43 protein-coding genes (2 of these 43 cut by a window edge) are annotated in these 57671 nt (G+C 72.0%); 18 read left to right on the top strand and 25 right to left on the bottom strand.

The annotated features are described in order from the left end of the window. Window positions 1–1318, top strand: the 3' portion of a protein-coding gene (locus AQJ84_RS21835; protein ID WP_053190451.1) for a cytochrome P450. Its footprint begins 230 nt before the window's first position; only the last 1318 of its 1548 coding nucleotides appear in the window; its start codon lies beyond the left edge, outside the window; it ends in the stop codon at window positions 1316–1318. Here AQJ84_RS21835 and AQJ84_RS21840 read toward each other — a convergent pair. The 12 genes from AQJ84_RS21840 to AQJ84_RS21895 form a co-directional block, all read right to left on the bottom strand. Beyond that, window positions 1280–2110: a pentapeptide repeat-containing protein gene (locus AQJ84_RS21840; protein WP_030043952.1), complete on the bottom strand. Its 831-nt coding sequence runs from the start codon at window positions 2108–2110 to the stop codon at window positions 1280–1282. The genes AQJ84_RS21835 and AQJ84_RS21840 overlap by 39 nt on opposite strands. 109 nt (window positions 2111–2219) lie before the next feature. Continuing rightward, entirely contained in the window at window positions 2220–3113 is an 894-nt protein-coding gene (gene sigJ, locus AQJ84_RS21845) for an RNA polymerase sigma factor SigJ (protein WP_030043953.1), read from the bottom strand. A gap of 99 nt (window positions 3114–3212) precedes the next feature. Next, complete coding sequence (locus AQJ84_RS21850; protein WP_053190450.1) at window positions 3213–3830, bottom strand: FxLYD domain-containing protein; 618 nt, start codon at window positions 3828–3830, stop codon at window positions 3213–3215. Window positions 3831–3934: 104 nt separating this feature from the next. Continuing rightward, window positions 3935–4678: a PIG-L deacetylase family protein gene (locus AQJ84_RS21855; protein ID WP_053190449.1), complete on the bottom strand. Its 744-nt coding sequence runs from the start codon at window positions 4676–4678 to the stop codon at window positions 3935–3937. Window positions 4679–4718: 40 nt separating this feature from the next. Then, a complete protein-coding gene (locus tag AQJ84_RS21860) occupies window positions 4719–6020 on the bottom strand; it encodes an alpha/beta fold hydrolase (protein ID WP_030043957.1) in 1302 nt (433 codons plus the stop codon). A gap of 101 nt (window positions 6021–6121) precedes the next feature. Next, entirely contained in the window at window positions 6122–7147 is a 1026-nt protein-coding gene (locus AQJ84_RS21865; RefSeq protein ID WP_030043958.1) for a LacI family DNA-binding transcriptional regulator, read from the bottom strand. 118 nt (window positions 7148–7265) lie between these two features. Beyond that, window positions 7266–8696 (bottom strand): BNR repeat-containing protein, encoded by a 1431-nt coding sequence (locus AQJ84_RS21870; protein ID WP_030043959.1) that lies wholly within the window; start codon window positions 8694–8696, stop codon window positions 7266–7268. Between the two features lie 73 nt (window positions 8697–8769). Next, the gene (locus tag AQJ84_RS21875; RefSeq protein ID WP_030043960.1) at window positions 8770–9090 is read right to left on the bottom strand and encodes an L-rhamnose mutarotase; all 321 of its coding nucleotides are present in this window, start codon (window positions 9088–9090) and stop codon (window positions 8770–8772) included. A gap of 41 nt (window positions 9091–9131) precedes the next feature. Next, window positions 9132–10214 (bottom strand): rhamnose ABC transporter substrate-binding protein, encoded by a 1083-nt coding sequence (gene rhaS / locus AQJ84_RS21880; RefSeq protein WP_030043961.1) that lies wholly within the window; start codon window positions 10212–10214, stop codon window positions 9132–9134. A gap of 68 nt (window positions 10215–10282) precedes the next feature. Then, the gene (locus tag AQJ84_RS21885) at window positions 10283–11314 is read right to left on the bottom strand and encodes an ABC transporter permease (RefSeq protein WP_030043962.1); all 1032 of its coding nucleotides are present in this window, start codon (window positions 11312–11314) and stop codon (window positions 10283–10285) included. Continuing rightward, window positions 11307–12347, bottom strand: coding sequence for an ABC transporter permease (locus AQJ84_RS21890; RefSeq protein WP_030043963.1), 1041 nt, complete (start codon window positions 12345–12347; stop codon window positions 11307–11309). The genes AQJ84_RS21885 and AQJ84_RS21890 overlap by 8 nt, the downstream gene beginning before the upstream one ends. Then, window positions 12344–13861, bottom strand: a complete 1518-nt coding sequence (locus AQJ84_RS21895; protein ID WP_030043964.1) for a sugar ABC transporter ATP-binding protein — start codon at window positions 13859–13861, stop codon at window positions 12344–12346. The genes AQJ84_RS21890 and AQJ84_RS21895 overlap by 4 nt, the downstream gene beginning before the upstream one ends. A gap of 272 nt (window positions 13862–14133) precedes the next feature. On the opposite strand from AQJ84_RS21895, the gene rhaI reads away from it, so the two are divergent. The 6 genes from rhaI (at window position 14134) to AQJ84_RS21925 (ending at window position 21859) form a co-directional block, all read left to right on the top strand. After that, window positions 14134–15294, top strand: a complete 1161-nt coding sequence (rhaI, locus tag AQJ84_RS21900) for an L-rhamnose isomerase (RefSeq protein WP_030043965.1) — start codon at window positions 14134–14136, stop codon at window positions 15292–15294. Between the two features lie 138 nt (window positions 15295–15432). Then, window positions 15433–17472, top strand: a complete 2040-nt coding sequence (locus AQJ84_RS21905; protein WP_053190448.1) for a bifunctional rhamnulose-1-phosphate aldolase/short-chain dehydrogenase — start codon at window positions 15433–15435, stop codon at window positions 17470–17472. Then, window positions 17469–18917, top strand: coding sequence for a rhamnulokinase (locus AQJ84_RS21910; RefSeq protein ID WP_053190447.1), 1449 nt, complete (start codon window positions 17469–17471; stop codon window positions 18915–18917). The genes AQJ84_RS21905 and AQJ84_RS21910 overlap by 4 nt, the downstream gene beginning before the upstream one ends. A gap of 70 nt (window positions 18918–18987) precedes the next feature. Then, window positions 18988–19743, top strand: a complete 756-nt coding sequence (locus AQJ84_RS21915) for a (Fe-S)-binding protein (protein WP_030043969.1) — start codon at window positions 18988–18990, stop codon at window positions 19741–19743. Beyond that, on the top strand, window positions 19740–21218 hold the full coding sequence (locus AQJ84_RS21920) for a LutB/LldF family L-lactate oxidation iron-sulfur protein (protein ID WP_053190446.1): 1479 nt from the start codon (window positions 19740–19742) through the stop codon (window positions 21216–21218). The genes AQJ84_RS21915 and AQJ84_RS21920 overlap by 4 nt, the downstream gene beginning before the upstream one ends. After that, window positions 21215–21859 carry a LutC/YkgG family protein gene (locus AQJ84_RS21925; protein ID WP_030043970.1) on the top strand — a complete coding sequence of 215 codons (645 nt, stop codon included), beginning with the start codon at window positions 21215–21217 and terminating at the stop codon, window positions 21857–21859. Before AQJ84_RS21920 ends, AQJ84_RS21925 begins: the two co-directional genes overlap by 4 nt. Before the next feature lie 60 nt (window positions 21860–21919). Here the strand turns inward: AQJ84_RS21925 and AQJ84_RS21930 are convergent, their stop codons facing one another. Next, on the bottom strand, window positions 21920–22513 hold the full coding sequence (locus AQJ84_RS21930; protein WP_128092359.1) for a hypothetical protein: 594 nt from the start codon (window positions 22511–22513) through the stop codon (window positions 21920–21922). A gap of 67 nt (window positions 22514–22580) precedes the next feature. Beyond that, window positions 22581–23225, bottom strand: a complete 645-nt coding sequence (locus tag AQJ84_RS21935) for a hypothetical protein (RefSeq protein WP_030043972.1) — start codon at window positions 23223–23225, stop codon at window positions 22581–22583. A gap of 135 nt (window positions 23226–23360) precedes the next feature. Between AQJ84_RS21935 and AQJ84_RS21940 the strand changes: the two genes are divergently transcribed. From AQJ84_RS21940 to ligA, 5 genes are all read left to right on the top strand, one after another. After that, entirely contained in the window at window positions 23361–24152 is a 792-nt protein-coding gene (locus tag AQJ84_RS21940; RefSeq protein ID WP_037804208.1) for an ABC transporter ATP-binding protein, read from the top strand. Window positions 24153–24155: 3 nt separating this feature from the next. Then, window positions 24156–25466, top strand: coding sequence for an FtsX-like permease family protein (locus tag AQJ84_RS21945; protein ID WP_053190445.1), 1311 nt, complete (start codon window positions 24156–24158; stop codon window positions 25464–25466). A gap of 323 nt (window positions 25467–25789) precedes the next feature. Beyond that, window positions 25790–26647, top strand: a complete 858-nt coding sequence (locus AQJ84_RS21950; RefSeq protein WP_030043975.1) for an AAA family ATPase — start codon at window positions 25790–25792, stop codon at window positions 26645–26647. After that, a complete protein-coding gene (locus AQJ84_RS21955; protein ID WP_053190444.1) occupies window positions 26644–28002 on the top strand; it encodes a vWA domain-containing protein in 1359 nt (452 codons plus the stop codon). Before AQJ84_RS21950 ends, AQJ84_RS21955 begins: the two co-directional genes overlap by 4 nt. Before the next feature lie 286 nt (window positions 28003–28288). Beyond that, window positions 28289–30391 carry an NAD-dependent DNA ligase LigA gene (gene ligA / locus AQJ84_RS21960; protein WP_078632323.1) on the top strand — a complete coding sequence of 701 codons (2103 nt, stop codon included), beginning with the start codon at window positions 28289–28291 and terminating at the stop codon, window positions 30389–30391. Between the two features lie 153 nt (window positions 30392–30544). Here the strand turns inward: ligA and AQJ84_RS21965 are convergent, their stop codons facing one another. The 3 genes from AQJ84_RS21965 to AQJ84_RS21975 all read right to left on the bottom strand — a co-directional run bounded on the left by AQJ84_RS21965 (window position 30545) and on the right by AQJ84_RS21975 (window position 32732). Continuing rightward, a complete protein-coding gene (locus AQJ84_RS21965) occupies window positions 30545–30907 on the bottom strand; it encodes a cupin domain-containing protein (RefSeq protein ID WP_030043978.1) in 363 nt (120 codons plus the stop codon). Window positions 30908–31065: 158 nt separating this feature from the next. Further along, window positions 31066–32043, bottom strand: a complete 978-nt coding sequence (locus tag AQJ84_RS21970) for a threo-3-hydroxy-L-aspartate ammonia-lyase (protein WP_030043979.1) — start codon at window positions 32041–32043, stop codon at window positions 31066–31068. Further along, complete coding sequence (locus tag AQJ84_RS21975) at window positions 32040–32732, bottom strand: helix-turn-helix transcriptional regulator (protein WP_030043980.1); 693 nt, start codon at window positions 32730–32732, stop codon at window positions 32040–32042. Before AQJ84_RS21975 ends, AQJ84_RS21970 begins: the two co-directional genes overlap by 4 nt. A 195-nt stretch (window positions 32733–32927) precedes the next feature. Between AQJ84_RS21975 and AQJ84_RS21980 the strand changes: the two genes are divergently transcribed. From AQJ84_RS21980 to AQJ84_RS21995, 4 genes are all read left to right on the top strand, one after another. Continuing rightward, window positions 32928–34172: an MFS transporter gene (locus tag AQJ84_RS21980; RefSeq protein ID WP_030043981.1), complete on the top strand. Its 1245-nt coding sequence runs from the start codon at window positions 32928–32930 to the stop codon at window positions 34170–34172. A 73-nt stretch (window positions 34173–34245) separates the two neighbouring features. Further along, the gene (locus tag AQJ84_RS21985; protein ID WP_053190443.1) at window positions 34246–36006 is read left to right on the top strand and encodes a glycoside hydrolase family 35 protein; all 1761 of its coding nucleotides are present in this window, start codon (window positions 34246–34248) and stop codon (window positions 36004–36006) included. Then, window positions 36006–38387 (top strand): beta-galactosidase, encoded by a 2382-nt coding sequence (locus AQJ84_RS21990; protein WP_053190442.1) that lies wholly within the window; start codon window positions 36006–36008, stop codon window positions 38385–38387. Before AQJ84_RS21985 ends, AQJ84_RS21990 begins: the two co-directional genes overlap by 1 nt. A 122-nt stretch (window positions 38388–38509) precedes the next feature. After that, complete coding sequence (locus tag AQJ84_RS21995; protein ID WP_053190441.1) at window positions 38510–39574, top strand: LacI family DNA-binding transcriptional regulator; 1065 nt, start codon at window positions 38510–38512, stop codon at window positions 39572–39574. A 211-nt stretch (window positions 39575–39785) separates the two neighbouring features. Here AQJ84_RS21995 and AQJ84_RS22000 read toward each other — a convergent pair whose 3' ends face one another. Continuing rightward, the gene (locus AQJ84_RS22000; protein ID WP_030043988.1) at window positions 39786–40130 is read right to left on the bottom strand and encodes an ArsR/SmtB family transcription factor; all 345 of its coding nucleotides are present in this window, start codon (window positions 40128–40130) and stop codon (window positions 39786–39788) included. 133 nt (window positions 40131–40263) lie between these two features. Between AQJ84_RS22000 and AQJ84_RS22005 the strand changes: the two genes are divergently transcribed. Then, window positions 40264–41241: a quinone oxidoreductase family protein gene (locus tag AQJ84_RS22005; protein WP_030043989.1), complete on the top strand. Its 978-nt coding sequence runs from the start codon at window positions 40264–40266 to the stop codon at window positions 41239–41241. 10 nt (window positions 41242–41251) lie between these two features. On the opposite strand, the gene AQJ84_RS22010 is transcribed toward AQJ84_RS22005, so the two are convergent. The 5 genes from AQJ84_RS22010 to AQJ84_RS22030 all read right to left on the bottom strand — a co-directional run bounded on the left by AQJ84_RS22010 (window position 41252) and on the right by AQJ84_RS22030 (window position 47437). Further along, the gene (locus AQJ84_RS22010) at window positions 41252–42994 is read right to left on the bottom strand and encodes an amylo-alpha-1,6-glucosidase (RefSeq protein ID WP_030043990.1); all 1743 of its coding nucleotides are present in this window, start codon (window positions 42992–42994) and stop codon (window positions 41252–41254) included. 38 nt (window positions 42995–43032) lie between these two features. Then, window positions 43033–43863, bottom strand: coding sequence for a carbohydrate ABC transporter permease (locus AQJ84_RS22015; RefSeq protein ID WP_030043991.1), 831 nt, complete (start codon window positions 43861–43863; stop codon window positions 43033–43035). Continuing rightward, a complete protein-coding gene (locus AQJ84_RS22020; protein ID WP_030043992.1) occupies window positions 43860–44840 on the bottom strand; it encodes a carbohydrate ABC transporter permease in 981 nt (326 codons plus the stop codon). Before AQJ84_RS22020 ends, AQJ84_RS22015 begins: the two co-directional genes overlap by 4 nt. A 20-nt stretch (window positions 44841–44860) precedes the next feature. Next, window positions 44861–46102: a sugar ABC transporter substrate-binding protein gene (locus AQJ84_RS22025; RefSeq protein WP_030043993.1), complete on the bottom strand. Its 1242-nt coding sequence runs from the start codon at window positions 46100–46102 to the stop codon at window positions 44861–44863. 294 nt (window positions 46103–46396) lie between these two features. After that, entirely contained in the window at window positions 46397–47437 is a 1041-nt protein-coding gene (locus AQJ84_RS22030) for a LacI family DNA-binding transcriptional regulator (protein WP_030043994.1), read from the bottom strand. Between the two features lie 308 nt (window positions 47438–47745). Here AQJ84_RS22030 and AQJ84_RS22035 point away from each other — a divergent pair, with 308 nt between their 5' ends. After that, window positions 47746–50445, top strand: coding sequence for a carbohydrate-binding protein (locus AQJ84_RS22035; RefSeq protein ID WP_078632327.1), 2700 nt, complete (start codon window positions 47746–47748; stop codon window positions 50443–50445). Window positions 50446–50587: 142 nt separating this feature from the next. Here AQJ84_RS22035 and AQJ84_RS43115 read toward each other — a convergent pair whose 3' ends face one another. Together AQJ84_RS43115 and AQJ84_RS22045 are read right to left on the bottom strand one after the other, a co-directional pair. Then, a complete protein-coding gene (locus AQJ84_RS43115) occupies window positions 50588–56608 on the bottom strand; it encodes a hypothetical protein (RefSeq protein WP_059198854.1) in 6021 nt (2006 codons plus the stop codon). Between the two features lie 31 nt (window positions 56609–56639). Continuing rightward, window positions 56640–57671: the 3' portion of a hypothetical protein gene (locus AQJ84_RS22045; RefSeq protein WP_053190439.1), read on the bottom strand. Its footprint extends 1545 nt past the window's final position; 1032 of the gene's 2577 nt are visible here — the last part of the coding sequence; its start codon lies beyond the right edge, outside the window — the gene reads right to left on this strand; its stop codon occupies window positions 56640–56642.

The raw sequence follows: 57671 nt of genomic DNA on the forward strand, positions 1-57671 counted from the left end.
CTCCGGTCTGGTGGCCGACCTGGCGGACGAGTCGCGGTTCGCCAAACACGTGGGGCTGGGGGTGGCCAACCTGCGGCCGGTCGCCGGGGACGGCCTGTTCACGGCGTACAACCACGAACCCAACTGGCAGCTGGCGCACGACGTCCTGGCCCCCGGCTTCAACCGGGAGGCCATGGAGGGTTACCACTCAATGATGCTGGCCGTGGCCGGGCGGCTCACCGACCACTGGGACCGCGCACTCACCGCGGGGCGGCCGGTCGACGTGCCCGGCGACATGACCAAGCTGACCCTGGAGACGATCGCCCGGACCGGCTTCGGGCACGACTTCGGTTCCTTCGAACGCGCCCGGCCGCACCCCTTCGTGACGGCGATGGTCGGCACCCTCACCTACGCCCAGCGCCTGAACAGCGAGCCCTTCCCCCAGTTGCTGCGCCGGGCCGCCCGGCGCAACGCGGACGACATCGCCTACCTCAACCGCACGGTGGACGACCTCGTCCGGGCCCGGCGTGCGGCGAGCGGCGACGGGGGCGGTGACCTGCTGGACCGGATGCTGGAGACCGCCCACCCGCGGACCGGGGAGCGACTGTCCGCCGAGAACGTGCGCCGCCAGGTCATCACCTTCCTGGTCGCCGGCCACGAGACCACGTCGGGCGCGCTGTCCTTCGCTCTGCACTACCTCGCCCGGCACCCCGGGATCGCCGCCCGCGCCCGCGCCGAGGTGGACCAGGTGTGGGGCGACACGGCACTGCCCGGATACGACCAGGTGGCCAAACTGCGGTACGTGCGACGGGTGCTGGACGAGACGCTGCGGCTGTGGCCGACGGCGCCCGCGTTCGCCCGGGAGGCCCGGCAGGACACCGTGCTGGCGGGAACGCATCCGATGCGGCGGGGCGCCTGGACGCTGGTGATCACGCCGATGCTGCACCGCGACCGGACGGTCTGGGGTGCGGACGCCGAGGAGTTCGACCCGGACCGCTTCGAGGCGAAGGCCGTACGGTCCCGTCCACCGCACACCTTCAAGCCGTTCGGGACGGGCGCGCGGGCCTGCATCGGGCGACAGTTCGCCCTGCACGAGGCCACCCTGGTCCTCGGCCTGCTGCTGCGCCGCTACGAACTGCGGCCCGACCCGGACTACCGGCTGCGGGTGACCGAACGGCTCACACTGATGCCGGACGGACTGCGGCTGCGGCTGGAGCGCCGGGCGGCCGCGGCCGGCTCCAGGCCGTCACCCGGTGCCGCCACCGGGCGCCCGCACCGCGAGGCCGACGACGAGCGGACGTCAGAGCAGCGCTGTCCAGTGCGCGGGCCGGGTGACTGACGCCGGCAGCCGGGTGCCCAGGCCGCCCCTGGCCGCGTTCACCTGGGGCTGGGTGAGGAAGAACGCGCCGGTCAGATCCGCGTCCGTGAGGTCGGCGTCCCGCAGGTCGGCGCCGATGAGGTCCGCGCCGCGCAGGTCGGCACCGCTGAGGTCGGCGGCTATGAGGTAGGCGCCCCGGAGATTGGCGCCCCGCAGGTCCGCCCCCTTGAGCCGGGCACCCATCAGGTCGGCGCCCCGGCGGTTCTTCTTCTTGCCGCCGATGCCCGCCCGGGCCAGCTCGCTGGTTCGGAGCAGGAGCACGTTGACCTCCTGCCGGTGTGCGGCGACGTCCAGCGAGCCGAGATCCTCGGCGGATCGTCGGGTGAGCGCCTCGGTCTCGTCCAGGGCCGCACGCAGCTCGGCGCGGAGGGAACGGGCGGCCGGCAGGGCCAGCGCCTCGGTGAGGTACCAGAGGAGTTCGTGGAGCTGGCGGACGACCGGGAAGACGTCGAACATGCGCTGGGCGTCCTCGCGCGGGCCGGTACGCCAGTCCCGGCCGCCGAAGGTGAGCCGCGAGACCTTCTGTCCGGCTCCGAAGCAGTCGTAGACCGTGCAGCCGTTGAACCCCTGGTCCCGCAGTGTCGCGTGGATGCCGCAGCGGTGGTCGGTCCCGAGGTTCGAGCAGGGCTTCCCGGCCGCCTTGTCGACGGCGAAGTCCGCCGAGGCGCTGAAAGGCAGGGCGACGCAGCACAGGCCGAAGCACTGCTCGCAGTCGGCTCGCAGGTCAGGCCGGTCGGTCATGTGTTCTGGCATGGCCTCCAGCCTACTTTCCCGCAGGTCACGGTCCGGCCACGCCCGTCCGGGCCCGGAGCCGCCACCCCGCACCGCGCCGCACACCGGCCGCCCGGCCGGCGCCGCCTGCTCAGGCGACCGCGTCCGGGAGTTCGAGGCCGGTGAGACGCTCGGGGTCGGCCAGGATGTGCATCGCGACGATCCTGCCGTCGGCGACGGTGACGCCCATGACCGACAGCAGCTGCCCCTCGGAGGCGTTGAACAGGCCGACCTCGCCGTTGACGAGAGCGAGCCGGGAGTACGGGGCGAACTGCCGGAACAGCAACGCCTGGCGGGCCACCGCCTGCGCGCCGCGCACCAGCTTCGAGGCGGCCGCGCCGCCGACCAGCGCGCCGGAGTCGGCCCGCAGCACGATGTCGGGGTGCAGGACGGCCAGCAGCGCCTCGAAGTCCCCGGCGCGGCTGGCGGCCAGGAAGGCCTCGACGACCTGCCGCTGCCTGCCGAGGTCCGGCTCGGGCGAGGGCGTGGCCCCCTGGACGCGGCGCCGGGCCCTGCTGGCCAGCTGACGGGTCGCGGCCGGACTGCGCTCGACGATCTGCGCGATGTCGTCGAACGGCACCGCGAACATGTCGTGCAGGACGAACGCGAGCCGTTCCGCGGGCTCCAGCGTCTCCAGGACCACCAGGAGGGCGAGACCGACCGAGTCGGCCTCCATGACCTCCTGCTCCGGGTCGGTGCGGGTCAGCGGCCGGATCACCGGGTCGGGGACGTAGGTGTCGTCCAGCGGATCCTCGCGGCGTACGGTCCGCGAGCGCAGCATGTCGAGGCAGACCCGGCCGACGACGGTGGTGAGCCAGGCGCCGAGGCTCTGGATGCCACCGGCGTCGGTGCGGCTCAGCTTCAGCCAGGTCTCCTGGACGGCGTCCTCCGCCTCGGCCAGCGAGCCGAGCATGCGGTAGGCCACCGCCCGCAGATGTCCGCGGTGTTCCTCGAAGCGGTGCGCGAGCTGTTCCTTGTCGTTCATGACGTCCCCCCAAGACGATCACCGGTGCCGTGTGAAGGCCCGTTGATCCAATCATGTCGGCGCCTGGCTGTGAACGTCGTTTCCGCGCGGGGCGAGCGCTCAGTAGCGCTGCGCCTTGGCCAGTTTCGGTGTCAGCACCGGCTCGGCCGGCTTGCGGCTGATGGCGAGCGGCTGGGCCCTCTCTCCGGGTTCGAGGTCCTCGGCGCCCACGAACCGGGTCTCGACGGCCTTGCCCGAGCCGTCGAGGAAGTCGACCTGGACTGCGTAGGACGCCGTCCTGTCGGTCTTGTTGGTGATGGTGACGACCACGGCGAGCAGTCCGCCGGTCTCGGAGCGGGGCTTGCCGGTCATGGAGACGTCGGACATCGCGTTGCCCTGTCCGTCGACGTCCTCGAGCTCGGTCTCGGCCGCCCTGTTGGCGCGCTCCACCTCGGCCGACACCGAGGCCTCGAAGGAGGAGGCGGCGGCCGACGCGGAGGACGCCGCCGCGGAGGCCGCGGCGCGGGCCGACTCGACGGCCGCCGAGGCCTTCGACTCCAGCGCAGTGGGCGGTGTGCCGGAGAAGGAGGCCGTGTCGGGGGCGGTGGGCCGGGTGGTGGACGGCGCGTCCCCGTTGTCGCCGTCCGTGCCGCACGACGCCAGCGCGAGCGCGGCGGCCGCCGCCACCACGACGACGGCCGGCCGGGACCGGACGATGGTGACGATGCGTTCGGACATCCGAGCCTCCTGAGCCGCCGAGCCAACGAAATGCACCTTATGTCGGAACATTCGGCGCGGCATGTCGACGGTGGGGGCCCACGACGCGCGGCTCTAGCCGCCCGCTACCGGCTGAAGACCTCGAACGCGACCGCCGGTCTGCCGCCGAACCGCTCCCCCGTCGCCTCGGCGTTGCCCCTCAGGAACGTCCGCGCGTACGTCTCCGGGTCCTCGTCGGTCAGCGCCTCGATGTAGGTGCGGTGCTCGAGCAGCGAGTGCACCGCGCGTTCCATCCCCGCTGTCGCGTCCACGGCGTGCGTGGGTGTGCCGGAGCCGGCCACGGCGACCCAGCGCACGCCGTTCCAGGGCTGAAGCCCCCGCTCCTGGAGTTCCGGGAAGATCCAGCGGTTTCCCGCGTCGGCCGCCGCGTCCAGCGTGGCGCGTCCCACGGCCACGTGGTCGGGGGTGTTCCAGGCGACGCCGCCCCAGGTGTCCCGGTGGTTGAGGGTGATCACCAGCTCGGGCCGGTGTCTGCGGATCGCGGCGGCGATGTCGCGGCGCAGGGCGGTGCCGTACTCGACGGTCCCGTCCCGGTGGTCGAGGAACTCCACCGCCGACACGCCCACCACGGCCGCGCTGGCCCGCTGCTCCTGCTCGCGCAGCGGGCCGCACCTGGCGGGCTCCAGGGTGTCGATGCCCGCCTCGCCGCGGGTGGCGAGGACGTAGCCGACCTCACGGCCGGCGTCGGTCCAGGCGGCGATCGCCGCCGAGCAGCCGTACTCGAGGTCGTCCGGGTGCGCCACGACCGCCAGCGCGCGCTGCCAGTCGTCGGGCATGGGCTGGAGCTGAGTGGTCTTCGGCTCGGTCATGGCCGCAGACTAGACCGAGCCGACGACACTCGCCTGGGGCTCACGCCTCGTCGCGGGTCAGTGCCAGCAGCCGGTCCAGGACCCGCGGGCCGCCCGCGCGCACGCCGTCGTGTTCGAACTCGTCCGTGACCCAGGTGCGCAGCCCCCGGATCGCGCGGGCCGTCGCCAGGGAGTGGGCGGTGTCGACGTACATGTCGTCGTGGTAGACGGCCGCGGCGACCGGCACCTCGTTGGCGGCGAGGCGGGCGGGGTCGTACAGCGGGGTCCAGTCGGTGCGGGCGGCGAGGAGTTCGGCGGTCTCGCGCAGGGGCCGCAGTGCCGGGTCGCAGTCGAACATCCAGGGGTGGACCGACTCGCCGGTGAACAGCAGCGGTCCGTCGCCCGCGAGCGCCTTGGCCGCGTCGAACTGCGGGAACTCGGCCCGGACACGTTCGGCCGACCAGGCGGTGGGGCGCGAGTCCTGGCCGTAGATCGCCTCGTGGACGAGGGCGTACAGCGGATGGCTCGCGTACGACAGGAGGCTCTGGACCTCCTCCTGGAACGCGTCGGACAGGGCAGTGCCCTGCGGAGTGCGGACGAAGGCCTGTTCCAGGAGGAAGTGCAGCCGGTGGCTGCCCTCGCTGCCGCCGAGGAGGATGCCGAGGGACTGGAAGGCCTCCGCGGTGAGCCGGTAGCCGCCCGGGAGGACCGGTTCGTGCTGGAGGACGTACTCGGCGATCTGGCGGGCGCGGTCCACGTCCTGGGGGTAGCGCTCGTAGTGGGCGGTGACCTTGCGTTCGACGCGCGGGTAGGCGGCCCGGTAGACGTCGTCGGCGTGGGCGTCGAGCGAGGGCAGGCCGCCGGTGACGATCGCGGCGCTGAGCCCCTCGGGGGCGGTGGAGAGGTAGTTCACCGTGCAGAAGCCGCCGAAGCTCTGGCCGAGGACGGTCCAGGGGGCGCCGCCGGTGACGGCCGGACGGATCGCCTCGCAGTCCCGGACGATCGCGTCGGCGCGGAAGCGGGCGAGGTGGTCGGCCTGCTCGGCGGGGCCGCCGCGCAGCGGGAGGGTCTGTCGGTTGGCCGGGGTGGAGTGGCCGGTGCCGCGCTGGTCCAGGAGCAGGACCCGGTACTCCTTCAGAGCACGGCCGAGCCAGGCCGGCTTGCCCACGAAGCGGTTCGCCCCGAAGCCGGGGCCGCCCTGGAGGTAGACCAGCCACGGCAGGTCCTGGCCGGCCTTGTCGCTCGCGACGACCTCACGGGCGTAGAGCTCGATGCTCTCCCCCGCCGGGTCGTCGTGGTCGAGGGGCACGGTGAAGCGGCGGTCGGTGAGGACGACGCCGGGCTGGCGGTAGGTGAGGGACAACAGGGCTCCCGGGACGGACGGACGGCTGGCCGCGACCCAGTTCAGCACATGTTCGTCCGGTCACCGACCCCCGCGATCACGAAATCGTACTGAACGTCGGGTCAGCGGGCCGACAGGGAGGAGCGGCGCACCACGAGTTCCGGCTGGAGCACGACCCGCCGGTGTTCGTGGCCCCGCGGTGAGGTGTCCTCCTCCGTCTCCTCCAGCAGGAGTTCGGCGGCCAGGGCGCCCATGGTGACCGCGGGCTGGCGGACCGAGGTGAGCGGGACGGCCGCGGCGGCGGCGAACTCGATGTCGTCGTAGCCGACGATGGCGAGTTCGTCGGGGACGTCGACCCCGGCCGCGTACATGGCCTGCAGGACGCCCAGGGCGAGCAGGTCGTTGGCGCAGAACACGGCGGTCGGGCGGTCGGCGAGGCCCAGCAGACGGGCGCCGGCGTCGCGTCCCGCCGCCACGTCGAGCCGCTCGGTGGGCAGCTCGCGCAGCGCTTCGGGGCCGAGCCCGGCCTCGGCGAGCGCGTTCAGGGCGCCGGTGCGGCGGTCGCGGACCTGGTTGAGGCCGGGCGGGCCGCTGACGTAGGCGATGGAGCGGTGGCCGGCGTCGACGAGGTGGCGTACCGCCAGCGCGCCGCCCGCCACGTCGTCGACGGAGACGGAGCACTCGGTGGTGCCCTCGGCGACCCGGTCGACGAGGACGAAGGGGATGCCGTGCCGGCGGAAGGTCTCGATGTTGCGGCCGGTCGCGTCGGCGGGGGTGAGCAGGACGCCCCGCACCCGCTGCTCGGCGAAGAGCGAGAGGTACTCGGCCTCCTCCCCCGGGTTCTGGGCGCTGTTGCAGACCATCACGCCGAGGCCGGCCTCGCGCGCCGCGCGCTCGGCGCCGCGTGCGACGTCGACGAAGAAGGGGTTGCCCATGTCGAGGACGAGCAGGCCCATGATCCGGCTGCGGCCGGCGCGCAGCTGGCGCGCGGACTCACTGCGCACGTAGCCGAGCCGGTCTATCGCCGACAGCACCCGCGCGCGGGTCTCGGTGGCGACGGTGTCCGGACGGTTGATGACGTTCGAGACGGTGCCGACCGAGACTCCGGCGGCACGGGCGACGTCCTTTATACCCACCGACTGGGCCATCGGGCGGGGACCTCCAGAGAGATGAGGAGCGGCGGGTGCGCGTTCACACTACCTTCGTGGTTGTCACGCACCCGCCACTGCCGCGTCGGTCACGGTTTCCCGGTCCCGACGGTGGTGATCAGGCGGGCAGGCTGAAGTTGACCGAGCGGAGCGCCGAGGGCGTCGTGCCGCTGGACTTCTCCTGGTACATGACCGACAGGAAGTGGTCGGCACCGATCCGTGACTCGTCGAACACGACCTCGCCGAAGGCGTTCAGCCCGGCGCCGACGCCGTCGTACAGCATCGTCCAGTCGGTGTACCCCGAGGCCGCGGAAGCGCCGGCGATCCGGAGGAAGGGGAAGATCGCGTAGGCGTTGTCGTACTTGTCGAGGAACAGCTTGGTGCGCTGGCTGGAGTTCAGCGGTACCGGTATCTCGGTCTTCTGCCAGGCACCGGAGGCGTTCTTGCGGACGTGGAAGGCACGGCCGTTGGCGGTGCGGTTGGTGACGTAGTTCGTCGTGCACTGCCCGAAACGGCCGGGGACGTAGCTGATGATGGCGTGGGGGCGTCCCGCCGAGTCGGTCCACTGGCTCTCCTGGTTCATCAGGGAGTGGTCCGGGTTCAGCGCGTCGATCACCAGCCCGCTGTCGGTGACGGCCACCTTGTCGGAGCTTCCGGTGGTGCCGACGACGGAGCCCGCGTTGTTGCGCCAGGTGCGGCCTCGGTCGTCCGAGTAGACGTAGCCGGTGTCGTGGTTGGTGATGCCGCCGCCGTTGCACATCACGGCGCCGTTCTGCTCGCGCCAGGTGAAGAAGGAGTGCAGGCGCCCGTTCTTGTCGTAGTCGATGCCGTGCAGGTACATGTTGCGGGCCGTCGAGGAGCCGTGCTCGCTGGTGTAGGTGCCGGTGGAGCTGCTCCACTCGCCGAGGTTGGTCCAGGACGTGCCGTCGTACTCGGCGAGGGCGTTGCGGCCGTTGCCGGAGATGGCGACGCGGTAGCTCAGCTGGAGCTTGCCCTCGGGCGTCGATACGAACTGCGGGTAGGTGAACTGCGAGGTGAGGGCGAGGCCGTCGAGGGTGGACTGGGGAGCACCGAAGCGGCTCGTGGTCCAGCTCAGTCCGCCGGGGTTGTCCATGAGGCCGGCCACCGACTTGACGTAGGTGAAACCGTCGCTGTGGGAGTCCATGTTGAGGTGCAGCCGGCCGTCGACCTTGGAGATGCCCATGGAGATGACATTGTGGGAGTCGTCGTACCGGAGGGTGTGACCGACCTTGACGGTGGACCAGGTGTTCGAACCGAACACGCGGCGGCCGACGACGGCGTTGCGGTCGGCGGTGTACCAGACGGCGTACTGATAGCCCTTGTAGGTCAGCATCGCGTTCTTCTGGAACGCGTTGTTGTTGACCAGGCCGTTGTACGACACGAAGAAGAGGGCCTGGGTGTCGAGCGTGGTGGTACCGGTCAGCGTGACCGCGGGCCCCGGGTCGGCGGCACGGGCGGTGGACGCGCCGAGGACGGGGGTCACCACGGCGCCGGCGAGGGCGGCACCGAGCAGCGTACGTCTCTTCATCTCGGGGACTCCATTGTCGAGCGAGGTGTGGGTACGGGGAGGGGGTCTGGCGACGGGGATGTGTAACACGGTCTCAGGCGAGGTGGAACACCTCGGTGAGGGGCTTCATGGCCTCGTCGGGCCGGGCGCCGTCGAGGGACTCGAAGAACGGCGCCATCTCCTTCTGCCAGCGGGCGTTGACCTCGGCGGCCTCCATGCCGGCCAGTGCGGCCTGGAAGTCCTCGGTCTCCAGGTAGCCGACGAGCAGGCCGTCGTCACGCAGGAAGAGGGAGTAGTTGTGCCAGCCGGTGGCCGAGAGAGCTTCGAGCATCTCCGGCCACACGGCGGCGTGCCGCTCGCGGTACTCGTCGATCCGGTCCTGTCGGACTTTGAGCAGGAAACAGACGCGCTGCATGAGGTACCGCTCCTTAGCGGGGTGTTGAAGGGGACTGACGACTAGAAGTCGAACTGGTCGATGTTGTCCTTGGTGAAGACGGTCGGCTTGCCGAGGCTGATCACGCCGTCCTTGCCGATGGTGAACTCGCCCATGTCACCGGCGGTGAAGGTCTCGCCCTCCTTGCCGGTGATCTGGCCGGAGACCAGCGCCACCGAAGTGCGGGCGGCCAGCTCGCCGAGCTTCGCCGGGTCCCACAGCTCGAAGCCCTCGACAGTGCCGTTCTTGACGTACTTGCGCATGTCGTTCGGGGTGCCGAGGCCGGTCAGCTTGACCTTGCCCTTGTACTTGGAGCCCGACAGGTACTGGGCGGCCGCCTTGATGCCGACCGTGGTCGGGGAGATGATCCCCTTCAGGTTCGGGTACTCCTGGAGCAGGCCCTGGGTCTGCTGGAAGGACTTCTGGGCGTCGTCGTCACCGTAGGCGACCTTGACGAGCTTGATGTCCTTGTACTTCGGGTCCTTGAGCTCGTCCTTCATGAAGTCGATCCAGATGTTCTGGTTCGTCGCGGTCTGCGCGGCCGACAAGATCGCGATCTCGCCCTTGTAGCCGATCTGCTCGGCGAGCAGCTGGACCTCGGTGCGGCCCAGGTCCTCGGCGCTGGCCTGCGAGACGAAGGCGTTACGGCACTCCGGCTTGGTGTCGGAGTCGTAGGTGACGACCTTGATGTCGTTGCTCATGGCCTGCTTGAGCGCGGTGCACAGGGCGCCCGGGTCCTGCGCGGAGACGGCCATCGCGTCGACCTGCTGCTGGGTGAGCGTGTTGACGTAGGAGACCTGGCCGGAGGTGTCCGTGGCGCTGGACGGGCCGACCTCCTTGTAGCTGGAGCCCAGCTCCTTCAGGGCCGCCTCGCCGCCCTTGTCGGCGGAGGTGAAGTACGGGTTGTTGACCTGCTTGGGCAGGAAGCCGACGGTCAGGCCCTTCTTCAGTTCGGCGTTCGGGTCGGCCTTGCCGGTGGCGCTCGCCGAGGCCGTGTCGCTCTTGACGTCCTCCTTGGTGGTGCCACCACAGGCGGTGGCGGCGAGGGCGAAGGAGGTGACGGCGGCGAGGGCCGCACAGGAGCGGCGGAGGGTTGACTTGCGCATGAGGGTTCCTTTGTTACCGAGGGACGGGCAGGTGAGCGTGTGCGAGGTCGGCGGTGGGGGCCAGCCGTTCAGGAGACTGGAGTGGGCGCCTTTGGTACCGGCGCTGAGGCAGCTCTACGGCCGGCCCTCGCGACGGAGATCTGGCGTGCGACCCGGGGGCCGAGCACGGAGAGGACGAGCAGGACGCCGGTGACGACGATCTGCGACTGGGCGGAGACGTCCTGGAGGCTCATCACGTTCTGCAGCGCGCCGAGCAGGAAGACTCCCGCGATCGCGCCGCCGAGCGTGCCCTTGCCGCCGTCGAAGTCGATGCCACCGAGCAACACGGCCGCGACGACCGAGAGTTCGAGTCCCGTCGCGTTGTCGAAGCGGGCACTGGCGTAGTGCAGGGCCCAGAAGACGCCGGTGAGGGAGGCCATCAGGCCGGTCACCGTGAACAGGACCAGCTTCTGCCGCTTGACGCGGATGCCGGAGAAGCGCGCGGCCTCCTCGCTGGCGCCGATCGCGTAGAGGGAGCGCCCGAAGGGGGTGAGGTGCAGGGCGACCACGGCGATGACGAGCAGCACCAGGAAGGGGAGGAAGGCCTGCGGGACGAAGCTCTCGCCGATCCGGCCGGCCGCGAAGTCCAGGTACTGCGTGGGGAAGTCGGTCACCGCGTCGGAGCCGAGCACGATCTGTGCGATGCCCCGGTAGGCGGCGAGGGTACCGATGGTGACGGCGAGGGAGGACAGGCCGAGCCGGGTGACCAGCAGGCCGTTGATCAGTCCGCAGACCACGCCGAGGAGCAGGCAGATCGGGATGATCGCCTCGATGGTCATGCCCTGGTTCCACAGGGCGCCCATCACCGCGCCGGACAGACCGGCGGTGGAGGCGACCGACAGGTCGATCTCGCCGGCGACCACGAGCAGCGTCATCGGGAGGGCGATCAGCGCGATCGGCAGGGTGTTGCCGATGAGGAAGGACAGGTTGAGCGCGTTCCCGAAGCCGTCGACGGTGGTGAAGGACAGCAGGAGCACGACGATCAGGAGCGCGCCGACGGCTGAATCCCACCTTTTCAAGGCGGACCCGCGACTCGCGCGTGACAGGGTGGAGTCAGCCATGGCGGGCGTTCCTCTTCTTCAGAGCGGCCGCCACCCGCAGCGCGACCACACGGTCCACGGCGATGGCGAGGATGAGCAGGATGCCGTTGATCGCGAGTACCCAGACCGAGCTGACGCCGAGGGCGGGCAGCACGCTGTTGATGGAGGTCAGCAGCAAGGCGCCCAGGGCCGCCCCGTAGACGCTGCCGGATCCGCCGGTGAAGACGACGCCGCCGACCACGACCGCGCTGACGACGGTCAGTTCGTAGCCGTTGCCCGTGCCGGAGTCGACGTTCCCGAACCGGGCCAGGTACAGCGCACCCGCGAGTCCGGCGAGGGCGCCGCAGAAGGTGTACGCGACCAGGATCCGCTTGCGCACCGGGATACCGGCGAGACGGGCGGCCTCCGGGTTGGAGCCGAGCGCGTACAGCTCGCGGCCGCTGCCGAAGTGCTTGAGGTAGTACGCCGTCGCCACCAGCACCACCAGGGCGATCAGCGCCAGGTACGGCACGGCGGACAGTCCGCCGGAGCCGAAGTCCACGAAGCCGTCGGGCAGGTCGGCCGCGGTGATCTGCCGGGAGCCGACCCAGATCGAGTCGATGCCCCGGATGATGTAGAGCGTGCCGAGGGTCACGACTAGCGCGGGCACCTGGCCGAGGCTCACGAGAAGGCCGTTGAGCAGGCCGAAGCCGATGCCCAGAAGGACCGCCAGGGCCACGGCCACGACCGGGTTCCCGCCGCCCTGGAGATACGTACCGGCGGCGAAGGCGCTGATGCCGAGGGTGGAGCCGACCGACAGGTCGACGTTCCGCGTGATCACGACCAGCGACTGGCCGACGGCGACCAGCACCAGGATGGTCGCGTTGAGCAGCAGGTCCTTGATGCCCTGCTCGGTCAGGAACTCGCTGTTGCCCAGCTGGGTGACGACGATCATCACCAGGAAGACGGCCAGGATGGCGAGTTCACGCATCTTGAAGACGCGGTCCACCAGCCGGGTGCCACTGGACTTGGGCACCTCGGCGACGGGGGTGTTCTGAGGGGTGGTCACCGTCATGCGGCGGCCCTCCCGGTGGCTGCGGCCATCACGGATTCCTCGGTGGCTTCGGAGCGAGGGATCTCGGCGGTGAGCCGGCCCTCGTGCATCACGAGCACGCGGTCGGCCATACCGAGGATCTCGGGCAGGTCGGAGGAGATCATCAGCACGGCCACGCCGTCGGCGGCGAGCCGGCTGAGGAGGCGGTGCACCTCGGCCTTCGTACCGACGTCGATGCCCCGGGTGGGCTCGTCGACGATCAGCACCTTCGGGCCGGTGGCGAGCCACTTGGCGAGGACGACCTTCTGCTGGTTGCCGCCGGACAGGGTGTTGACGGTGTCGGCGATCCGGGCGTACTTCACCTGGAGCCTGACGGCCCAGTCGAGGGAGCGGCTGCGCTCGGCGCCGCGGTCGACGAGCCCGGCCTTCACCGTCGTACGGAGTCCGGTGAGCCCGATGTTCCGCTCGATGGACATGTCCATCACCAGGCCCTGGGCGCGGCGGTCCTCGGGGACCAGGGCGAGCCCGGCGGCCATCGCGGTGGACGGGGCGCCGTTGGTGAGCGCCTTGCCGTCGATGTCGACCTCGCCCGCGTCCCAGCGGTCGATGCCGAAGACGGCCCGCGCCACCTCCGTACGGCCGGCTCCGACGAGGCCGGCCAGTCCGACGATCTCGCCACGGCGGACGTCGAAGGAGACGTCGGTGAAGACACCCTCGCGGGTCAGCCGGCGCACGCTCAGCGCGACTTCGCCGGCCTCGACCTCCTGCTTGGGGTACAGCTCGTCGAGGTCGCGGCCGACCATGCGGCGGACCAGGTCGTCCTCGGTCATCCCGTCGACCGGTTCGCTGGAGATCCAGGCGCCGTCGCGCAGGGTGGTGACCCGCCGGCAGATCTGGAAGATCTCCTCCAGGCGGTGGGAGATGAACAGGATGGCCGAGCCCTGCTCGCGCAGGGTGCGCACGACGCCGAAGAGCCGGGCCACCTCACTGCCGGTGAGAGCCGCCGTCGGCTCGTCCATGATCAGGACGCGGGCGTCGAAGGAGAGCGCCTTGGCGATCTCGACGATCTGCTGGTCGGCGATGGACAGGCCGCGGGCGGGGCGGTCGGGGTCGAGTTCGACGCCGAGCCGCTGCATCAGGGCCAGGGTCGCGGCGTGCGTGGCCTTGTGGTCGATCCGGCCGAGTGCGCGCCGTGGCTGGCGGCCCATGAAGATGTTCTCGGCGATCGACAGGTCGGGAAAGAGCGTGGGCTCCTGGTAGATCACGGCGATACCGGCGTCGCGGGCGTCGCCGGGGCCGTGGAAGAGAACGGGCTCGCCATCGAGCAGCACCTGGCCGGCGTCGGGTCGGTGCACCCCGGCGAGCGTCTTGATGAGGGTGGACTTGCCCGCGCCGTTCTCACCGGCGAGGGCATGTACCTCGCCGGGGAACAGCTCCAGGGAAACGTCCCGCAGTGCGCGCACCGCTCCGAAGGACTTGGAAACGTCCTTGAGCGACAGCACCGGGGCCGGACCCGCTTCGGACGGGTGGGTCATGGGGGCTCCTCGACAACGCCGGCGGAGGCCGTCACAGCGTCATGAAAGGTTTCAACTCGGTTGCCGGGACGTTAGGCATGCAGCGCATGTCACGTCAATGGGTTCGTGTCGAAAACATTTCGATGCGGGTAGGTCACGGCGTGGTCACGAGCAAAACTCTGGGTCACAGGCCTTGACACCCCTCCAGGGGGCTCATAACTTCGCCTCTTGAATCGTTTCATCCTGAAGCCTTTTCAGGAGACTTTCCGACCCGACGTCACAGGAGCCCCGAAGTGACCGAACTCGCCGCCGTGAAGGCCGCTCTAAAGACTCAGGCAGTGGAGACGCCGTCGTGGGCGTACGGGAACTCGGGAACGCGTTTCAAGGTGTTCGCGCAACCGGGTGTCCCCCGTGATCCATGGGAGAAGCTCGCGGATGCCGCGAAGGTCCACGAGTACACGGGCGTGGCCCCGACGGTCGCCCTGCACATCCCCTGGGACAAGGTCGACGACTATGCGGCGCTCGCGAAGTACGCCGAGGAGCGGGGCGTGAAGCTGGGCGCGATCAACTCCAACACCTTCCAGGACGACGCCTACAAGCTGGGCAGCATCTGCCACCCGGACGCGGCGGTGCGGCGCAAGGCGGTGGACCACCTGCTGGAGTGCGTGGACATCATGGACGCGACCGGTTCGCGGGATCTGAAGCTGTGGTTCGCGGACGGGACGAACTACCCCGGGCAGGACGACATCCGCGAGCGGCAGGACCGGCTCGCGGAGGGGCTGGCGGAGGTGTACGGGCGGCTCGGCGACGACCAGCGGATGCTGCTGGAGTACAAGTTCTTCGAGCCCGCGTTCTACACGACCGACGTACCGGACTGGGGCACGGCCTACTCCCACTGCCTCAAGCTCGGCGAGAAGGCCCAGGTCGTCGTCGACACCGGCCACCACGCACCGGGTACCAACATCGAGTTCATCGTCGCCACGCTGCTGCGGGAGGGGAAGCTCGGGGCGTTCGACTTCAACTCGCGGTTCTACGCGGACGACGACCTGATGGTGGGCGCCGCCGATCCGTTCCAGCTGTTCCGGATCATGTACGAGGTGATCCGCGGCGGCGGGTTCACGCCCGAGGTCGCTTTCATGCTCGACCAGTGCCACAACATCGAGGCGAAGATCCCCGCGATCATCCGCTCGGTGATGAACGTCCAGGAGGCCACGGCGAAGGCCCTGCTCGTGGACCGGGCGGCACTGGACGTGGCGCAGCGCTCGGGTGACGTGCTCGAGGCGAACGCCGTGATCATGGACGCGTACAACACCGACGTACGGCCGCTGCTCGCCTCGCTTCGCGAGGACATGGGGCTCGACCCCGACCCGATGGCCGCGTACAGGCGGTCCGGGTGGGCCGCGAAGATCGTCGCGGAGCGGGTCGGTGGCCAGCAGGCCGGTTGGGGGGCGTGAGCTCCTGCCCGGACCCGTCGTCCGCGGGCCGCGGGCCGTCAGCGGCCGCCGCGCCCACCCGGCGGAGCCGCACATCGCCACGGCCCCGCGCCCCCAGGGAAACGCACTCACCCTCTTTCCAGTAAGGACTGAACGTTCATGGCACCCCATCCCGAAGCCGCCGCCCTCCTCGCCCGGTCCCACCGACTCGGCGCCGATCCCCGCAACACCAACTACGCCGGCGGCAACGCGTCCGCGAAGGGCACCGACACCGACCCCGTCACCGGCGGTGACGTCGAGCTGATGTGGGTGAAGGGGTCCGGTGGCGACCTCGGCACGCTGACCGAGAGCGGGCTGGCCGTGCTGCGGCTGGACCGGATGCGGGCACTGGTCGACGTGTACCCGGGGGTGGAGCGCGAGGACGAGATGGTCGCCGCGTTCGACTACTGCCTGCACGGCAAGGGCGGGGCCGCACCCTCCATCGACACGGCCATGCACGGGCTCGTGGAGGCGGCGCACGTAGACCACCTGCACCCGGACTCCGGGATCGCGCTGGCCTGCGCGGCCGACGGGGAGAAGCTGACGGCCGAGTGTTTCGGCGACACCGTGGTGTGGGTGCCGTGGCGGCGGCCGGGCTTCCAGCTCGGACTGGACATCGCGGCGGTCAAGGAGGCCAATCCGCAGGCGATCGGCTGTGTCCTCGGCGGACACGGGATCACGGCCTGGGGTGACACCTCCGAGGAGTGCGAGCGCAACTCGCTGCACATCATCCGGACCGCGGAGGCCTTCCTGGCGGAGCGTGGCAGGCCGGAGCCCTTCGGTCCGGTGATCGACGGGTACGGGGCACTGCCCGAGGCCGAGCGGCGGGAGCGGGCCGCGGCCCTGGCGCCGTACGTCCGTGCCGTCGCCTCCCAGGACAGGCCGCAGGTCGGGCACTTCACCGACTCCGAGGTCGTCCTCGACTTCCTCGCCGCCGCCGAGCACCCGCGGCTGGCCGCGCTCGGCACCTCCTGCCCCGACCACTTCCTGCGGACCAAGGTCCGGCCGCTGGTCCTCGACCTGCCGCCGACGGCCCCGCTGGACGAGGCGCTCGCCCGGCTGAAGGAGCTGCACGCCGAGTACCGCGAGGAGTACGCCGCCTACTACCGGCGGCACGCCGAGCCCGACTCCCCCGCGATGCGCGGCGCCGACCCGGCGATCGTGCTGGTTCCGGGCGTGGGCATGTTCTCCTTCGGCAAGGACAAGCAGACCGCCCGCGTGGCCGGCGAGTTCTACGTCAACGCGATCAACGTGATGCGGGGCGCCGAGGCGGTCTCGACGTACGCGCCGATCGAGGAGTCGGAGAAGTTCCGCATCGAGTACTGGGCGCTGGAGGAGGCCAAGCTCCAGCGGATGCCGAAGCCCAAGCCGCTGGCGACCCGCGTCGCCCTGGTGACGGGCGCGGGCAGCGGGATCGGCAAGGCGATCGCGCAGCGGCTGGTCGCCGAGGGCGCGTGTGTGGTGATCGCGGACCTCGACGCCGGCAACGCCCAGGCCGTCGCGGACGAGCTCGGCGGGGCCGACAAGGCCGTCGCCGTGGCCGTGGACGTCACCTCGGAGGAGCAGATCGCCGCGGCCTTCAAGGCGGCGGCGCTGGCGTTCGGCGGGGTCGACCTGGTGGTCAACAACGCCGGTATCTCCATCTCCAAGCCGCTGCTGGAGACCTCGGCGAAGGACTGGGACCTGCAGCACGACATCATGGCCCGCGGCTCCTTCCTCGTCTCGCGCGAGGCGGCCCGGGTGATGATCGCGCAGGAGCTGGGCGGCGACATCGTCTACATCGCCTCCAAGAACGCCGTCTTCGCAGGCCCGAACAACATCGCCTACTCCGCCACCAAGGCCGACCAGGCCCACCAGGTGCGGCTGCTGGCCGCCGAGCTGGGCGAGCACGGCATCCGCGTCAACGGGGTCAACCCGGACGGGGTCGTGCGCGGCTCGGGGATCTTCGCGGGCGGCTGGGGCGCCCAGCGGGCGGCCGTGTACGGCGTGCCGGAGGAGAAGCTGGGCGAGTTCTACGCCCAGCGGACCATCCTCAAGCGCGAGGTGCTGCCCGACCACGTGGCCAACGCGGTCTTCGCGCTGACCGGCGGGGAGCTGACGCACACCACCGGGCTGCACGTGCCGGTCGACGCCGGCGTCGCGGCCGCCTTCCTGCGATGAGCGCGGCCGTGAAGTCGTACGCCGCGGTCGACCTGGGCGCCTCCAGTGGACGCGTCATGGTCGGCCGCGTCGGCCCCGACAGCCTCGAGCTGACCGAGGCGCACCGCTTCCCCAACCGGCCGGTGCGGACGCCCGAAGGGCTGCGCTGGGACATCCTCGGTCTGTACGGGGGTGTCCTGGAGGGGCTGCGGGCGGCCGGCCAGGTCGACTCCGTCGGCATCGACAGCTGGGCCGTGGACTACGGCCTGCTGGACGCCGACGGAGCGCTGCTCGGCAACCCCGTGCACTACCGGGACGCGCGGACCGAGTCCGTCGCGGAGAAGGTGTGGGCGACCGTGCCCGCCGAGGAGCTGTACGCGGCCACCGGGCTGCAGTACGCCCCCTTCAACACGCTGTACCAGCTGGTCGCGGCCCGCTCCTCCGCCCAGCTGGCCCACGCCGAGCGCCTGTTGCTCATCCCCGACCTGCTCACCTACTGGCTGACGGGCGAGCAGGGCACCGAGCTCACCAACGCCTCGACGACCCAGCTGATCGACCCCCGGACGCGCGAGTGGTCGCGGGACGTGGCCTCCCGGCTCGGCATCGACCTCGGGCTGTTCGCGCCGCTGCGCCGGCCCGGCGATCCGGCGGGCGTGCTGCGTCCGGACGTACTGGAGGAGACCGGGCTGAGGGGCCCGGTGCCGGTGACGGCCGTGGGGTCGCACGACACGGCGTCCGCGGTGGCGGCCGTACCGGCCGGCGATGAGCGGTTCGCGTACATCTGCACCGGCACCTGGTCCCTCGCGGGGCTCGAGCTGGACGCGCCGGTGCTGACGGAGGAGAGCCGCGCCGCCAACTTCACCAACGAGCTGGGGCTGGACGGCACGGTCCGCTACCTGCGCAACATCATGGGCCTGTGGCTGCTCCAGGAGTGCGTACGGGCCTGGGGGGACCCCGACCTGGGAGCACTGCTCCTCGACGCGGCCAAGGTGCCGACGCTGCGGTCGGTGGTGGACGCGGGTGACGCCGCGTTCCTGGCGCCGGGGCGCATGCCGGACCGGATCGCCGAGGCGTGCCGTGCCTCGGGGCAGCCGGTGCCCGAGTCGCCCGCCGAGGTCACCCGCTGCATTCTCGACTCCCTGGCCCTGGCCCATCGCCGGGCCGTCGAGGACGCGCAGCGGCTCGCCGACCACCCGGTCGACGTCGTGTACGTCGTCGGGGGCGGCACCCGCAACGCGCTGCTGTGCCAGCTGACCGCCGACGCCTGCGGGCTTCCGGTGGTGGCGGGCCCGACGGAGGCGGCGGCCCTCGGCAACGTGCTGGTCCAGGCGCGCGCCCACGGGCTGGTCGGCGATCTGGCGGGCATGCGACGCCTGCTCACCCGTACCCAGCCGCTCACCCGGTACGAGCCGCGGGGCGACGCGGAGCGGTGGCGCGAGGCGCAGGACCGGCTCACCCTGCGGTGACGGGCACTCCCCCGGGCCGTCGGCCCGCACTAGGCTGAACTCATCCGATGATCGAACGCAAGGAGCCGCGATGCGTGTCGCCCTGTTCCTGACCTGTGTCAACGACACGCTCTATCCGGACACCGGGCGCGCCGTGGTGAAACTGCTGACCAGGCTGGGCGTCGAGGTCGACTTCCCGATGGCGCAGACCTGCTGTGGGCAGGCGCACTACAACACCGGCTACCGGCATGAGGCGGAGCCGCTGGCCAGGCATTTCTCCGATGTCTTCCGGGACTACGAGGCCATCGTGACGCCGTCCGGATCGTGCGGGGCGATGGTGCGGGAGCTGTATCCGAGGATGGGTCAGCGGGCCCGGGCCGAGGGGCGCGGGGACTCCCTCGCGGCCACACTGGCGCCGGTGGTGCCGAAGACGTACGAGCTCACGGAGTTCCTGGTGGACGTGCTGGGGGTGACGGACGTCGGGGCGTACTACCCGCACACCGTCACCTACCACCCGACCTGCCACGGACTGCGCGGGCTGGGTCTCGGCGACCGGCCCCGTCGGCTGCTGGAGGCGGTGAAGGGACTGGAGCTGGTCGAGTTGCCGGGCGCCGACGAGTGCTGCGGCTTCGGCGGCACCTTCGCCCTGAAGAACGCCGACGTCTCGGCGGCGATGGGTGCGGACAAGGTGCGCAACGCCGAGTCGACCGGCGCCGACGTGCTGTGCGCGGCCGACAACTCCTGTCTGATGCACATCGGCGGGACGATGACCCGGCTGCGCACGGCCCTGCGGCCGGTGCACATCGCGGAGATCCTGGCGGGCACGGAAGGGGAGGCGACGGTATGAGCGGCACGTTCGTGGGGATGCCGGCCTTCCCCGAGGCCGCGCACGAAGCGGTCAACGACCCGACCCTGCGCGGCAATCTGCGCCACGCCACGCACACCATCCGCGCCAAGCGGGCGAAGGCCGTCACCGAGGTGTCGGACTGGGCGGAGCTGCGGGAGGCCGGCAAACAGATCAAGGACCACACCCTTCGTCACCTCGACCGGTATCTCCTCCAGGTGGAGGAGTCCGTCACGGCCGCGGGCGGCGTCGTCCACTGGGCCGCCGACGCCGACGAGGCGAACCGGATCGTCACCCGGCTGGTGAAGGAGACCGGCGAGTCCGAGGTCGTCAAGGTCAAGTCGATGGCCACGCAGGAGATCGGGCTCAACGAGGCCCTCGAGGCCGAGGGGATCCACGCCTACGAGACCGATCTCGCCGAGCTGATCGTGCAACTGGGCAAGGACCGGCCCTCGCACATCCTCGTCCCGGCGATCCACCGCAACCGGGGCGAGATCCGGGACATCTTCGCGCGGGAGATGAGCGAGTGGGGCCGCCCGGCCCCCGAGGGCCTCACCGACACGCCCGCCGAACTCGCCGAGGCGGCCCGCCTGCACCTGCGGGAGAAGTTCCTGCGCGCCAAGGTCGGCATCTCCGGCGCCAACTTCATGGTCGCCGAGACGGGCACCCTGGTCGTCGTCGAGTCCGAGGGCAACGGCCGGATGTGCCTCACGCTTCCGCAGACCCTGATCTCGGTCGTGGGCATCGAGAAGATCGTGCCGACCTGGCAGGACCTGGAGGTCTTCCTGCAGACCCTCCCCCGCTCCTCCACCGCCGAGCGTATGAATCCGTACACGTCCACGTGGACCGGCACCACCGACCAGGACGGGCCCCGGACCTTCCACCTGGTCCTGCTGGACAACGGCCGCACGGACACCCTCGCCGACGAGGTGGGGCGCCAGGCCCTGCGCTGCATCCGCTGCTCGGCGTGTCTGAACGTCTGTCCGGTGTACGAGCGGGCCGGCGGCCACGCCTACGGCTCCGTCTACCCGGGTCCGATCGGTGCCATCCTCAGCCCCCAGCTGCGGGGCATCGCGAGCGACATCGACGCCTCCCTGCCCTACGCCTCGTCGTTGTGCGGGGCCTGTTACGAGGTGTGCCCGGTCGCCATCGACATCCCCGAGGTGCTGGTGCATCTGCGGGAGCGGGTGGTGGAGGGCGGCCCGGTGACCCGGGAGGGAAACCGGGTGGTGCTCAAGCCCGCCAAGGGGCACGCCGCCGAGCGGGCGGCGATGCGCGCCGCGCGCTGGGCGTTCTCCCGCCCCGGTGCGCTGCGCACCGGCCAGCGGCTCGCCTCGCGCACCCGGCGTTTCCATCCCCGTACGCTGCCCGGACCGGGCAGCGCGTGGAGCGGGACGCGGGATCTGCCGCCGGTGCCCGCGGAGCCGTTCCGCGACTGGTGGCAGCGGACGCACGGTGGAAAGGACGGCGCCAAGTGAGCAGCAGGGAACGGATCCTGGGCCGGGTGCGGCGCGCCCTGGCGGACGTGGAGCAGGACGACAGGCCGTACGAGCAGGCGTTCGCGCGGGACTATCTGCGTGAGCACGGCGACCTGGACGTCGAGCAGAGGGTGGACCTGCTGGCCGAGAACCTGGCGGACTACCGGGCGATCGTGCACCGCTGCACCGCCGCTGACCTGGCGGCGACGATCGCCGGGATGCTCGCCGCGCGGGGCTCACGGACCGTGCTCGGGCCGCCGGGGCTCGACCCGGAGTGGCTGTCGGCGGCCGAGGCCGAGCGGCTCGCCGACCGGGCGGAGAGCACTCCGTACGAACTGGACCGGGTGGACAGCGTGGTGACCGCGTGTGCGGTGGCCGTCGCCGAGACCGGCACGATCGTCCTGGACGGGAGCCCGGACCAGGGCCGCCGACGCATCACGCTCGTGCCCGACCACCACGTCGTCGTCGTACGGGTCCCCGAGCAGGTCGTGTCGTCCGTGCCGCAGGCCCTCGAACGGCTCGACCCGGCGCGCCCGCTGACCTGGATCTCCGGGCCGTCGGCCACCAGCGACATCGAACTCGACCGGGTGGAGGGCGTACACGGCCCGCGCACCCTGGAGGTGGTGCTGGTGACGGCCTGAGCGGATCGCGGGTGGTCCGGCGTCGGTGTCACGGCCGGCAGCCCCGCGGGCCGGGCGTCCTCAGTGTCCGTAGGCGGGCTCGACGCAGCCGCCCTCCATGTAGGGCCCGTGGGCCTCGACCGTGTCGTCGTGGCTCGGCCCGAGGGTTCCCGTGACGCACACGCCGTCGAGGCCGATGACGAACCGGACGCCGTCACCGTCGCTGCCGACCCGCTCGACCTGGTCGCCGTAGCCGAGGCGGGAGAGCGCGGCGTCGACCTCGGCCCTGTCGACGGGCACGCCGCGGAGCTGCTCGGTGAGCCGCCTGACGTGTGCCTCGCCCCGGCACACCGCGAGGCCCTTGAGTGGCAGGGTGCGCCGATAGGCGTTGTTGTCACCGTAGTTGGGAGGCCGGTCCTCGCCGACCCGGGGGGACGGCGAGGCGGAGGTCCTTGCTGCCGAGGGTCGTGGTGTCGTGGTGCCGCAGGTCGAGTCCTCCACCTCCCGCAGCTCCGCGCTGATGTGACGGGGCGTCGCCGACGAGGTCGACGTCGGCGAGGCGGAGCTCGGGGCGGACGCGGCCTTCGCCCCTGCGCGGGTCTGGCCGCAGCCGGCCAGGGTGAGGGCGGCCACGGCGACGGGGACCGCCACGGCGGTCAGCATGCTTCTGCGCATCCGCCGAGTCGATCAACACGCGCGCGAAGGTGCTGTGGTGGAGGCCACAGCTCCGGTCACAGGCGTGTCACAGCTGTTGCAGGAGCATCGTCGGGAGCGTCTCCTCCAGGACCGGACGCCGGGGCAGGGTGAGGCCGAAGTGCCGTTGAAGCACCTCCAGGGCGGCTCGGTGGACGACGCGCCGCTCCAGTGTCTCGTCGGGGAGCCCGGCCGCGGTCAGCCGTTCCTGCACGGCGGGTGCCACCTCAAGGTCCCCGTGCGCCTCGCCATAGGCCCATGAGTGGTCGAGGTGCAGGTTGAGGGCGCACATCAGGCGTTCGTCGTGGAGGTAGGTGAAGTGCGGCGGCACCGGCTTGCCGTTGAGCTCCTCGTACTCCAGCAGGAAGACGTCCGCGCCGCCGCGGGACACCGAGGGCGTCCGGGCGAACTCCCCCTGCCATCCGCCGTACTTGACCACGTACGCCCACTCGTCGATCTCCCCGTGGCGCAGGGCGATCCCGTCGTGGACGTCCCCGAAGAGACCTTCCAGCAGGTCCCGCACCTGTGTGCCGGTGAGTTCCCCGATGGACTTCGTCTCCCGGCGCGGGCCGGACACGGTGGCGGCGACGCGCGCGGCGAGCGTGTCCGAGGCGAGGTCGCGGGCGATCACGACACCGTAACCGCCGCAGGCGACGGACTCGGGCGCGGCGAGCCAGGCTATTCCGTCAGTCATGGGGATCACCTTGGCGCATCGGGCCGCCGGGTGTCGCTGGGTACACCCACCGATACGGGTTCTGCGCCCCATGTGCCGCCGCCCGCGTCTGCGTAGCTTCTTGTGCGGGGCACACGGAGTGCCGGACGGAGAGTGATGACGATGTTTCGCGCAGGTTCGCGGCACCCGCACGACACGGGACCCGCCACCGAGGCACTGCGGCTGGTCAAGGTCACCAAGACCTACGGGACGGACGAGAACGCCGTGACCGCCCTCGACGGCGTCACGCTCACCCTCGGCCGGGGCACCTTCACCGCGGTGATGGGACCGTCGGGCTCCGGCAAGTCGACGCTGTTGCAGTGCGCGGCCGGCCTCGACGTGCCCGACAGCGGCATCGTGCGGGTGGACGGCACGGAGCTGACCGGGGGCGGCGAGGCGGAGTTGACGAGGTTCCGGCGCGGCCGGATCGGGTTCGTGTTCCAGCAGTACAACCTGCTGGACACACTCACCGTCGCCCAGAACACGGTGCTGCCGCTCAGGCTCGCCGGGCGGCGCGTGGACCGTGAGCGGGCCCGCGAGGTGCTGGTGTCCGTCGGGCTCGGTGACCGTCTGGGCCACCGTCCCGACCAGCTGTCCGGCGGGCAGCGCCAGCGGGTGGCGATCGCCCGCGCGCTGGTCACCGAGCCCCGGGTGATCTTCGCGGACGAGCCGACCGGCGCCCTGGACACCCGCAGCGCACGCGACGTGCTGGGGCTGCTCCGGCGTGCGGTGCGGGTGCACGGCCGGACCGTGGTGATGGTGACGCACGACCCGGTCGCCGCGTCCTACGCCGACTCCGTGCTGTTCCTGGCGGACGGCCGGCTGGCGGGCCGGATGGACACGCCTTCGGCGGACGCGGTCGCCGAGCGGCTGGCGCACCTGGGCGACGACACGATGGCGGGGGTGTGAGCGATGTTCGTGCTGGCGATGCGGTCGATCCGGCAGCGGCCCGGGCGGTTCCTCGCGACGCTGCTGTCCGCCTTCCTGGGCGCGGCGATCATCATGACGTTCAACTCGATGCACGACACGGCGGCGCGAAGCGGCGTCGACCCGGTGAGCGCGCAGACGCTGACCACCGCGGCGGGCGTGGTCGGCGGCTACGGCACCCTCCTGGTGTTCTTCGCCGTCGCCTCGACGCTGACCGTCAACGTCCGTCAGCGCGCCGCCGAACTGGAGCTGCTGCGCTGCTCGGGGGCGACTCCGGCGCAGATCGGGCGGATGGTGGTGGGTGAGGCGGTGGCGGTGGCGCTGGTGGGGGCGTCGCTCGCGGTCGGCCCGGCGATGCTCGGCGGGCAGGTGCTGTTGGGGGTGTTCCAGGACAGTGGCCAGGTGGCTCGGTCCGTGGACCACTCCTTCGGTGCCCTCGCGCTGGTGTCGGGTGCCGGCATCACGCTGCTCGCGGCGGCGGGTGCCGCGTTCCTCGCCGTACGGCGGGCGGGTCGCGGCTCCCGGCGGCGGGGCGGGGCCCGCACGTTCCTCGCCGGCGCGGCCCTGCTGGCCGGTGCCCTGGGCACCTTGTCCACCTTCGCCTTCTCGGCGACGGACGCGGCGCTGATGGCGGCACCGGCGTACGGGGCGATCCTGCTGTCGGTGGGCTTCGCCCTGCTGTCGCCGCGGCTGCTGAAGGGTGTGCTGGAGCGTCTGCCGCTGTCCGGCGGGAGCGGCTGGCTGGCGGTGCGCAACCTGCGCCACCGGGCCGACGGTCTCGCCGGGATCCTGGTGTCGCTGATCCTGTTCACGGCGGTCGCCACGGCCACCCTGTACATGCAGGCGGTGGAGAGCGACGCGGTCGAGGCGTCGGGGCTGACGAGGTCGGTCGACGCCAAGAACCTGGAGACGCTCAACTTCACGGTCGTCGGCATCATCGTGGTGTTCGTGTGCGTGATGCTGGTCAACACGCTGTACGCGGCGACCACGTACCGCAGCCGGGAGTTCGGGCAACAGCGCCTGGCGGGGGCGACGCCGGGGCAGGTGCTCGGCACGGTGGGCGCGGAGGGGCTGATCCTTACGGTCACGGGCCTGGCCTTCGGCACCCTCGCCGCGCTCGCCGGGATCATCCCGTTCACTCTGGTGCGCACCGACTCGGTGCTGCCCGGGCAGGGCCTGGGCATCTGGCTGGCGGTCGTGTCGGTCGCCGCGGCGGCGACGCTCGGGACGAGCCTGCTCACCGCGCGGCGGGTACTGCGTACTCCGGCCGTGGGGGCGGTCGCGGTGGCCGCGTGAGGGCGAGACGTGACGAGGACGAGGTGGGGGGCGGCCGTTCCGACAGCCGCCCCCCATCCGCCGTTCGCGCTCCACTACTTCACACCGGCCGCGGCCGGCAGTGCCCTCCCGGTGGCGGTGGCCGGTCCGTCCGGCGTCTCGACCCCGGCACCTGCGCACGCCTTGTCTGTCGTGGCCGAACGGCTTGGTTTCCTCCGTCGCGGCAGCGGGGCGACGGATTGGTATTCGAGCGGGGGCGGGGGCCGGAACCGCGTGACACCGGAGGTGAACAAGCGCTTAGATAGTGGCGCGAACTCGCCCGTGCCGAGCTGGAGGCCCCGTTGCTGTTCACTTCCGTCGACGACGTCTCCGCCCGCCTCGCCGAGACCGGCTATCTCGCCTCCCCCGCCGTCGCCACGACCGTCTTCCTCGCCGACCGCCTCGGCAAGCCGCTGCTCGTGGAGGGCCCCGCCGGGGTCGGCAAGACGGAACTCGCCAAGGCGGTGGCACAGGTCGCCGAGGCGCGCCTGATACGTCTGCAGTGCTACGAGGGGGTGGACGAGTCCCGGGCGCTGTACGAGTGGAACCACGCCAAGCAGCTGCTGCGTATCAGCGCGGGCCGGGACGAGACGTGGGACGAGGCGCGCACGGACATCTTCAGCGAGGAGTTCCTGCTGCCGCGTCCGCTGCTGACCGCGATCCGCGGCGACGAGCCCAAGGTGCTGCTGATCGACGAGACCGACAAGGCGGACGTCGAGGTCGAGGGCCTGTTCCTGGAGGTGCTCAGCGACTTCCAGGTGACCGTCCCCGAACTGGGCACGGTCACCGCGACCCGACGCCCCTTCGTCGTCCTCACCTCGAACGCCGGCCGCGAGCTGTCCGAGGCACTGCGGCGCCGCTGTCTGTTCCTCCACATCGGCTTCCCCGACGAGGAGTTGGAGCGGCGGATCGTACGTCTGAAGGTGCCCGGCCTGGACGAGGCGCTGGCCGAGTCGGTGGTAAGGGTGGTCGGCGCGTTGCGGGCCATGGACCTGCGGAAGGTCCCGTCGGTCGCGGAGACCGTCGACTGGGCCCACACGCTCCTCGCGCTGGGCGCCGAGACCCTCGACGAGGGCGTCGTACGGGACACCCTCGGCGTGCTGCTGAAGCACCAGGACGATGTCCTCAAGGCGGGCGCCAAGCTCGACCTGGCGGCTGTGTGAGTACCCCGGCCGGTGTCACGGAGCGGCTGACGTCCCTGGTCGGCGCGTTGCGCGCGCACGGCATCCGGGTCGGCACCGGCGAGACGGTCGACGCGGCGCGGGCGGTGGCGGCCCTGGGTCTCGCGGACCGCGAGCTGCTGCGGGAGGGCCTGGCCGCGACGCTGCTGCACGGGACGGCCCAACGGCCGGTGTTCGACCCGGTCTTCGACCTGTACTTCCCGCGCGGCGTGGGCGGACCGGAGACGGCGGCCGCCGACCGGGACGCGTTGCGGGAGCGGCTCGCCGCCGCGCTGGCCGCGAACGACCGGGCGCTGATGGGCCGGCTGGCGGCCGAGGCGGTCGACGGGTTCGGCGGCTACGGCTCCTCGCCGTCGTCGGACGGCTGGTCGGCGCACCAGACCCTGGACCGGCTCCGCCCACAGACGCTGCTCGCCCGGGTGCGCGACGGCGTGCGGGCGTCGGGCGGCGCTCCGGGGTTCACCGACCGGCTGCTGGAGGACGAGATCCGGCAGCGTATCGAGGTGTTCCGCCGGATGGTGGGCGCGGAGGCCCGGCGACGGGTCGCCGAGCGGCGCGGCCGGGACGAGATCGCGCGACGGGCCGTGGCCCCGACCGCCGACCGGGTCGACTTCCTGTTCGCCGGCAGGGACCGGCTGGCCGAGCTGCGCAGGACGGTTCAGCCGCTCGCCCGCAAGCTCGCCACCCGCCTCTCGGCCCGGCGGCGCCGTGCCGCGCGCGGCAGCATCGACCTGCGGCGGACGCTGCGCGGCTCGCTGTCGACCGGCGGGGTGCCGATGCGGCCCGTGCTGCGCCGACGCCGTCCGGCCCGGCCCGAACTGGTGCTGCTGTGCGATGTGTCGGGCTCGGTCTCCGGGTTCTCCGACTTCACGATGCTGCTGGTGCAGGCGCTCAACGACCAGTTCAGCAAGGTGCGCGTGTTCGCCTTCGTCAACCGGCTCGACGAGGTGACGCGGCTGCTGGTGCACGGCGCGGCCGACCCGGAGGGTCTCGGCGCCCGTATCCGGTCCCAGGCCACGCTGACCGGCTGGCACGGCAGCAGCGACTACGGCGTGGCCCTGGGCGAGTTCGCGGAGCGGTACGCGGACGCGGTCGGCCCGCGCACGACCGTGTTCGTCCTGGGGGACGCCCGTACGAACATGAGCGACCCGAACCTGCCCGCCGTACGGCGGATCGCCGAACAGGCCCGCCGCGTCCACTGGTTGAACCCCGAGGCACGCTCCCAGTGGGACACCGGTGACTCCGCCGCCTCCGCCTACGCGGAGCTCGTCGAGATGCACGAGTGCCGTAACGCCCGGCAGCTCAGCGCCCTGGTGGGACGCCTGCTGCCGGTCTGACTCGGGTGGCCGGCCGCGGGTACGGCACGGCGAGGCCGGCCGTGAGCGGGTTGACGTCCTGCGTCTGTTCGGCGGCCGCGGCGACTGATGCGGGACCACTCACCTCCATGGCCGGCGGCACGACGTCGGGGTGCGTGACGGTGCGCGGGTCGCGGGCGCAAGACCTTCTTCGCGCCGCGTTCGTACCGGTCGGCGGCGAGCAGGGCGGACGACCGAGAGGACCGATCGGTCTCCGCAGGACAGGCGAGGGCCACGGCCAGGGGCGTTGTCAGTGGTGGCAGGCAGGATGACGGGTATGACGACACCAGCCGTACAGATCGTGGATGCCGCCGCCTACGCGCAGGCGGTCGAGGACGCGGTGAAGGCCGCGGCCGCCTACTACACGGGCGGCACCTCCCCGTTGGACGACGACACCTACGACCGACTGGTACGGGGCATCGCGGCCTGGGAGGCCGGCCATCCCGACCAGGTGCTCACCGACTCCCCCACCGGGAAGGTCGCCGCCGGCGCCGCCCTGGGGGACGTCCCTCACACCGTGGCGATGCTGAGCCTGGACAACGTGTTCTCCGCCGAGGAGTTCACCGCCTGGACCGCCTCGCTGGCCCGCCGCATCGGCCATGAGGCGGACCGCTTCAGTGTCGAGCCGAAGCTCGACGGACTCGCGGTCGCCGCCCGCTACACCCGTGGCCGCCTGAGCCGGCTGATCACCCGTGGCGACGGGACGGCCGGGGAGGACGTCTCGCACGCGATCGGCACCATCGAGGGCCTGCCGGAGCAGCTGACCGAGCCGGTGACCGTGGAGGTGCGCGGCGAGATCCTGATGACCACCCTGCAGTTCGAGCACGCCAACGAGGTGCGCACGGCACACGGCGGGCAGCCCTTCGCCAACCCGCGCAACGCCGCCGCGGGCACGCTGCGGGCCAGGGAGCGCGCCTACACCGTGCCGATGACGTTCTTCGGCTACGGCCTGCTGCCCATGCCGGACACCGGGACGGACCTGGCCGCGCGGCTGGGCGAGCTCCCGCACAGCGAGCTGATGGCGCGGGCCGCCGCATACGGGGTCAACACCACCGCCACCACCGCGGTGCCCGGCACCACCGCCGGCACTCCCGAAGAGGTCATGGCCCGGGTGCAGGAGATCGCGGCGCTGCGAGCCGAGCTGCCGTTCGGGATCGACGGGATCGTCATCAAGGCCGACCTGGCCGCCGACCAGCGGGCCGCCGGGTCGGGCTCGCGCGCCCCGCGCTGGGCGATCGCCTACAAGCTGCCCGCGGTGGAGAAGATCACCCGGCTGCTGGAGGTGGAGTGGAACGTGGGCCGCACCGGCATCATCGCCCCACGCGCCGTGCTGGAGCCGGTCGAGATCGACGGTTCCACCATCACCTACGCCACCCTCCACAACCCCGCCGACATCACCCGTCGCGACCTGCGGCTGGGCGACCACGTCATGGTCCACCGGGCCGGCGACGTCATCCCCCGCGTCGAAGCCCCCGTCGCGCACCTGCGCACCGGCGAGGAACAGCCCATCGCGTTCCCCGAAGCGTGTCCGCGGTGCGGCTCCGGCATCGACACCGGGGAGCAGCGCTGGCGCTGCGAGAACGGCCGCAACTGCCACCTCGTGGCCGCTCTCTCCTACGCCGCCGGCCGCGACCAGCTCGACATGGAGGGCCTCGGCCACACCCGTGTCGTCCAGCTCGTGGAGGCCGGGCTGGTGGCGGATCTCGCCGACCTGTTCGCCCTCACCCGCGACCAGCTCCTGGGCCTGGAGCGGATGGGCGAGACCAGCACCGACAACCTCCTCGCCGCGCTCGCCGCCGCCAAGGACCAGCCGCTGTCGCGGGTGCTGTGCGCGCTGGGGATCCGGGGCACCGGCCGGTCCATGTCCCGCCGTATCGCCCGCTACTTCGCCACCATGGACGCCATCCGGGCGGCGGACGCGGAGGCGATGCAGCGGGTGGAGGGCATCGGCACCGAGAAGGCCCCGTCGATCGTGGCCGAGGTCGCCGAACTCGCCCCGCTCATCGACAGACTCGCCGCGGCCGGGGTGAACATGACCGAGCCCGGCGCCACCCCGCCCTCCCCCGCGACCCAGGACACCGCCGACGGCGACGGTCCGGCGGCCGCGGACGCGGCGGACCTGCCCCTGAGCGGCATGACGGTCGTCGTGACCGGCGCCATGACCGGTGTACTGGAAAAGCTCAGCCGCAACCAGATGAACGAACTCGTGGAACGCGCCGGCGGCCGCTCCTCCTCCAGCGTCTCCAGGAAGACCAGCCTCGTCGTCGCCGGGGAGGGCGCCGGATCCAAGCGCGCCAAGGCCGAGACCCTCGGCATCCGCCTGGCCACGCCCGACGAATTCGCCACGCTCGTCGCCGACTTCGTCGACTGAACGGCACCCTGACCCGGGTGGCGTCACCGGTCGGCGTGTGAAGCCTCTGGCGGTACGGCGGTGGCTGCAGGCGCAGTCCCGTTCCCACCAGAGGCTTCGCCAGGGTGCTCGACTCGACCCACACCCCGTCTAGTCGGCTAGTCGGCTAGTCGGCTAGTCGGCCTTCGCGTACTCCTGCGCCATGCCTCCCGCGAAGTCGTACACCACGCACTGTTCGTCGCCGACGACCCAGGCGTCATGCCCGGACGGGCAGACGAAGACGTCACCGGGGCCCACTTCGCTCTCGCCGCCCTCGCCGTCCATGCGGATGTGCATGCGCCCCGAGACGACATAGCCGTTGTGGTGGATCTGGCAGCTGTCCGTGCCCGCGATCGGGGCCACGGACTCCGACCAGCGCCAGCCCGGTTCGAAGGTGGCCACGGCGAAGTCGAGCCCGGTGAGGTGGACGGCTTCCAGGTGCCCCCGGGGGAAATCGCGGCGCTCGTCCGGCTTCTCCAGCGCCTTCACTTCGATCATGATGGCTCTCCCTTCCGGCCGTGCTCGAGACGGCCGGGGCCGGTCACCGTCGCCCGCTCACCGCGAGCGGCGCAGGCGGGGCCGGGCCCCACCATTCCATCGTCCGCCCGTCCACCCGGCGACGCCATTCGGGTGAGGCCGGTGCCGGAGCGGCTCCGTCAGCTCTCGCGGGCGCACAACCGGGCGAAGCGGTCCGCGTCGACGTTCCCCCCGGAGATGATCACGCCGACCCGGCGCGGCAGCGGACCCGCCCGGCCGCTGAGGAGTGCGGCCAGCGGCGTCGCACCGCTCGGTTCGACGACGATCTTCAGGCGTTCGAAGGCGAACCGCATGGCCTGACGGATCTCGTCGTCGGACACCAGGGTGACGGCGTCGACGAGCAGCCGGTTGAGGGAGAAGGTCAGTTCGCCCGGGGTGTGCAGCGCCTGGCCGTCGGCGATGGTGTGCGGCACCGGGATCTCGATGCGCCGCCCCGCCTCCAGGGACCGCTTGGTGTCGTCCCCGGCCTCCGGCTCGACGCCGATCACCCGCAGGTCCGTGTACAGCCCCTTGGCCGCTGTGGCACTCCCGGCGATCAGGCCGCCGCCGCCGACCGGAGTCAGCAGCGCGTCCAGCTCCCCCACCTCTTCGAGCAGTTCGAGCGCCGCCGTGCCCTGCCCGGCGATGACATGCGGGTGTTCGTACGGCGGGATGATCGCGAGGCCCCGTTCGGCGGCCAGGGACTCGGCGATGGCGACACGGTCGCCGGTGTAGCGGTCGTACGTCACGATCTCGGCGCCGTAGCCGGCGGTGGCCTCCCGCTTGGAGGCCGGGGCGTCGTCGGGCATGACGATCACGGCGCTGGTGCCCAGCTCGCGGGCGGCCAGGGCGACGGCCTGGGCGTGGTTGCCGGAGGAGTAGGCGGCGATGCCCCGGGCCAGCTGCTCCGGCGTCAGCCGCGAGGCCGCGTTGTAGGCGCCGCGGAACTTGAACGCCCCCACCCGCTGGAAGTTCTCGCACTTGAGGAAGACCTCGGCGCCGACGAGGGCGTCGAGGGTTCTCGAACGCAGCACGGGGGTGCGGTGCGCGACGCCCTTGAGCCGGGCGGCCGCGTCACGGACGTCGTCGAAGGTGACCGGTGGGGTGGTGGTCGTCACGCGTGTCCTCCTGTGGGGTCGGGGCTCGGGTCCGACGCGGCGCGGGCCTGGGCGAGGTAGCTGTACGCGGAGGCGCGGGAGATGCCCAGCCGGGCGGCGACCTGCTCGACCGACCGGCGCACGGCGAAGACCCCGCGCTCGTCCAGGCTGCGGAACAGCTCCAGCCGTGCCGGGCGGTCGAGGACCGCCCACGGCCCCTTCTGTCCGAGATGGTGGTCGTCGAGCATCACGTCGACGACGGAGTCGATGTCGTTGCCGAACGTGGTGACCGGCAGTTCGGCGGTCGGACGGCCGATTCCGGCGAGCGCTCCCAGCACGGTGTGTGCCTCGGTCAGCGAAGTGACGTCCAGGTTCACGCAGACCGCGCCGAACACCGCGCCCGTGGAGTCCCGCAGCACCATGGTGGACGACTTGAGCGTCTGTCCCGTCCGGGTCCGGGTGACGTAGTTCAGCTCGTCCCGCGCCTCGTCGCCCCGGGCGACGATCCGCATGCCGATCTCGCTCATGGCTCCGCCCACCGCACGCCCCGTCACCGAGCCGGCGACGGCCACGACGGACTTCTCCGGGCGCCGGTAGTCGTGCAGCACCACCTCGCACACCGGGCCGAACGTCGCCGCGATCCCCTCGACCACCGGGACCAGCGCGGCGATGACCGCGTCCCGCTCCGCCTCCACAGCCGCCTCGCTCACCGGCGCCCACCTCCCTGCCGCGACCAGGCCACCTAGACTACACGTCCAGAACCTGGATCAACAGTCCAAAGCCTGATCCAGGGGCCACCCCGGAACCCGCACCTTCCCGGGATCTTGACGGCCTGGATGTTACCGGTAACATCACAGCGAAGGGGAGCGAACGAGAGGTGTGCCGTGCCGGGGGAAGAACGCGTCGTGGACAGCAGCACGCCCGTGTCGTCGTCCCCTCGGGCCAGGCCGGACACCCCGGTCTTCAGCCCTTCCGCGGTGGTCGCCTCCTGCGTGGGCTTCGTCCTCATCGGCGTGCTCCAGGCGCTGTACGGGCCGGCCATCCCGGCGTTCCGTGCGGAGTTCGGGCTCTCCCCCTCGGCCGCGGGGCTGGGGCTCAGCGCCCACTTCGTGGGGGGTGTGGCGGGTGTGCTGCTGTTCGACCGGCTCTTCGGCCGAATCGGCCACCGGCGGATCCTCGGGACGTCGTACCTGCTCATGGCGATCGGCGCGGCGGGCTTCGCGCTCGCGCCGAACTGGCCGGCCGCACTGGGTGCGGCGCTGCTCGCCGGGCTCGGCTTCGGCGGCATCGACTACGGCCTCAACCAGCTGTTCGCGGTCGGTTTCGGCCGCCGGTCGACCGCGATGCTGAACATCCTCCACGCGCACTTCGGCATCGGCGCGATCCTCAGCCCGGCACTGATCGGCGCCATCGGCTCCACGCACTACCCGGCGGTGTTCCTCGCCTTCGCGCTCGCCAACCTGCCCCTGCTGTGGTGCCTGAAGGGCGTACGCGACCACGTGCCCGGGCCCACCGACGGCAACCCCGCGGCCGGTGACCCACGGGTCCTCGGCCGGAGCCTGGGCTCGGTGCTCGGGGTGTTCGTCACGCTCTACGTCCTGCACGTGGGCATCGAGGCGGGCGTCGGCGGCTGGGAGCCGACCCATCTGGAGACGGTGGGGTACGGCGCCGGGTTCGCCGCCACCGCGACCTCCGTGTACTGGCTGATGATGACCGTCGGCCGCTTCCTGACCGCCCCGATCGCCCTGCGTTTCTCCGCACAGGCCATCATCACGGTCTCCTGCGCGGGCATGACGGTCTGTCTGCTGCTGGCCTCCGTCCCCGGGCTGGCGCCGTACGCGTACGCCGGTGTCGGTCTGTTCATCGCGCCGATCTTCCCCACCGGCCTGCCCTGGCTGAACCGGGCGGCCCCGCGCGCCCGGCGGGCCGGAGCCCTGGTCATCGCCGCGTCCATGGTCGGCGGCGTCGCGGCCGGCCCCGCGCTCGGCAAGGCGATCGAGATGTCCGGCATCCGATCGGTCCCGCTCGTCCTCGCCGGCGTCTCGGCCCTGTGTCTGGCCGCGACGCTCTGGCTGATCCGCAGTACCCGAAACCACGACCCCGCGCCGGTCCCCCGGCCCTCCGGCCGGACCTCCCGCCGGCCCCAGTGACCCGCTGGACCCGCCGGACCGCCGGACCCGCCGGAATTCGGCCGCCACACCGCACTCGAAGGGAAGCCCCCGTATGTCCGCTCTGACGACCTCGTCCGACGGTTTTCTCCTGCACGGCGAGCCGTTCCGGATCATCTCCGGGGCCCTGCACTACTTCCGTGTCCATCCCGACCAGTGGTCCGACCGGCTGCGCAAGGCACGCCTGATGGGTCTCAACGCGGTGGAGACGTACCTGCCGTGGAACCTCCACGAGCCGGAGCCCGGCACCCTCGTCCTCGACGGCCTTCTCGACCTGCCCCGCTTCCTGCGGCTGGCACAGGCGGAGGGGCTGCACGTGCTGCTGCGCCCCGGCCCGTACATCTGCGCGGAGTGGGACGACGGCGGGCTGCCCGCGTGGCTGGTCTCGGACCCCGACATCCGGCTGCGCACCAGTGACCCCCGCTTCACCGACGCCTTCGACCGCTACCTGGACCAGCTGCTGCCGCCGCTGTCGCCGTACCTGGCAGCCAACGGCGGTCCGGTGATCGCCGTACAGGTGGAGAACGAGTACGGGGCCTACGGCGACGACACCGCGTACCTCAAGCACGTCGAACAGGCCCTGCGTTCCCGGGGCGTCGACGAGCTGCTGTTCACCTGCGACCAGGCCAACGCCAAGCACCTGGCCGCGGGCGGTCTGCCCGGCACGCTCAGCACCGGCACGTTCGGGGGCCGGATCGACGAACATCTGGCCGCCCTGCGCGCCCACCAGTCCGAAGGGCCCCTGATGTGCGCGGAGTTCTGGATCGGCTGGTTCGACCACTGGGGCGGGCCGCACCACGTGCGGCCCGCCGAACAGGCCGCGGCCGACCTGGACCGGCTGCTGTCGGCGGGGGCCTCGGTGAACATCTACATGTTCCACGGCGGCACCAACTTCGGCTTCACCAACGGCGCCAACCACCACCACACCTACGCGCCCACGGTCACCTCCTACGACTACGACGCCCCGCTCACCGAGAGCGGCGACCCCGGCCCCAAGTACCACGCGTTCCGTGAGGTCATCGCCCGACACGCGCCCGTCCCCGCCGAGCCGGCCCCGGCACCGAGCCGCAAGCTCCCGCCCACCGAGGTACGGCTGGAGCGCCGGGCGGCACTCCTGCCGTACCTGCGGACACTGGAGCCCGCGGTGCGGACGCAGGACCCCGTGACCATGGCCGAACTCGGCGTGCACGGCGGCCATGTGCTCTACCGCACCAGCGTTCCCGCCTCCGGCGACGGACTGCTGCGCTTCGCGGGCGGTGTCGGCGACCGGGCGCAGGTCTTCGTGGACGGCGCCCCCGTCGGCGTACTGGAACGCGAGCGCCACGACGAGACCCTGCCGGTGCGGGTACCGGAGCCCGGTGCCGTGATCGAGGTGCTCGTGGAGAACCAGGGCGGGGTGAACTACGGGCCCCGCATCGGCGCGTCCAAGGGCCTGCTCGGGCCGGTGTCCTTCCAGGGTGTCGCCCTGCACGGCTGGGAGTGCCGGCCCGTGCCGACGGGTGACCTGGGCGCGGTGCCGTTCACGGCGTCCGACGCGGCCACGGACTCCGTGCCCGCCTTCCACCAGGGCACGTTCGAGGTGGAGAGCCCGGCGGACACGTTCCTCGCGCTGCCCGGCTGGACCAAGGGCCACGCCTGGATCAACGGCTTCCACCTCGGCCGCTACTGGAACCGTGGCCCGCAGGGCACCCTGTACGTCCCCGGCCCGGTGCTGCGGCCGGGCACCAATGAACTCGTGCTGCTGGAGCTGCACGCCACCACCGGCACCCGCGCCCGGCTCACCGACACTCCCGACCTCGGACCGGAGAACAGCTGATGGCCCAGCCGCACCGCCTGCGCGTCCCCGCCCCCGCCGGGCCACCGGCGGCCGGGCACCTGCCCCTCCGCGACGCTCCGGGCGTGTCCGACCCGATCGAGGTCAACAGCCGTTGGCTCACGCGGGGCGGCCGTCCCTGGTTCCCGGTCTCCGGCGAGTTCCACTACTCGCGCTACCCCGCCGGGGAGTGGGAGGAGGAACTGCTGAAGATGAAGGCGGCCGGAGTGACCGCCGTCGCCAGTTACCTCATCTGGATCCACCACGAGGAGATCGAGGGCCGCGTCCGCTTCGACGGCGACCGCGACGTGCGCCGGTTCGCCCAGCTGTGCGCCCGTCACGGGCTGGACTTCATCCCCCGTGTCGGCCCGTGGTCGCACGCGGAGGTCCGGGGCGGCGGCCTGCCCGACTGGCTGCTGGCCCGCGACTGCGTCCCGCGCACCGACGACCCCGCCTATCTGGAACCCGTGAGCGCCTGGTTCACGGCGATCGCCGAACAGCTGCGCGGCCTCGACCGGGCCCACGGCGGCCCGATCGTGGCCATCCAGATCGAGAACGAGCTCTACGACCAGCCCGGCCACCTCCTGACCCTCAAGCGGATCGCCCAGGGGGCCGGACTGAGCGCCCCGTTGTGGACGTCGACCGCGTGGGGCGGGGTCCAGCTCCCGCCCGACGAGTTGCTCCCGCTGTACGGCGGCTACACCGAGACCTTCTGGACCGAGGCGGACGGCGGCTGGCCCGACACCTGCCGCAAGCACTTCTTCTTCACCCACCAGCGGGACGACGAGGGTATCGGCGCCGACCTGCGGCCCACCACCGTGCGCGGCGGTGCCCCGGACGCCTTCGCCGACCGGTTCCCCTGGGCCACCTGCGAGTTGGGCGGCGGCATGGCGGTGTCGTACCACCGACGGCCGCGCGTCGACGCCGACGACATCGGCGCGCTGGGCCTTACCAAGATCGGTTGTGGTTCGGTCTGGCAGGGCTTCTACATGTTCCACGGCGGCACCAACCCCGCCGGTGAGCGCACCACCTTGCAGGAGTCGCACGCCACCGGCTATCCCAACGACCTGCCCGTGCTGACGTACGACTTCCAGGCCCCGCTCGGCGAGTACGGCCAGTACCGGCCGACGTACCACGAACTGCGCCTCCAGCACCTGCTGCTGGCGGACTTCGGCCATCTCTTGGCGCCCATGGAGTCCGTGCTGCCCGAGCTTCGGCCGGACGGGCAGGACGACCGCGAGACCCTGCGCTGGGCCGTGCGCGCCGACGGCACCTCGGGGTTCCTGTTCGTCAACAACCACCAGCCGCACGAACCGCTGCCGGACCATCCGGACACCTCGTTCACCGTCGAGTTCCCGGACGACTGCGGCGCGTTGAAGCTGCCGAGCACCCCCGTCACCGTCCCGGGCGGCGCGTACTTCTGCTGGCCGCTGCGGCTCGACGTGGCGGGCCTGCGCCTGGAGTGGGCCACCGCGCAGCCGGTGTGCACGCTCGACGTGGACGGCCGTACGGTCCTGGTGCTGGCGGCGACCGACGGCATCGCGCCCGAACTCGCCTTGGACGCCGGGACGGTGGCGTCGGTCGGAACTCCGAGCGGGGAGGTCACGCCGGTCGGCGACCGTCTGCTGGTGACCGGGCTGCGGCCGGGCACCGACGCCCTGGTCGAGGTGGAGACGGCGGACGGGGGCCGGGTGGGGCTGCTGGTCCTGGACGCGGCGACGGCGCGTACCGCGTACCGGGGCGAGGCCTGGGGTGCCGAGCGGCTGGTGCTGTGCGGGGACGGGGTCGTGTTCGACCACGAGGAGGTACGGCTGCACGGGTCCGAGGCGCCCGTGTCGTTCGCGGTGCTGCCCGCCCCGGAGCGGGCACCGCTGGTGGACGGGGCGACGGCGGCCTCGGAGGCGGACGGGGTGTTCACCCACTACGCGGTCCCCTCCGGCGGGCGCGCTCGGGCCACCCCCCGCGTCACGCTGGTGCGGCCCGCCGGTCCCGCGCCCGAGACCGCGACCGGAGTGCAGGGCCGGGCGAGCGCGCCCGCCGACAAGTACTTCGACACCGTCGCCGCCGAGTACCGCGTCGACGTGCCGGACGACCTGCCGCCGGGCACCCTGCTGCGCCTGCGCTGGACCGGTGACGTGGGGCGGGCGTACGTGGGCGGGACCCTCGTCGCGGACCAGTTCTTCTCGGGGCGCGTCTGGGACATCGGCCTGGACCGGCTGCCCGCCGGCGTCCCGCGCACGGAGGGTCTGCGCCTGCGGGTGCTGCCCCTGCACGCCGACGCCCCGGTGTACGTGCCCGAGGAGGCGCGCGGCGCCGGGCTGACGGCGGCCGTCGTGGACGCCGAGTGGGTCATCGCCCGCACCCGGAGCGTGCGGGCCGGCTGAGGCCCGCGCGAGCACCGAAACCCGAGGGTCCGACACCCGGGGCCCTCGGGTCCGCCCCGCCTATGCTGTGGTCCTGCCGGGCGGGACCCAACCGCCGTGACGACGTCGAGGAAACTGCCACCATGACCCGAAGCGCCGCCGACGGGACCGTCCCGAAGGGGCGCAGCAGACGGAACTTCGCGGGCTCGCGTCCCGTGATGGACGACGTGGCCCGGCTGGCCGGTGTCTCCAAGCAGACCGTCTCGCGTGTGCTGAACGACCACCCCTCCGTCCGTCCGGAGACCCGCGAGGGGGTGCTGGTGGCGATGCGCACGCTCGGCTACCGGCCCAGCCGCAGCGCCAGGTCCCTGGCCAGCGGCCGGACCCGGATGCTCGGGGTCATCTCCTTCGACGCCGCCCGGTACGGGCCGGCCGCCATCCTCACGGCGATCAACACCGCGGCCCAGGAGGCCGGGTACCTGGTGAGCTCCATCGCGCTGGACACGGCCGACCACGACACGGTCGTGGCGGCCGTGGACCGGCTGTCGGCCGAGGGCGCGGACGGCGTGATCGCCATCGCCCCGCAGCTGTGGGTGGGCCGCGCCCTGGCCGACGCCTCTCTCGACACTCCGCTGGTGGTGCTGGAGAACGGTCTGGACGACCACACGGAGCTGGTCACCGGCGACTCGCGGGCCGGGGCCCGCAAGGCCACCGAGCATCTCCTCGGGCTGGGCCACACAACCGTGTGGCACGTCGCGGGCCCGACCGGCTGGACCTCCGCCGACCACCGGCTGGACGGCTGGCGCTCGACCCTCGAGGCGGCCGGCGCCGACGTACCCGAACCGCTGGTCGGCGACTGGAGCGCCGACTCCGGGTACGAGCTGGGCCGTCGGCTCGCGGCCCGCCCGGACGTCACGGCGGTGTTCGTCTCCAACGACCAGATGGCTCTCGGGGTCCTGCACGCCCTCCACGAGGCCGGCCGCTCGGTGCCCGGAGACGTCAGTGTCGTCGGCTACGACGACATCCCCGAGGCCGCGCATCTGCTGCCGCCGCTGACCACCGTGCGTACCGACTTCGCCGAGATCGGCACGCGCTCCCTGCGGCTCCTGCTCGACCGTATCGACGGCCCCGGCGCGCCCGCCCCGCCCGAGTCGGTGGTCCCGGTCGACCTCGTCGTCCGGCGCAGCAGCGGCCCGGCACCGCGCTGAGCCGTCGACCACAGCGGGCGGCCGGCCCGGAGGGGTCAGCAGCGGCCACGGTCCGACGAGGAGGACGAGGGCGCGAGGTACGACGCCCCCCATCCGGTGGACGCCCCCGTCGGCGACCGCCGGCCGGGTGAGCGTGCGAAGGGGTCCTGGCGTTCGCCGGCCGTGCTCGCCGACGGTGACCACGGGCCACTGGGCTCGCGCGGCCGCCCGCTCAGTCGGTGCCGTCGCCGCGCAGGAGCAGGTCGAGCAGCCCCGGGAAGCGCGCCTCGAACTCCTCACGGCGCAGTCGGTTGACCCGCTTGGGCCCCTGGTCGCGCTGTTCGACCAGGCCCGCGCCGCGCAGGACCGAGAAGTGGTGGCTGAGCGCGGCCTTGCCGACCGGTACGTCGAAGCTGCCACAGCTGCGTGTCCAGTCGGCGGATCCCGCCAGCTCGCGGACCAGCTGGATGCGTACGGGGTCGGCGAGCGCGGACAGCGCGGTCAGTACGGAGACGTCCTCGGGGTCCGTGTGCACCGGCGCCGCACGGTGACTGCCGCCCGCGGCCTGGTTCGACATGCCCGCTCCTCGTCCGACGTGTCCCCGCCGGGCGCCCCGCCGAGTGACGCGGCCCCTTGCCGAGTGTTCGATGCGTATCTTACAGTCCGAGTGTTCGCTTTTCATTGAACACCAGCCGAAGGGTGCGTCTGCCATGCGCGCAGTCGAGTTCCAGGAGTACGGCGGTCCCGAGGTACTGAAGGTCGTGACGGCCGAGGCCCCCGAGCCGGGGCCGGGCCAGGTGAGCATCGACGTCGCCTACGCGGGCGTGAACTTCGCCGACCTCAAGGCGCGTGCCGAGGGATACCGGGTGGAGTCCCTGCCCTTCCGACCGGGCCTGGAGGTCTCGGGGCGGATCCGGGCCGTCGGCCCGGACGTGACGGGGCTGCGCCCGGGGCAGGAGGTCGCCGCGCTCGTGGGCGGCGGTGCCTACGCGGAGGTCGCGGTCGCCGAGACCGCCACCGTCTTCCCCCTGCCCGAGGGCCTGGACCTGCGGAGGGCGGCCGCGCTGCCCACGGTGCTGCCGACCGCGCACGCCCTGCTCCACGAGGTGGGACGACTGCGGGCCGGGGAGAGCGTGCTGGTGCACGGCGCGGCGGGCGGCATCGGCACGGCGGCCGGGCAGCTGGCCCGGGCGGCGGGTGCCGGCGCGGTGTACGGCGTGGTCTCCTCCACGGCCAAGGCCGGGCACGCTCTCAAGTACGGCTACGACGAGGTCTTCACCAGCGACTCCTTCCCGGACGACGTCCGCCGTGCGACCGGCGGCCGGGGTGTCGACCTGGTCCTCGACCCGGTGGGCGGTGACACGCTGCGCCGCGGCCTCGACGCGCTGGCCGTCTTCGGGCGCCTGGTGTCGTTCGGCAACGCGAGCGGGGCCGAGCCCTGGCAGGCCGGACAGCCCGAGCTGTACGCGCGAGGCCGCTCTGTCGCGGGCTTCTCCATCCTGGCCCTCGCCGGGTCGGCGCCCGACGCGCTCCGCTCGCTCACCGAGCGCGCCTTCCGGACCGTCACCGACGGCACCGTGGACCTTCCCGTCACCGCGGAGTTCCCGTTGCCGGACGCGGCCGAGGCCCACCGGCTCATGGGTGGACGCACGTCAACGGGCAAGCTGCTGCTGCGGATCGCCGACTGAGCACCGGGTACTAGCCGGGAACACGGATCCGCAGCGCGTGCCCTTCGGCGAGCAGGAGGTAGGCGGCGGCGGTCCAGGTGTAGGCCCGGTCGCGCAGACCCGTGCCGGTGAGGGCGTCGAAGTTCTCGGCGAAGCCGTGGGCCTCGCACAGGTTCCGGAAGCGGGCGCTGATCTCGTCCGCGAGCCGCTGGTGGCCACCGCGGCGCAGGCCGTCCTCGACGAGGACGGTGGCGGGCGCCCAGATCGGGCCGCGCCAGTACCCGTCGGAGCGGTAGTGCGGCGAGGTGGGCAGCTCGGTGGCCAGCCCGTACGGGGTCAGGTGGGCCTCGATCCGGGTGGCCAGGGTCTTCGCGACGTGCTCGGGCAGGTGCTCGCCCAAGGTGATGGGCATCAGGTCGAGGAGGCTGGAACTGCCCCAGGTGTCGCCGCTGTCGGCGCCACGGGCCACGAACCGCTCCCCCGTCCACAGTTCGTCGAGCATCGCCGCCTGGGTCGCCTCCGCCGTGCTCGTCCAGTGGCGGGCGTCGTCGTCCCGTCCGAGTTCCGTTGCCAGGGCGGCGAGTTCGTGCAGCTGGAGGACGAGGAAGGCGGCCAGGTCGGCCGTGACGACCACCCGCTCGGGGTCGAAGGTGGTGGCGTTGTCCCAGCCGCTGTCGTTGCCGTGCTGGTAGTGCGGCAGGGCGGCGTCCGGAGCGCGGCGCGCGGTGCGCCAGAAGTCCGTCCATCGTCGCAACCGGTCGTATGTTTCGGCGAGTTCGGTTCTGCCGAGAGGTTCGGGCAGGCGGCGGCGCAGGTGGGAGAGGGCCCAGCCGTGGATGGGGGGTTTGACGAAGTTGTGCAGCACCTCCGAGTGGGTCAGCGAGTCGGGCAGCGCCCCGCTCTCGTCCTGGTGGTCGAAGGGCAGCGAGAACTGGTCCCACGCCAGCCCGGGCGCTCCCGGCGCCAGGGCGAGGGCGTTGAAGCAGTGGTCCCAGCTCCAGACCTTGTCCATCCAGTGCTTGGACATCAAAACCGCGGGCCGGGTGACCAGACCCGCCGGGCCGACCGTCGCCGACCACAGGACGTAGGCGGCGAGTTCGGCGGCCGGGGTGTGGGAGGAGCGCCAAGGGGCCACCGTGTCGGCGAAGCCGACGAAGGCCCGCTCCGCCGCCGCCACGACCTCACCGAACGTCGTCGGGGAGCTGTACGGACGCCGGGCGCTGTCGAGTTCCTCGATGGCGGCCTCCCAGGATCCGCCGCCGTCCGCGGTGACGGTGAGGCCACGGTCGGCCTCCCCCAGCGCCGCGCTGCCGAGCACCTCCCCCGCGACGCCCGACAGGACGGTCACCCGGTAGCGGCGCCCGGTCTCGTACGAGGTGAACACGTACGCGCCGTCCACCGGGTCACGGAAGAAGTACGTGCCCGTGAAGGGTGTCAGGGTGGTCGCCGCCGCGCTGACGCGAAGGCTGAGCCCGGTCCCGCGCACGCGCACGGTGTCCGGCGAGTCGTAGGCGAGGTCGACGTGTCCGCTCTCGTGGGTCCAGCTCAGCAGACCCGGTGTCGCGCTGACCCGGGTGTCGGCCCGGCCGCCGGTGAGCGGTTCGAGGGGCACGAGGCGCAGGACCGCGTGCATGCCGTTCTGGTGGGAGACCAGGTGGAGGTCGTCGGCGTACACCTTCTCCGCCAGCACCGGGGAGATGTCGAACCAGGATCCGTGGGTGCTGAACGGGATGTCGTGGAGGGAGAAGGCCGGGCCGGAGGGGGCGGCGGTCATGAAGGGCTACTCGTTTCTTCGGCGGGAACGGCGGTCGGTCAGTCCTTGACGGCTCCGGCGGTCACGCCGGCGGCGACGTACCGCTGGGCGAGGACCAGGATCACCGCGGCGGGCAGCGAGGCAACGACGGCGGTCGCCATGATCGCGTTCCACTCCTGGTTGTTGTTGCCGATGTAGTGGTAGATGCCGAGGGTGATCGGCTCGTGCGCGCCGCCACCTGCGAGCGTGCTGGCGAAGACGAAGTCCGACCAGGACCACAGGAACGCGAACAGCGACACCGTGACGACGGCGTTGCGGCTCATCGGCAGCACCACGGACCGGAAGGTGCGCAGGGGTCCGGCTCCGTCCATCTGAGCGGCCTGGAGCAGTTCGCCGGGGATACCGGACATGAACGCGGTGAAGATCAGTACCGCGAAGGGGACGGCCAGCGTGGAGTCCGCGACGATCAGGCCGGGCACCGACTGGAGCAGGCCGAGCTGGAGGTAGACGGCGTAGAAGCCCATCGCCATGATGATGCCGGGGATCATCTGGGCGGCCAGGAGTACGAAGTTGAGGATGCCGCCGCCGCGCGGGCGCAGTTTGGCGAGCGCGTAGCCGGCGGGCGCGGCCAGCGCCACGGTCAGGACGACGGTGCCGACACCGATGACGAGGCTGGTTGCGAGGTAGGGCAACTGCTGGTCGAGGACGGCCCGGTAGCCCTCCAGGGTGGCGTGGGTGGGGAACAGGTTCGGTGGGCTCTTGCGCATGTCCTGGTCGCGGGTGAGGGACACGTTGAGCATCCAGTAGACCGGGAAGAGCATGAGCGCGGTCAGCGCCAGGCCGAGGGCGGTCTTCCACGCCGTACGGCCGCGTCGGTGCGGGGAGTTCATGCCATGGCCTGCTTTCGCTGGACCCTCAGATACACCAGGCCGAAGACCAGCGCGGCGACGACGAGCAGGTTGCCGACGGCCGCTCCGGGACCGAAGGCGGGCAGCAGGTTGCCGAAGCCGAGCCGGTAGGACCAGGTGGCGAAGGTGGTGGACGCGTCGGCCGGGCCGCCCTTGGTCATGATCCAGATGATGTCGAAGACCTTGAGCGTGTACACGAGGCCGAGCAGCAGGGTGATGGCGGACACCGGGCGCAGCAGCGGGAGGGTGATGCTCCAAAAGCGCCGCCAGGCGTTCGCACCGTCGAGGGCGGCCGCCTCGTAGAGGCTGTGGGGGATGGACTGAAGGCCGCTGTAGAGCACGACCAGGTTGAACGGGACGCCGATCCAGATGTTCGCGATGATCACCGAGGTCAGCGACCACTCCGGCGACGTCAGCCAGTGCACCGGGTCGACACCGACCACGCTCAACAGGGAGTTGACGATGCCGGAGTCACTGTTGAGCATCCACGACCAGGTGGACGCCGACACGATCAACGGCAGCAGCCAGGGCACCAGGAACAGGGCCCGCAGTGTGGCGGAGAGCCGGAAGTGCTGGTTGAAGAAGACCGCCAGCGCCAGGCCGACGGCGTACTGGAAGACCAGACAGACGGCGGTGAACACCACGGTGTGCACCAGGGCCGGGCCGAAGGTCGGGTCGTCGAGGACCTTCCGGTAGTTCTCCAGCCCGGTGAACGGCGCGTTGCCCTGGACGAAGGAGCGGACGGTGTAGTCACGCAGGCTCAGGTCGAGGTTGCGGTAGAGGGGATAGGCGTAGAAGAGGACGAGGTAGAGGGTGACCGGGGCGAGGAAGGCCCAGGCGGCCCACTGCTGGGAGGTCGGACGGCGGCGGGCCGCGGTGCGGGCCGGGGGCGGGGCAGCGGTGGCCGCCCCGGTCCGTTCTCGCACCGTGTGGTCCGGCGGGTGTGTCGTGTGGTTCATCAACAGCCCCTGTGCTTCGGCTACTTGACGGCGTCCTGGGCCGCGGCGAGCGCGTCCTTCGGGGCCTCGGCCCCGCTGAGTGCGGACTGGACCGCCTTCCACAACTGCTCGGAGATCTTGGGGTACTTGGTGCCCAGGTCGTCACTGGTGCGCCCCCTGGCCGCCTTGACCGCCTCGACCCAGGGCTTCAGCTTGGGGTCGGCCGCGACCTGCTTGTCCTGGACCTCGGTCGTGGGAGCCACGTACGACAGGGTGGTGTCGGTGGCGTAGAGGTTCTCGGTGCTGGTCAGGCAGGACACCAGCTTCTGGGAGGTGGCGTAGCGGCCGGTGTCCCCCTGGACGGGGAGGGTGACGAACTCGCCGCCGGTCGGGGCCGCCGCGTTGCCCCCGCCGGAGGCGGGGATGGGCAGCACGCCGTAGTCGAAGCCGGCCTTCTCGGCGTTGGCCAGCTGCCAGGTGCCGTTCTCGGCGAAGGCGTACTCACCGCCGGCGAACTCCTGCCAGCTGGTGGTCTGGGTGTTGTTGATGACCGAGTTGGGGGCGTAACCCTTCTTGAGCCAGTCGCTCCACAGCGCCAGCGCCGACTCTCCCTGTGCGGAGTCGAGTTCGGTGAGCTCGGCGCCCGCACCCCAGAACCACGGCAGGAACTGGAAGCTGCCCTCCTCGGTGCCGATCGCGGAGAACGTGATGCCCTTCTTGCCGGCTTCCTTGACCTTCGCCAGCGCTGCCGTCAGCGACTTCCAGTCCTTGACCGAGGCGACGTCGACACCGGCCTCCTTCAGCACCTCCTTGTTGTAGTAGAGGGCGAGGGTGTTGGCGCCGACCGGGGTGCCGTAGGTCTTCCCGCCGGACTGGCCGGCCGCGAGCAGGTTCGGGTCCGCCTTCGAGGTGTCGAGCTTGTTGTCGTCGGTCGTGGTCAGGACGCCGGCCTCCGCCAGGGTCGACACCACCGGGTTGTCGACGATGAGCACGTCCGGGGAGTTGTCCTGCTGCGCCGCCAGGAGCACCTTGTTCGTCAGGTCACTGGTGTCGAACGCGGTGCGCTTGACCTTGATGCCGGCCTCGCTGCCGCAGTCGTCCAGCAACTTCGCCCAGGCCGAGTCCTTGGCGAACTGCGGGTACGGGTCCCAGATGGTGAAGGTGCCACTGTCCTCGCCCTTCGCGGAGGAACTGCCGCCGGACGAGCAGGCGGTGGTGCCGGTGGCGAGGGCGACGACGGTCAGGGCAGCGGCGGTGAGACGTCGTCCGGGAGCTCTGTTCATGGGATGTCCTTCGGGTCTCGGCACGTTTCTTGGCATGTTTTGGGCACGTCGGGCGCGCGCGGCACGTCCGGTGGGTGCGCGTCCGGTGGGTGCGGCACGTCTGGCGTGTGCGGCCTGTTCGGCGGGTGCGGCGCGTCCGGCCTGTTCGACACGTCCGGCGCGTCCGCCTGTTCGGCAGGTTCTCGGCAACGGCATGCCGAGGAAGCAGCCGGCGAAGCTCCGGCCTGGCACAGCCGGTGAAAAGGCGGCGGTCGAGCGGAGGTGCCGCCGAGGTGCGAGGAGTGGAGGGATCGGTCAGTCGTCGGAGCCGGAACGGAGGTCCGTGCCGGCGTGGGCGGGCCCGGTGCTGGCGCGCAGGGAGATGGGCGGCGCCAGCAGGTGGTGGCGGGGCGTCGCGTCGGGGTGGTCGAGCCGCTCGACGAGCAGTTCGACGGCCAGGCGCCCCATCTGCTCGGCCGGCACGTCGGCCGCGGTGAGCTGCGGGGTCACCGTCTCGGCCCACCGGCCGGCCACCACCCCGGTGACGGAGAAGTCGCGCGGTACATGGCGGCCCGCCACGGACAGGCCCCGGTACAGACCGCCCAGGGCGGCCTCGTTCAGGGTGACCAGTGCCGTGGTGGCCGGGTCGTCGTGCAGGATCCGCTCCAGGCAGGTCTGACCGGAGGGGGCGTCGTCGCCGCAGCAGTACGTGCGTGTGGTGAGCCCGCGCTCGGCCGCCGCCTTGGTGAAGCCGTCGAGGCCGCGGTGCGCCGACTCGTAGCCGGCCCGCAGCAGGTGTTCGGGCCGGTTGACGAAGGCGATCCGGCGATGGCCCAGGTCGGCGAGGTGGTGGACGCACGCCGCCACCAGCGCGGTGTGATCCAGCCCGACCCACCAGTCACCGTCCGAGCTCGCGGTACGGCCGATGCAGACGGCGGGGAAGTTCGCCTCGCCCAGGTGGTCGACCCGGTCGTCCTGGAGCCTGATCTCCATCAGGATCGCGCCGTCGACCCGCCGCTCGGCCAGCAGCCGCTGGAACGAGCGGTCGCTGTCCACACCGCTCGGGGACAGCAGCACGTCGTAGTCGTAGGCTGCCGCGGCCTCCACCACGCTGCCGATGAAGTCGAGCTGCATGCCGGTGTAGTGGTTGCCGGCCGGCGGGAAGACCAGGCCGATCGTGCTGGTCCGGCCGTTGGCCAAAGCCCGTGCGCTCGCGTTGGGCCGGTAGCCCAGTTCGTCGATGACCTGCTGGATCTTGCGCCGGGTCTCCTCCGACACCGAGCGCTTGCCGCTCAGGGCGTAGGACACGGTGCTCCGCGAGACACCGGCCCGCTTGGCGATCTCCCCGATGTTCACGGCGCTCCTTCGTCGAACCGGTTCGAACACGAGCCGGTCTGTCGAACCGGTTCGCTTGGAGGGAAGTTAGGAGCGGTTCACGGTGACTGTCAATGGCTTGCGCACACTTCCCGAAAGCCGACGGGGAATCCGTGTCGAGGGTATTGCTGGCCCTTTTGCGGCGGTGCTAGCTTCCGGCGAACCGGTTCGACACAGCCGTATCGAGCCCCGACGGCATCCATGGACGGGCCCCCGGACACAAGACCGACCCCGCTCGACATGGATCGAACCGGTTCGAGTCAGGGGCGGATCACCCCACGGAGACCTCAGTGCGACGCACCCGCAGCAGAACCAGAGCCGCCGCCGGCGCCACCGCCGTAACGGCCCTGGCCGCCCTCCTCGCGCTGCCTTCCGCCGGAACGGCCGGCGCGGCGGAACCGGAGCGGCTCACCATCGACCTGGCCACCGACACCGGCGCCTTCCACGGCGGCGCCTCAGGCTCGCTGTACGGCGTCTACGGCGACGGCGTGCCCAGCCGCAACGTCCTCGAAGGCATGCACGTCCGGACCGTGTCCACCAAGGCCCAGGACGGTCCCCAGCACCCGGGCGCGGACGCCCTGGAGATGCTGCCGCCGTTCGTGGACTCCGGCGGCGAGGACGTCTACATCTACATGACCGACATCTACCGCGGCTTCCCGTACCAGTGGCCGGGCGCCGACGGTCCGGCGCGGCTCGCGGACTTCAAGGAGAAGATCAGGAAGCAGGTCCGGCAGGTCCTGAGCATGGACGACGCGTACCAGGACCACGTCGTCTACGTCCCCTTCAACGAACCCGAAGGGAACATGTTCGGCACCGGCGAGTGGAGCTACAACAGGGTCTCCTGGCTGAACGACCCGCAGCACTACTTCGCGGCCTGGAAGGACGTCTACCACCTCATCAAGGGCCTCGACCCCGACGCCCGCATCGCAGGACCCAACACCAGCGTCCTGTACAACCAGGTCAAGGGCTTCCTGCAGTACGCCAAGGCCAACGACGTGGTGCCGGACGTGATGAGCTGGCACGAGCTGTCCAGCCCCGCCGCCGTCCGCACCAACGTGGCGAAGTACCGGCAGATGGAGAAGGACGTCGGCGTCGGCCCGCTGCCGATCAACGTCAACGAGTACGGCCACAACTTCCACCTCTCCGTGCCCGGGCAGGTCGTGCAGTGGGTCTCCGCCATCGAGGAGTCCAAGATCGACGCCGATCTGGCGTACTGGAACATCGACGGCAACCTGAACGACTCGGCCGTCGAGGCCAACAAGGGCAACGGCCAGTGGTGGCTGTTCAACGCCTACGGCCAGATGTCCGGCCACACGGTCGAGGTGACCGCCCCGCACCCCAACCAGCAGTACACCCTCCAGGGCGTCGCCACCCTCGACGAGGACAAGAAGCAGTCCCGGGCGATCTTCGGAGGCAAGAGCGGCGACGCCGACGTCGTCTTCGAGAACATCGATCCGAAGCTGTTCGGCACGACCGTGCACGCCACCGTGCAGGAGATCCCCTGGACCGGCCAGGTCGGCGACTCCGCCCAGCCACGGCGACTGGCCGACCAGGAGCTCACCGTCGGTGCGGGCGGCACCGTCACCCTCCCCATGACCGGCATGAACGAGATGTCGGCCTACCAGGTCATCCTCGCGCCCGGCGGCAACGGCGGTGTACCGGCCGAACCCTCCGTGAGCTGGCGACGGACGTACGAGGCGGAGAACGCCACCTACACCGGCGGCGGCTACTCCCGCAACGGCCCGGAGGGATCGCCCTCCCAGGTCGGCAAGTTCGCGACCTCGGGCGGCTACAACGTGGGCGGTCTGCGCACCGGCTCAGACGGAGTGCTGTCCTTCGACGTGGACGTGCCCCGGGACGGCACGTACGACCTGAGCGTCTTCGCCAACTCCTACAACCTGTACGAAATGGTGAAGCAGCAGGGTCCCACCAACGTCTTCCTGCGCGTCGACGGCAAGGACCCCCAGGAGCTGCGGCTGCCGCTGGGCTACAAGTGGGTCGTCTGGGGCCACACCGACACCACGGTGAAGCTGACCGCGGGCAGGCACCGCATCACGCTCGCCGCGAAGGACGCCGATCTGGGGGTCACCAAGGGTGACGCCATCGTCGACAAGGTCGACCTGTCACTGCGGGACGCCGACGTGACCGCGCCGGCCCTCTACGAGGCCGAGTACGCCACCCTCTCCGGGACCGGGCCGGGTTACACCTACCCCGGCGCCTCCGGCCCCGGCGCCGTACCGCTGGCCAAGGGTGACTCCGCGACCTTCTGGGTCTACTCCCCCGCCGACGGTGAATCGACCGTGTCCGTCGACCACTTGGGCGGCGGTGGCGCGAGCCTCGCCCTCAACGGCGAGAAGCTCGACGTGTCCCAGGTCGGCGGCGCCAGGAAGGGCACCGACCGTGTCCGGATGTTCCTGTCCGGCGGCATCAACAAGATCACCGTCACCGGCGCCACCCGCGAACTGGGCCTGGACCGGCTGCGGGTGACCCCGACCAGCGGCACCCTGACGACCAAGGTGTACCAGGCGGAGGCCGGCACCGTGACCGGCGCCGCCAAGGTGACCGACGCCTACACCTTCGCTTCCGGCGGCAAGGCGGTCACCGGCATCGGCGACGGCAAGGCCAACGCCCTCAGCGTCGACGTCGTCGCCTCGAAGGCCGGGCGGCACGCGGTGACCATCCGCTACTCCAACGCCGAACAGGCGCCCGCCACCCACTACAACCCCGACCCGATCGCCCGCCACGCCGACCTCTCGGTGAACGGCGGACCGGCCCGCCGGGTGCTGTTCCCGACCACCTTCCACTTCAACAACTTCTGGGAGCTCACCGTCCCGACGACACTGAAGAAGGGCACCAACCGGCTCACCTTCACGGCGGACGAGCTGCCCGACTTCGACGGCGACACCTACAACCAGTACGACCAGCGCTCCCCGTACGCCCCGGTCGTCGACCGCGTCGCCGTCACCCCCTTGGCGACGAAGCAGCCCTGACGGCCCGACCCGGTCCGCCTCGACACCGAGCCGCAGGGTCAGGGTGCACACCCGCCTCGGCTCGGTGACGGCGACGGCAGCGGCAGCGGCAGCGGCAGCGGCGAGTCTCAGAGGCCGCCGCGGCGCAGCGGCCGTACCGTCGTCACGGCCACGGTTCCGTGGGCCGCACCGTGTCGAAGGCGAGCCCGCTCGAGCTCTCCCCCGTGCCGGGGGCCTTCTCCCGGCGTACCCAGCTGTGCCAGGAACCGTCGAACCAGCGGGCCAGCACCGGGCGGCGGGTGACGTAGGCGCCGTCGCGCGGCACCTCCTCCTCGTGCACCCACAGCCGGGGCGTGATCAGGCGGCCTTCGGGACGTGAGTCGAGGCCGGGAGCGGTGAGGTCGGCCAGCCGGAAGCGGATCTCTGCCGTGCGGACCGCCTCCGGGACGAGCGGGAACCAGTAGTCCGGCACGATGGTCTGCACCGCGTACGCGGGCAGCTCGCCCGGCACGATCGGCTCGGCCTGTGCGCTGCGTGCCCAGCGGTCCCGGCGGTCGACGGGCTCCCCCCGGCCGTCGGTGTAGTGGTGCTGAACCGCCCATGCCAGGTTGGCGAGTTCGTCGCGGGCCAGCACCACGCGCTCCAGCGGCTGCCCCGCCTGACCGCGTTCGGTGGGCAGCATCAGCAGCCCGGACGCCGCCGGATGGTCCGGGTCCGGACTGTCCAGGGTGAACATCGACCAGGCCGGGTCGTCCTGGCCCGCGCGGCGGACCAGGTGATGGCGGCCGAAGACGTCGCGTACCAGGAGCCGGTCCAGGACGGTCAGCGACGCGGTGGGCACCTCCAGCGGCACCAGGAACCAGTCGTTGCCGAAGACCGTCGCGAACGAGATCAGCAGCAGTCGGCCGGTGTCGAGGGTGGACACGTCCGCCGCCCCGAGGTCGACTCGCGCGTCCTCCATCTCCCAGAACCGGTCGGCCGGCAGCCCGCCGTAGCGCACGGTCGACGGCAGGCCTTCCTCGCTGAACGGGACGGCCGGCCCCTGGGGTGCCGCCTCGCTGTCGGGGTCGGGGTGCACGTCCAGGCTGTACCAGTCCAGCCCGTCGCCCTGGTACTCCTGGGCGCGCAGCACCGTCCCGCCGGTGGACACCTCGGCGGCGTACTCGAACCGGTGCGGGTCGAAGCAGTCCGGCCCGCGCTCGGCGAGCTGTCCGGCCCACCAGCTCCGCCACCGGGCGGCCACCTCGCCGACCCTCGGGTCCGGTCCGCTGTCGAAGGTGCCCGCGTCCAGCGCCGCCGTCACCGACTCCGCGTCCGGCATCCGGCCGTCGAGCAGCCCGACCAGGCTCGTGTCGGGCCGGCCGTCCTGGAGCCGGTGGGGAGCCAGTGCCGTGAGGGCCGCTCCGAGCACTCCGGCGTCGTCGCACATGCGCAGCAGTGCGGCGCCGCCCTCGGCACGCAGTCGCTCGTCGACGAGGACGGGCTCGTCCTCGACATGGCCGTCCAGCGGTCCGAGGCGTGGATCGTAGGGCACCCACTCCTGGGCGCCGGCCGACCGCCAGGCGTCGATGGGCGCGCTGCTGCCGGTCATCCGTACCACGGCCGGGGAACCGGCGTCCTGGGCGGCGAACTCCCCGAACTGCCACTGCCGGGTGAGCAGCCACAGCGGGTCGTGCACCCGGGCGGCCAGTCCGGATTCGACCTCGTCGGTGCGGTGGTTGGGCTCCAGCCGGAAGGGGCCGTCGGGGTCGGTGTTCGGCCGGCGCGTCTCGAGCCTGGCCAGGGCCCTGCCGGTCGCGTTGTGCTGGGAGATACGGATGGCGGGGACCAGGTCGTCCAGCATCGGCAGGTCGGCGCGGTCGACGGCGCGCAGCTTGGCCAGTTCCAGCGTCTCGCGCAGTACCTGGACCAGGCCGTCGGAGGTCCAGCCGCGTTCGAGGTTCGGGGGCACCGCGATGAGCACGTTGTGCGGGGCCTTGGCGTCGGGACGGTCGTAGTGGAAGGCGACGCCGGTCAGTTCGGTCTGCGGCGCGGCCCCGGCGGGCGTGGTGGGGGTGGGGGGCGGCGGCTGGTCGGAGCCGGGCAGCAGTTCGATCCACTCGTCGAGCACGACTCCGGTGACGGCGGCGCCGGGCGGGGTGTCGGCCGGTGCGTGCCAGACCAGGTGGGTGGTGGCGGGCGGGCGCTGCCCGGCCGGGAAGGTGCCGCCGATCCATGCGTCGGCTTCGGTCGTCGGATGCTGTGCCGCACACAGCCGTTCGGACCGCTCGGCCCGGGTTCCGGCCAGCAGCAGGGTCTCGTGCAGGGTGCGCACCATCGGTCGTACGGCCGCGTTGCGCCGCAGCCAGTCCTCGACGTCGGCGCCGGGCAGACCGCCGCGGCCGGCCGGTGGCGGTGTCGTGGCGGTGAGCGCGGGCAGGAGCGGGACGTCCGCGCCGAGCACCTCGGTCAGCGCCGTCCTGGCCCGGGAGAGCCAGGACTCGACCGAGTCCGGCGTGACCTGCTCCGCGGCCAGTTCGCGCAGCTTGGCCTCGGCGGGGTGTCCGGCGACCAGGGGGCTCGCGGCGAAGGCGGCGAGCCGTGTCCGCAGTCCGGTCGTGTCGACCGCGCGGCCGGCCGGGTCTTCGGGCAGGTGGGGCGGCAGCAGCGGTTGGGCGGTGGACAGCAGCGCCCGGATCCGGACCGCGCGACCGCGCAGTCCGCTCCAGCCGGGGCCGTCGAAGGTGACCGGCGTGTCCGGCGTGACCCCCATGGCGTTCTGGACCGCGCGGCGCAGTCCGGCCGGTTCGACGGCGGCCGCGTCCAGTACGGTGCGCAGCGCGCCCGACCCCAGGCGGTCGGCGGTGAGTTCGAACGGGCTGGTGTCGTCCTGCCCGTCGCCGGCCGCGGGCCTGCCCAGCACCCCGGTCAGCGTCCAGCCCGCCGCGGGGCCCAGCAGATGGGCGGCCCAGGCCTCCAGCGCGGGTTGCAGCGCGGCGACCGGATCGGCGGGCCAGCCGGTGGGGGAAGCGGGTTCGGCCGGCAGCAGCGCGCCGACCCGGTGGGTCAGTGCGCGGGCTCGGTGCGGGGTACGCAGCACGCGGAAGGTGTCCGGCACGTCCTCACCGCGGCCGAGGGTGTCGGCGGTGAGGCCCGCCCGTATGGGGTTGCCTCCCACCAGCTGGTGCACGCTCTCGGCCAGCACCAGGTCACCCACCGCGTCCAGGGCGTCCGCGAGGTCCTCCAGCAGCGGCGTCACCGCCGCCCGGTCGTCCGGTGGGACCACCGGCGCCGCGTCGATGACGCTGGGCCGGTCGGGAGCGTCGGCCCCGGCCCGCACGAGGGCCATGCCGTCGACGACGTTGCGGGCGGAGATGGCCTCCGCGCTGCGCGCCCACAACTGCGCCTCGGGTTCCTCCCCTTGTGGTTCGGGCACGACGGGCAGGGGGAACTGGCGGCGGAACCGTTCGACGAGGTGGTCCAGGCGCGCGTCGTGCAGGGCCCGTTCGAAGCGGTAGCCCAGCAGGGAGCCCAGGTTCTGGCCTTGGCGTACGCCGCCGAGCAGCCAGCGGGCGACGCGGGCGCGGCGGGAGGTGAGGTTGACCGCGTAGGTCTGCTCGTGGGGGTCGCTGAGGAAGCCCGAGCGCAGGACCGCCGCCGTGGCCGCGTGCTGGAGTGACGGTGCGTGGATGTAGCCGTCCTTGTCGGACACCTCGACGGTGGTGACCACGTCGTCCAGTTCGATGTCGGCCTGTTCCCTCTGCTGGGGGGCGCCCAGATTCTCCACCCAGCCGTAGCAGCCGAACCGGACGCCCTCGACACCGGACGCCCGCAGTTCGGCCAGGCGCAGCGACGCCATCGAGGTGATCCACGCGTCCAGCCGGTGCGAGTAGACGTCGATGACCTCCAGCAGCAGTTCTGGCAGCCGCGTCACCGGCACGGCGGCCAGCGTGCGCAGCGCCTGTTCCAGCCGGGGCAGTGCGCCCGCGGCCTGCGCGGCGGCCGCGACCCGTTCGGCCCGCTCCTGCTCGCCCAGTCCTTCCAGCACGTCGGCGACCAGTTGATCGACCTCGGAGGGGACGGCCAGGGCCCGGCGCAGGGGGTCGTCGGTGGCTTCGGTGTCGTCGTCGCCCAGGAAGGCCGACCAGTTGGGCAGGAACAGCAGCGCGTCGAGGAATCCGCGGGCGTCCGGTGGGGTTTCCGGCTGGAGGTCCGGGGGCGCCTCGCCGTCCTCCGGCGCCTGGCCGTCCTCCGGGGGTGGCGTCTCCTCCCCCGGGGCCTCTTCCTCCGCTGCCGGAAGGTCGTAAAACGTGCTGCGCCGGGGTGGGATCTCCCGCCCCGTGGACAGCTCCACCGGCCACTGAAGGTCGTAGTTCTCGGCGTCCAACTCGCCCGCCAGGAACGCTCGTACCGCACCCAGGTAGTCCGCGGTGGCCGTCGCTCTGGCCGGGAAGGCGTCGGGGTCCGGGGTGAGCCGGGGGACGAAGTCCGGGGTGCCGGTCCTGTCGTCGAGGCTCCAGCCGAAGAACGTCGTGCCGTCGCCGCTCGTGGTCCAGCGCAGCGCTCCGTCGGGAGGAAGGCCGGGCAGGCCCGGCCGTGCCGGGGGCTCGTCGCGCGAGGTCTTCCCGACGGCGAAGTTCGGGCTGTCCATGCGGCGCATGGACAGGCCGGTCGCCACGGGCAGCCGCTGCAGCGCGTCCACCGCGACCCGGTCGGCCGGCTTGCCCGGCTCGACGCGGGGGATGGCCGGTTCCTCCTCGCCCGTGTCCAGCTCCGTGCGTGAGTCCACCACCGCGCGCCAGCGTTCCCGCAGCCGCAGCAGCCAGGGCGCGATCAGGGCGTCCACGTTGCCGCCGGTCTGGGGGCGCCAGTCCTCCAGCGCGGTCACGGGCAGGAGTCCGTACGGCTGCCGGCCTACGCGCAGCATCGGCAGCGGCCCGCGACCGCGGACATGCTCGCAGAGATGGTCGCGGACGGCGCGCCACGGCCGTCCCGGAGCGGTGCTTTCCTGTTTGGTGCCCAGGTCGAGCGTCGTCAGCGCGGCCTCGGCGAAGCCCTTGCCGAGGGTGGGCCAGGTCAGCAGGGTCAGCGCGGTGACGGCCGACGGTTCCGCGTCGTCGGCGCCGGAGCAGCCGCGCAGGAACCCGGGGTCCGGCAGGCCGAAGGCTGCCGCGAGCGCGTCGGCCACCGGCCGCTCCCCCGCCTCCGGGTCGGGCTCCGGGCCCGGGTAGGCGGGTGCCGAGGACCAGCCGGAGCGGGTGTGCGGGGTGTTGTTGGTGGGTGTGCCGGACGGCAGCAGGCCCAGGCCGCCGGCGAACCTGTGGCCGTGCAGCAGGTCACCCAGCCGGGCGGCTCCGTCCGCGGTCGAGTCGTCCCGCACCCCGACGACCAGCAGTTCGTCCAGTTGCTCGGGTGCGCCGGGCGGGAGGAGCAGCTCGACGCCCATGCCGGCCGTGACCGCCTCGAACCAGTCCGTCTCCCAGCCCTCCTCCTCGGCCCGCAGGAGGCCGATCGGCAGCGGGTCGGGCACCGGGCGGCCCAGCTTGTCCACCACCACCTGGCCGTCGAGGAGACCGAGGAAGCGCCAGCGCTTGGGCATCACGACCGACTGCGGCCGGTGCTGCCGCGGGTCGTCGGGGCGCGTCACGGGCGGCGGCGAGCCTGGGCGGGCGGCCCGGACCGCCCAGGACGCGCGGGCCGGGCGCAACTCGGTGAGCACCTGCTGCCAGGCTTGTGGGCCCGGGTCTCGCCAGTACGCGGCGGCGGCGGCCGCCTCGGCGGGGGTGAGCCGGGGGTCGAACGGGGAGAGCAGGATGTCGTCCGGGTAGATCCGCACCCGCAGTGTGCTCGGCTCCCACCAGATGGTCTCCACCCGGACCGGCAGGAGCGCGATCGGGGCGGTGTTGTCGTCGGGGAACAGGGCCGCGCCCTCGCCCAGCGCGCGCGTGAGTTCCTCTTCGGCACTGGCGACCAGACCCTTCAGATCGTCGGCCGTCCGCTGCAGCTCCGGCAGCGCCGCCTCTGCTTCGGCGAGCAGTTCGGAGCTGGGACGCTGGCCGATCTGGACGGGGTCCGGGAGACCGGCCCTGATGTGGTCCTGGAGACGCCGCACGACGGCCAGCTGCTCATCCGCGCGGGCCTGCGCGGTGTCCGCCTCGGTGCGGGCCCGGTCCAACTGCGCGCGGGCGGCGAACACATCGGTCATGGCAGGGGTGCTCCTCTCCTCGGCACGGTCCTCAGCCGCCCAGCAGCGCGGTGGCCCGGAAGGCCAGTTGGAACGGCTGCTGGAAGGCGATGCGGGCCATGTCGGCGGCGTCCCGGCCCCATACCGGCGGATCGGGCGGTGGTGGCTCGTCGGCGGGTGGGGTGGGCTGGGGCGGGACATGGCCCAGCAGGACGCTGGCGCCGACGGCCACGCGGACGCCCTCCCAGGTGAGGTCCGCCCAGGACTTCATCTGCGCGGGCTGGGTGCCCGAGTCGAACCCGAACTGGGTCCCGCGCATCGGTTCGCGGAACACGAAGAACCAGTCCTCGGCGCGGGCCCGCGCCGCGTCGAGCCCGGCGAACAGGTAGAGCACGGTGGACTCGTCCAGCGCCAGCGGGGTGGCCGTCACTCCGTCGAACGCCGGGGGCAGCTCGCCCCCCACTCCGCGTACGGCGAGCAGCGCGGTGCCGGGGAAGCGGCGCAACAGCTCCCCGCGTACGAGCAGGACCAGGTTGCCCGCGCCTCCGGTGCGCAGGTGGCTGCCCAGCGGGGCGTCGGGCGACCACAGGGCGATCTCCTCGACGTCGGCGTCGTCGCCGGGCCAGAACCGGGCGAACGGGGTGCCGCGCTGGTCGGTGGGGAACTCGCGCCACAGCAGCTCCCGGTTGAACTCGTGGTTGAGCCCGACCAGAGTCGCGGCGATGAACTCGGGGTTGGTCTCCAGCAGGGTCACCGAGTCCGGCGGCAGCGCGCTGATGCCGGGCAGCGCCCATTCCGGCCAACGCGCCAGCAGTTCCTCGGCGATCGGCACGGTGAACCTCGGGTGGGCCATGATCGGGCGCAGGGGACGGTCGTCCTCGTCGCGCCGCGCCCAGAAGTCGGCGGGGATGCGGTCGGTCATCCGCAGCACCTGCAGCCGCATGGGGTCGATCCGCCGTCGCAGGTCGACCGGCAGGCCCGGGTTGTCGGCGTCGCCCGAGAGGTTCATGCCCATGTCCATCAGGCCCTGCACAAGTACCGGTTCGGGCACCGGGGCGTCAGGTTCCGTGACGCGGCCCACGCG

The sequence above is a fragment of the Streptomyces resistomycificus genome (genome assembly GCF_001514265.1).
GTDB lineage: Bacteria > Actinomycetota > Actinomycetes > Streptomycetales > Streptomycetaceae > Streptomyces > Streptomyces resistomycificus.

What these genes read in the sequence shown, in the direction of transcription:
- AQJ84_RS21885 (WP_030043962.1), bottom strand. Translation starts at nt 11,314, where the DNA reads ATGGCTGACTCCACCCTGTCACGCGCGAGTCGCGGGTCCGCCTTGAAA.
- AQJ84_RS21920 (WP_053190446.1), top strand. Translation starts at nt 19,740, where the DNA reads ATGAGCGGCACGTTCGTGGGGATGCCGGCCTTCCCCGAGGCCGCGCAC.
- AQJ84_RS21985 (WP_053190443.1), top strand. Translation starts at nt 34,246, where the DNA reads ATGTCCGCTCTGACGACCTCGTCCGACGGTTTTCTCCTGCACGGCGAG.
- AQJ84_RS22015 (WP_030043991.1), bottom strand. Translation starts at nt 43,863, where the DNA reads ATGAACTCCCCGCACCGACGCGGCCGTACGGCGTGGAAGACCGCCCTC.
- AQJ84_RS21875 (WP_030043960.1), bottom strand. Translation starts at nt 9,090, where the DNA reads ATGCAGCGCGTCTGTTTCCTGCTCAAAGTCCGACAGGACCGGATCGAC.
- AQJ84_RS22025 (WP_030043993.1), bottom strand. Translation starts at nt 46,102, where the DNA reads ATGAACAGAGCTCCCGGACGACGTCTCACCGCCGCTGCCCTGACCGTC.
- AQJ84_RS22020 (WP_030043992.1), bottom strand. Translation starts at nt 44,840, where the DNA reads ATGAACCACACGACACACCCGCCGGACCACACGGTGCGAGAACGGACC.
- AQJ84_RS22010 (WP_030043990.1), bottom strand. Translation starts at nt 42,994, where the DNA reads ATGACCGCCGCCCCCTCCGGCCCGGCCTTCTCCCTCCACGACATCCCG.
- AQJ84_RS21895 (WP_030043964.1), bottom strand. Translation starts at nt 13,861, where the DNA reads ATGACCCACCCGTCCGAAGCGGGTCCGGCCCCGGTGCTGTCGCTCAAG.
- rhaS (WP_030043961.1), bottom strand. Translation starts at nt 10,214, where the DNA reads ATGCGCAAGTCAACCCTCCGCCGCTCCTGTGCGGCCCTCGCCGCCGTC.
- AQJ84_RS21865 (WP_030043958.1), bottom strand. Translation starts at nt 7,147, where the DNA reads ATGGCCCAGTCGGTGGGTATAAAGGACGTCGCCCGTGCCGCCGGAGTC.
- AQJ84_RS21915 (WP_030043969.1), top strand. Translation starts at nt 18,988, where the DNA reads ATGCGTGTCGCCCTGTTCCTGACCTGTGTCAACGACACGCTCTATCCG.
- sigJ (WP_030043953.1), bottom strand. Translation starts at nt 3,113, where the DNA reads ATGAACGACAAGGAACAGCTCGCGCACCGCTTCGAGGAACACCGCGGA.
- ligA (WP_078632323.1), top strand. Translation starts at nt 28,289, where the DNA reads ATGACGGGTATGACGACACCAGCCGTACAGATCGTGGATGCCGCCGCC.
- AQJ84_RS21905 (WP_053190448.1), top strand. Translation starts at nt 15,433, where the DNA reads ATGGCACCCCATCCCGAAGCCGCCGCCCTCCTCGCCCGGTCCCACCGA.
- AQJ84_RS43115 (WP_059198854.1), bottom strand. Translation starts at nt 56,608, where the DNA reads ATGACCGATGTGTTCGCCGCCCGCGCGCAGTTGGACCGGGCCCGCACC.
- AQJ84_RS21940 (WP_037804208.1), top strand. Translation starts at nt 23,361, where the DNA reads ATGACGATGTTTCGCGCAGGTTCGCGGCACCCGCACGACACGGGACCC.
- AQJ84_RS21870 (WP_030043959.1), bottom strand. Translation starts at nt 8,696, where the DNA reads ATGAAGAGACGTACGCTGCTCGGTGCCGCCCTCGCCGGCGCCGTGGTG.
- AQJ84_RS21965 (WP_030043978.1), bottom strand. Translation starts at nt 30,907, where the DNA reads ATGATCGAAGTGAAGGCGCTGGAGAAGCCGGACGAGCGCCGCGATTTC.
- AQJ84_RS21990 (WP_053190442.1), top strand. Translation starts at nt 36,006, where the DNA reads ATGGCCCAGCCGCACCGCCTGCGCGTCCCCGCCCCCGCCGGGCCACCG.
- AQJ84_RS21935 (WP_030043972.1), bottom strand. Translation starts at nt 23,225, where the DNA reads ATGACTGACGGAATAGCCTGGCTCGCCGCGCCCGAGTCCGTCGCCTGC.
- AQJ84_RS21840 (WP_030043952.1), bottom strand. Translation starts at nt 2,110, where the DNA reads ATGCCAGAACACATGACCGACCGGCCTGACCTGCGAGCCGACTGCGAG.
- AQJ84_RS21850 (WP_053190450.1), bottom strand. Translation starts at nt 3,830, where the DNA reads ATGTCCGAACGCATCGTCACCATCGTCCGGTCCCGGCCGGCCGTCGTC.
- AQJ84_RS22005 (WP_030043989.1), top strand. Translation starts at nt 40,264, where the DNA reads ATGCGCGCAGTCGAGTTCCAGGAGTACGGCGGTCCCGAGGTACTGAAG.
- AQJ84_RS21855 (WP_053190449.1), bottom strand. Translation starts at nt 4,678, where the DNA reads ATGACCGAGCCGAAGACCACTCAGCTCCAGCCCATGCCCGACGACTGG.
- AQJ84_RS21910 (WP_053190447.1), top strand. Translation starts at nt 17,469, where the DNA reads ATGAGCGCGGCCGTGAAGTCGTACGCCGCGGTCGACCTGGGCGCCTCC.
- AQJ84_RS22000 (WP_030043988.1), bottom strand. Translation starts at nt 40,130, where the DNA reads ATGTCGAACCAGGCCGCGGGCGGCAGTCACCGTGCGGCGCCGGTGCAC.
- AQJ84_RS21995 (WP_053190441.1), top strand. Translation starts at nt 38,510, where the DNA reads ATGACCCGAAGCGCCGCCGACGGGACCGTCCCGAAGGGGCGCAGCAGA.
- AQJ84_RS21930 (WP_128092359.1), bottom strand. Translation starts at nt 22,513, where the DNA reads ATGCGCAGAAGCATGCTGACCGCCGTGGCGGTCCCCGTCGCCGTGGCC.
- AQJ84_RS21945 (WP_053190445.1), top strand. Translation starts at nt 24,156, where the DNA reads ATGTTCGTGCTGGCGATGCGGTCGATCCGGCAGCGGCCCGGGCGGTTC.
- AQJ84_RS21890 (WP_030043963.1), bottom strand. Translation starts at nt 12,347, where the DNA reads ATGACGGTGACCACCCCTCAGAACACCCCCGTCGCCGAGGTGCCCAAG.